Genomic DNA, 57,671 nt, shown 5'->3' on the forward strand with positions numbered 1-57,671 from the left:
TAACAATATTTATTATAGCTCTGTTTTAATAATAAATTAAATATCAATTCGGAGGGGATCAAAATAGAATTTAAAAATATTTTTAAACTACTTTTAATAGCAATTTTTGTAATAGGAATCTTAAACTTTGTTTATGCCGATTCAGCGCCAAATATTGGTGAAAACCAAGCTAAATCTATAGCACAAGACTATCTAAATTCCCATAATTTACCTTACAAAGTTACAACAGCGACGCAAATGATACAAATTAAAAATAGGCAAACAGGAAGTACCAAATGGGTTACTCCATCACAATGGGACAGTATGACCGGAGGTAATAAATTTAAGCCTGATGAAGACCCTACATTCCAATGGGAATATGTTTCAGAGGGTTTTGGCGCATGGAAGGTAGCTACTGTAGATAGCCAGGGAAAAGGAACTGGAAGCATATATGTAAATGATCAAACCGGTAAAATTACTAAAACAGAATTAAAAGCAGTTACCACTCAAACCAACTCCACTAAAAGTAATAACACCAATCCAGCAAATGCAACAACAAATGCAACTAATCAAACTGCTCCAGGAACATCAAACAACAATACATGGATAATAATAGGCATAATTATCGTGATTATTATTATAGGCGCTGGTTACTGGATGTACAGCAGAAGATGAGAGTAATCCCCTCATTCTCTTTTTTATCCAAAGGCTTGGTTGCGTCCACTCCAACCTTTGTAGTTGTACCATCTGGTGTTGCACACGGATCAAGTGATGAACCTCTGGCACCAGGCACAATCATGATATCTTCATCACCTTTAACTCTTGTTGCTATTGCATATTCAATATCTTCAGGATTAAAAATGTCAATATCTTCATCAACAACAATAGCATGTTTTAGTGATGGATGAGCAGACATTGCTGCCATTAAAACGTTTTTTCCATCGCCTTGTGTCTGTTTTTTTATGGAAACTGCAGCGTGAAGCCAGCAGCAGCCCCCCTCAGTTAAAACCACATTTTGAACTGTGGGAACGGTGTTTAAAACTGCATTATAGATTCTTGGCTCCTGTGGAAGTCCCTGTAAAATTCTGTGTTCAAATCCAGCAGGCATTATAGCATGATAATATGGATCCTCTTTGTAATGTATTTTTTCAAGCTCTATGACTGGTTCATCCCTTATAACATCATAAGTATCTGTTAAATCTACAAATGGCCCTTCAGATTCCCTTACATTTGGGAAAATTTTACCTTCCATTATTATTTCAGCTTCAGGCACATCTAAATCCACATTTTCACATTTTATTAGCTTCATGTTTCCTTCATGGAAGTTATTAGCTACTTCAAGCTCGTCTGTTATTATAGGGACTGATGTGGTGGTTGCAAGGAGTGTTGCAGGGTGCATTCCTATTGCTATGGCCACTTCCAGTGGTTTATCCATTTCTTCTGCTTTTTTATAGTAAGTATAAAGATTTCTTGGAACAATTCTTACTCCCATTTTGTTTTTACCTGAAACAAGCATTCTATGAATTGAAGCGTTTCTTATTCCTGTTTCTGGGTCTTTTGCTATTATAACTCCTGCTGTGATGTATGCTCCACCATCTTTTTTATAGTAGGTGGGTACTGGAATTTGGCTTAAATCAGGATTTTTTTGCGTCCTGTAGTTTTCTTTAACATTTTCAAAGTTTTTAATGGGAACTGGATTCTCTGTTGCTTCCATTATTCTTTTTGTGATTTCGGGCACTGTAACTGAAATTCCACGGGCTATTTTATCTCTGGTGTTACATATACCTGATATAATCTTCATATCGCTTTCTTTAACATTTTCAAAGATTATTATGTCTTTAGGATGCTTTCTTAATATTTTTGCAGCTTCAAATTTAACTGAAACTTCTTCTTGAATCCTTATTATTTTAGATTCCTTTTCAAGACCATTTAGAAACTCTCTCATATAATTCACCAACTCAATAACAATTTAATTACCAAAAATCATGGCCGCAGCCATTACAATAAAAATAACTGCAATTCCTAACCATATATAGTTTGCAGAGCATCCACAATGGGTTGTATGGCATATTTCGCCCTGATTTTCTTTTTCTTTTTTCATTATATCCCCAAAACATGATGAATAGTGTAATCAGTGATCACACTTAATATTTCCTTTAAATCTTCTGATATCCCTTTCAATATCTTTATTCATCAACCCCATCATTTCACCAGCAAGTATGGCTGCATTACCCCCATTATCTATCCCTAAAGTTGCAACAGGCACTCCAGGAGGCATGTTAACCATTGATAGTAATGCATCCATTCCATCAAGCCTTATAGAGCATGGAACTCCTATTACTGGCTTTTCGGTGTAGGCCACAATGGCTCCTGTTACATGAGATGATAATCCAGTTATAGCTATAAACAATTTAGCGTTTTTAACTCTCTTTAAATATTCTTCAAATCGTTTAGGATGTCTTACCGGCGATACAACACTGAAATCATATGCTAAACCCATTTTATCGAAAAAGTTAGTGGTTTTCTTTGCAACTTTAATATCAGAGTAACTTCCCGCAATTATGGCCACATCTATATCTTCCAATTCATCAGATGCAGATTCTTTGGATAAATCTTCGTTTTTTAATTCATCTTCTGGAATATCATATGATGTTGGAGAATAATAATCTCCTTTGATATTTCCTATCAAAGCAGCTTCATCCTTCTGAATTTTGCCAAAAAAGGAAGATCTCATTGATGAAACCCTTTTTCTTACATCTTCATCATGAATTCCAATTATTTGTGCAGCAAGCAATGCACCGTTTTCACCGCGGTCAATTCCCACAGTTGCAACAGGTGCTCCAAAAGGCATCTGTGCTGAAGCATAAAGAGCATCGAGCCCACCTAATTTAACGTCTACTGGAACTCCCACCACAGGTTTATATGTATTTGCAGCTATCATACCTGGTAAATGTGCTGAAAGCCCAGCAATACCTATAAATACTTCTATTCCTTCATCAGTAGCTTTCATAACTATTTTTTTTACTTTTTCGTGAGTACGATGCGCTGATGCAATTTTAACATCATATGGTATTTCCAATGTTTCTAAAATGTCTATAGCTTTCTCGACTATGGCAAAATCAGACGCGCTTCCAATTAATATCATGACTCTTGGTTTCATTTTAAACTTTCACTCCAGTTTATATAGCATTAATTTATTATGTAGAAAGTAAATAATGTTTTTAGATATTTCTAATATGGTCTGCATTATTTATAAAATTTAATCAGAACATGAGGTGTACATTTTGTCATGGATTATTCTAATTTTCGTCTTATTAGTAGCATCTATCAAAAATAGAGGATCAGATAGAAAAATGACCGTTTCTATCATAATCCCTGCATACAACGAGTCAAAAACTATTGAAAAGGTTATTAATGCTTCAAAGAGCCTGAATTACGTTGATGAAGTGATTGTTGTTGATGATGGATCTTTAGATAACACTGCAGAAGTTGCAGAAAAGTCAGGAGCAATTGTTATAAGGCATGCTACCAATTTAGGGAAAGGATCAGCATTAAAAACCGGTTTTAAACTATCAAAAGGAGACATAGTTGCTTTTATAGATGCTGATTTGTATAATTTAACTTCAGGCCAGATAGAAAAAATTATCAAGCCCATATTAGATGGAAAAGCAGATATAACCAAAACAAAATTTAAAAGAAAAGCAGGACGAGTAACCGAATTAACTGCTAAACCTCTTTTAAACTTCTTTTTCCCGGAATTAAAGTTTGATCAGCCATTAAGTGGGCAATTTGCTGCTAAAAAAACTTTTTTAAATAAGATAAAATTTGAAAAAGATTATGGTGTAGACGTGGGAATTGTTCTGGACGCAGATGTAAGGGGGATGAGAATAAAAGAAGTAGATATAGGTGAAATTGAACATTCCCATTCTTCTATCCAGGGATTAAATAAAATGGCTAATGAAGTTGTTAGAACCATAGTTGACAGGGCAATGGAGTACGGTAGAATTTCCATGATGGATACTCTTGGAAAATACATTAGAATGTGCATCTTAGGGCTTTCACTTACATCATTAGGTCTTTTTTCCATATTCTTTATTAATAAGATTCCTGCATTAATTGGCGCACTTCTTGTATTAATTGGGTTATTTATGACATTATATTACATGGCAAAACTTGTAAAAAGAATAGCCACAGTTCTTTCAAAGGCAGATAACAGGCTTCCAACTTTAAAATCACTTTTTTATATGCATTTTCCCATAATTGTGTCTGGTTTGATTTTAGTGTCTATGATTTTCACTTTAGTAGGTTCTGTGCATGTAGATCCTGGAAAAATATCCATAGAACCTGCTTCAAGTAATCTTATAATATGGAAAGACCCTACAAACATTAGAAGCGAAGTTAGAGGACCTTATACAGTAGACAGTGCACTTGAAAATGAATATAATATTATACGAATGCCTTTAGAAGCTATGAGTACATTAGAGTTTAATTACGGAGATTCCATTTACATAAACAAAAAAAAGTACACTATCAACACAACAAGAGCTGGAGAAGAAAATATACTTCGAATACCCTATGATGCCCGTAACTATTTAAGTTTAAATGCAGGAGATATTATAAGGGATAGCAACATCCGAGGAACATTTAAAGACCTTTATGCTGAAAAAGCACTTGCCATAGACTCTACTTTCAACAACACCAAAAATTTCAAAGCAAACGAAGGAATATTCCTAAAATCCAGTAATGAAAAAGGCAGAATAGTAAATGTTTATGTTAATAAGCAAAAAATGTTAACCACCTATGGAATATTTGAAAATGGAGAGTATAGCATTTATATTAACAATGCTAAGTATAAAACCATTAAAATCAATAAAAATGACTCTAAAAATGTTGTTAACATACCTTGGGGAAAATATACAATAACCATTGATATTGAAGGTTCCATGGATACAGATACAAGATTTGCAACATCAACTGAAGGTAAATTTTTAAATTTACTTTTAAAAAAATAGTTAGCATTTGATATTTTGAAAATACTTGAAAAATCATGCTTTTAAGAGATTTTAATAAAGAATTGGAATTTTAAAAATGATTCCAATCAAATATAAGTTAAAAATATTAATAAAATAGTTAGTAATAGACTTTTACAGCTTCTTTTATATCATTGTAAAGTCCAAGAGCTGCAAGAGCACCTATTTTGCCCTGAGGACCTGTAACTTCCACAAATTCAACTCCAATTTCTCCTCCAGCCTTTTCAGCTTCTTCAAGAGTTATCATAGATTTTTTAGCAGACATTGCATATTCTCTAAGTTTTTCAGGGACATTTATACCATCTAAAATGGCCATTGATGTTTTATGAGATAATGTATGCTTTTTAAACATTTTACGTGCTTCTTCTATAAGTTTCTCCCGTTCATCTGGTTTTACGGCAAAAACAAGGGCTATTGCCACACAATTTTGAGTTTTATTTGGATTATGCGGGTAAAGTTGCACAATAACGTGATTTATATATTCAAAACCCATTTTACTAAGTTCCATACCCACATTATTTGCTAATGTCCATGTAGCTCCTTCTTCTTTAGTATCAGTATCATCTATACCGATTACAACTTTTTGAAGCTGTGGAGTTACAACTGCAGCTCTTCCAACCTTTGAGCCACCGCCAATATCATACAATTCAACTCTTTTTACTCCTTCTGCCATTCCACGGCACATTGCCGCCCCTACACCCGCTCCTGCAAGTCCTGCATGTACAACTTTGACTTCATCACCTTCAACAGTGACTTCTTCAATTCCTGCAGCCCGAAGACTTGCTTTAAGATTAAAATCAGATTTTCCCGCTTTTAAAAGGAATGTATGTTTGTTCCCATCTCTTTCTGCTTTTTCTACAATGTCACTGGAGTGTTCATATTGATAAACAACCCATTCTGAGCCTGCAACACAGGGATGGTATTCAACAAGCTCCACCATGTCCCCATCTACCATTGTGATGACTTTTTTGTATGGAGCTATCCAGGGGTCTTTAAATTTTTCTTTAAGGTCTTTTGGAGTTAAAGTTTCCATAATAATATCCCGATTTAAATTGTATAATTAAATATTGCATATAGCTTTTAATTTTATCCAATATATCTCTAAAAATAATTAGATAATAAAAAATAAGTTAAAAAGAAATTTATTTTAATCTGTCGCACATTTTAACAGCAGCTTCCACAGCACGTTTTCCATATTCAACACGCTGATGAGCTTCTAAACGTGTCATTCCAGGGCCTGAAATTCCAAGTGCCACAGGTTTATCGTATTCAAGGGCTAAATCTGCTATTTTACGTGATGCATGCTGTACAACTATTTCATCGTGGGATGTTGCACCTTCTATGACTGCACCAAGAGTTATAACTGCATCTATGTCTTCTTCCTGTAGAAGTTTTTTTATTGCAAGAGGCATGTCAAAAACACCAGGTACTGTAATTACCTTTGTTATCTCAGAATCTAAAAACTTTGCATGCTCTTTAGCAAGTTCAAGCATCATTTGAGTTATATCATAATTAAATTCCGCTACTACTGCCCCTATTCTAACTTTTACCATCATTTTACCTCCAAATCAGCTTTTATCATTACACATGAATTCATAAATTGTATTTATATTCTAAATTCAATTTTATGTTCATCCTACATATATTTCTATTGTATCGTCATTATAGTAAAAGTGCTAAGGCAGCTGCAACTGCACTTAAGGCCATTATAATAATTATAAAAAGTGCTATAGCTTGTGGTCTGTCCATATTATTAACCTCCAAAATCCCTCAAACGCTTTGCGTTTGGGGCATCGAAAATCTTAGATTTTCGAAAGTTTTCTATTTTGGGGTTTAGAAAACCTGCGGTTTTCTTAACCTCCAGCAAATTTAGAAATTTCTTCTACAGTTTCTGCAAGTATCTGTATTTCTTCTTTAGTATTATAATAATGAATCGATGCTCTAACTGTTCCACCAAGAGCATCTGCACCAATATGCTTTATTGCTGGAATTGCACAATGATAACCGCTTCTAACACAAATATTTTTAATTTCATCCAATATTTTAGCAACATCATGCGAATTCATGTTTTCTATATTAAAAGCCACTATTCCATGAACATTTTCCCGATCACCATAGCAAATAGTGTTATCTATACCACAAATTTGATCATACATGTATTTAGTGAGTTTGACACTATGTTTTTCGATTTTTTCAATGCCAATATCTTCCACGTAATTTACGGCAGCTCCAAGACCAATAATACCTGCTATATTTTGAGTGCCGCCTTCAAATCTTGCAGGAGCAGGTTCAAGGGTGAAATCATTTTCAGTTACATTTGATACGGTTCCTCCACCTAAATTCATTGGTTTAAGCTGTTCTAAAACTTCATTTTTACAATACAAAAATCCGGTTCCAACTGGCCCCAGTAATCCTTTATGGCCAGGAAATGCAATAAAATCTGCTTTAGTTTTTTTTGCGTCAAATTTCATGTGTCCTGCAGATTGAGCAGCATCAACCATGTATAAAACATCATTTTCCTCTGCAACATTTCCCATTTCATAAATTGGCTGGCATGAACCTATGGAATTTGAAATATGAGTAGTAGTAATAAGTTTTGTAGTTTTATCTACAGCTTTTTCAATATCTGCAGGATTTATCACGCCATATTTATTTGTTTTTATAATTTTTAAATTAATGCCCTTATCTTTTAAATTAAGCCATGGGATAAAATTAGAATGGTGTTCTATATTAGGAACAATTATTGAATCGCCTTTTTTAAATTCCAAACTGTTTGAAACCAGATTTATAGCTTCAGTAGTGTTTTTTGTGAATATAACTTCGTTTTGTTTAGAATTTATGAATTTTGCGATTTTCTCCCGGGCATTTTCAAATTTGTTGGTTGCTTTAACTGCAGTTTTATAAGCGCCCCTTCCAATGTTTGCATTAAAATGACGATAATAATCCTGCATGGCACGTAAAACGGGTTCTGGGGTGGGAGTAGTGCTTGCAGCGTCCAAATAGATAAGCTCTTCAAGTAATGGAATGTCTGCCCTTAAGTTGATATTTGCATTTTCCATGACCCCTCTCTCCTACTTTCACTTTCTATCTGGACTTACTGCATATATATGATTATTTTTCTTCTATTTTGTTTCTAACTTCGCGGGCCATTTCCATTGTGGATGCATTTCCACCAAGGTCCTTAGTTACAATTTTATTTTCGCTTAAAACTTCTATTAAAGCATGTTCAATGGTACGGGCTGCATCATGCTCTTCAATATAATCCAACATTAAAACTGCAGATAAAATCATAGCAGAAGGATTTGCTGTATTTTTACCGGCGTGGCGTGGTGCTGATCCATGTACTGGTTCAAATATACCTGTGTTTTCTCCTATGTTTGCTGAGGGTATTAGTCCTAGTCCTCCTACGAGTCCTGCGCCTTCATCTGAGAGTATATCTCCGAATAAGTTTGTGGTTACGATTACATCGAACATATGAGGATTAGTGATGAAAAACATGGCCGTAGCATCCACATAACGATCATCAGTCTCAATATCACTGTAATCTCCCGCTACATCATAAAAAGTATCGCGAAAAAGCCCATCAGTCTTTTTAAGCACATTAGCCTTATGAACAGCAGTAACCTTACTCCTACCTGTCTTTTTAGCATAATCAAAAGCAAACTTACAAATCCTCTCACTCGCTTTCCGAGTTATAACCCTTAAAGCAGTAGCTCCATCTTCAGTTTCCTCCTCAATACCAATATAAAGCCCCTCAGTATTCTCCCTCACAATAACAAAATCCAAATCATCATGAAGACTCTTAGTACCAGGATAAGACTTAACAGGCCTTAAATTAACATAAAGATCCAACTCCTGCCTTAATTTTACAATAACGTCTGCTGCGGATTCTCCGGCAGCTCCAAATAAACATGCCTGGGAATTTTTTACTATATCAATGGTTTCTTGTGGCAGAGCAATTCCTGATACTTCTTGGTATTCATCTCCTGCATCTGCAAATGTGTAATCAAATTCAACGTCTATTGCTTCTAAAATATGTAATGTGGCTTCCATTACTTCTTTTCCTATACCGTCGCCGGGTATTACTGCTATTTTATACATAAAAACACCTATTTTCCTATAAATTTAAACAATGTAGGGGAACACTGTTTATTTTTCTTTTAATTTTATTAAATGTTAATTTCAGTTAGTTATTTTTCTTTTATTTCATCGATATGGCCTTTTAGATATGGAATTAATCCTCCTTCATTAAGGATTTCAAGCATGAAATCTGGCAGTCCTTTGATTTCAAACTCTTCGCCAGTATTTAAATTCATTAAAATACCTTTTTCCATATCTATTTCAATTTCATCTCCTTCAGACACATGTTTAGAGATGTTTTTGATTTCTATAAGTGGAAGACCAATATTTACTGCATTTCTGTAGAATATTCTTGCAAATGATTCTGCAATTACTGCAGAAACACCTGCACCTTTAATTGCAATTGGTGCGTGTTCTCTTGATGAACCACAGCCAAAATTTGTGCCTCCAACTATTAAATCTCCATTTTTAACTTTTTTTGGAAATTCAGGGTCTGCACCTTCCATTAAATGTTCTGCAAGGTCTTTGGGATCTCTTAATACCAGGTATCTTCCAGGAAGGATAAGATCAGTATCAATATCGTTGCCAAATTTCCATGTTTTTCCTTTCATAATAGCACCACTTATTTTATATTTCTTGGATCCTCTATTTTTCCTGTAATTGCAGATGCTGCTGCAACTGCTGCAGAGCTTAAATAAACTTCTCCTTCCGCACTGCCCTGTCTTCCTTTAAAATTCCTGTTAGAAGTAGATAAACTTACTTCTCCAGGTCCTATAAGTCCTACATGTCCTCCAAGACATGGTCCACAGCAAGGATTGCAGACAAGTGCTCCAGCATCTACAAATATGTTCATTAACCCTTCATTTAATGCTTTTGTGTAAACTTCACGTGAAGCAGGTATTACAAGCATTCTTATGCTGTCTGAAACATTTTTTCCTTTAAGAATTTTTGCAGCATCTCTTAAATCCTGTATTCGTCCATTTGTGCATGATCCAAGGAAAACCTGGTCAATAGGTGTTCCTTCAACATCTGAAATACCTTTTACATTGTCTACATTGTGAGGACATGCAATTTGAGGTTCAAGATCATTGACATTAATATCCATAATTTCAAGAGATAGTGCATCCATATCTCCTTTAATTACTTCGAATGATTTGTTTGATCTTGTATTAACATAGTTAAGGGTCTTTTGGTCAGGTTCAACAAGTCCTGTTTTACCGCCCATTTCTATAGCCATGTTACAGATTACCATTCTGTCAGATACTGACATTTCAGTTACTGTTTCTCCTCCAAATTCACATGCTTTGTATGTTGCACCATCTGCACCAATTCGTCCTATTATATTGAGTATAACATCTTTTGCATATACATGACTTCCTAATGTACCTTCTATATTGAATTTTATTGTTTCAGGAACTTTAAACCATAGTTTACCTGTTGCAAACACCATAGACATGTCAGTTGATCCAATACCTGTTGAAAATGCACCTAATGCACCATGAGTACATGTGTGGGAGTCTGTTCCAACTATAATTTCTCCTGGAACTACATGACCTTTTTCTGGTAAAACTTGGTGGCATACTCCTTCTCTAACGTCGTAAAAATTGGTTATTCCTTGTTCTTTAACAAATTTTCTCATTATACTGTGATTTCCAGCTGCTTCAAGAGAGTCTGCAGGTACTTGATGGTCAAAAACTATCACAATTTTTTCAGGACCCCAGACTTCTGGAACTCCTATCTTCTCAAAAGATTCTACAGACAGAGGCCCTGTAAGATCATGTGTCATTGCAACATCTATATTTGCCATGACTATTTCTCCAGCCCCAACTTCTTTTTTACCAGAGGCTTTTGCCAGTAGTTTCTCTGCCATTGTCATTTCCATTTGATTACTCTCCAATTTTAAATATTTTAAATCATTTTTTTTAAATTACTATTTTAAGAACCAATAATGCATGAAATAATTCCAAATAGTTCAAATTTATAAATTCTAACATTTTTTTCAATTTCATTTTTTTATAATTTCAAAGCATTGATTTTATTTACAATTTTAATAAAAATATCAACCTCTTCTTCGTTTAAAATCTCTAAAATCTTTTTAATTGTATTTTTATGTATTTCCATATGTTTATTTAGAATAAAATCGCCCTTAGATGTGAGTTGAAGTGAATAAAATCGTTTATCGGTTTGTGACTGTGTCTTCATTACTATTCCATCATCTATTAACTGGTTAATTGCTACTGATACCGTGGATTTTTTAACATTCAGGACTTTTGATAACTCAGAAACATTGATACCTTTATTTTTATTTATTAATTCTATGTAATATAACTTTCTCAGTGTATACTCTTTTAAATCCCCTCTTAAAAGTTGTTTTTGGAAATCTCTGGTTAATTCACTTAATTTATCCATTGATTCTACTAATTCAAGCTCTCTGTTCATACCCTCGATCTCCACCCTACATATAAAACTTTGACAAATTAATTATGTAGTTGTATCTAACTAACTATTATAAATAGTTATCTCAATTAACGAAAAATTTTTATGGAATAAATCAATTAAAAAGCATAAGTAATAAAAATAATTATACACAGTAATATAAAATAGTGTATGTAATTATATCAAAATAGATAATTTAATAGACTATCGAATAGAGATATTTTGGTGAGGGAACTGAAATGACAGAAAATGATATAAAAAGCGAATATCAACGGATCAGCGATAAAATCGCATATGATGATTTCTTAAAAAGAATAGAAGAAATGAAGAAAGATTACGCAGATGTAAGCTTTATGGATGAGCTGGATATTGCAAGAATGATTGTAGGAGAGTATATTGACGAAAAAAATGTTCCTATTACAAAAGATGACGAATTACGTAAAATAAAAGATTTAGAAACAGGTTTACAAGATATAAGCATAGTCGGAAGAATAACAAGGATTTCTAATGTGAAATCATTCACAACAAAGAAAGGAAAAGAAGGCAAAGTTGCAAATCTCCTGATTTCAGATGATACTGGAGAAATTAGAGCAGTTTTATGGACAGAAAATATTAAATTACTTAAAAAAATCAATGAAGGAGATATAGTCAAAATAAACGGTGTAGAGATAAAAGATGGATACCGAAGCGAAGAAGCGCATCTCCAAAATAGATCTACCATTGAAAAACTTGAAGACAGCGATTCAGATAATTTCCCAGAATATGAAGAAAAAATAACCAAAATAGAAAGCATTAAAGGCGAAATGCAAGTTAATGTAATTGCCAGAGTAGTTAGAATCTCAAGAATAAGAAGTTACAACAGTAACGGAAAAGAAGGCAAGTTCATTACCCTTGATTTGAAAGATGATACCGGTTCCATATCTTTAACTTTATGGAACAAAGATGTGGAGATTGTTGACGAATTAAAGCTAAAAGAAGGAGATTCTGTAAAAATATTAGGTGCACAAAGCCGTGTACGTAATGATGAAGTTAATTTAACTCATTCATGGATTGGAAGAATAATAAAAGACAAATTTGACGTTCCAGAACATAAAGAAGAGATTATTAAAATTGGTGACGCACATGAAATGAAAAATGTCACCATGCTTGGCGTTGTAAGCAAAGTACAGGATCCTATAACATTTGAACGCTCCGATGGCAGCCCTGGAGCTGTAAAATCAATTGTAATTTCAGATGATACTGGATCAATAAAAATAACCCTATGGAACGACGATACAAAGCTCGAAATCAACAAAGGAGATATCATAAAGATAACTGGCGGAAATATAGAGTTCGATGACTACGCAGAGACAGGTTATAGGGTAAATACCGGATGGAGCAGTAAAATAGCCATAAATCCTGAAGAAGATGTAGGTTTAAAAAAAATACTAGAAGAACATAAAAAAGAGTTAGAACCTATTAAAATTGATGATTTACATAAAATCGAAGATGAAGGGGAAGAAATAGATATTTTCGGCAGAATAATGGAACTGTATGATGCTAATGAATTCCAGAGGGCCGATGGAACTGTAGGGATTGTAAGATCTGTTAAAATTGCTGATGACACAGGAACTGTTAGAGCATCATTGTGGGACGAAAAAGCAGAGCTTGGATTAAACAGAGGCGACCTTGTAAAAATAGAAAATGCAAAAACCAGATTCAGAAATGATACCGTGGAGCTTAGCATTGGTAAAACAGTGCGAGTAATAAAAATGAAAGAAGATGAAGCTCAAAATCTTCCTTCCATCGATAAACTTGAAGAAAATATGTATAAACCTGTTAAAATCGGTGATTTAAAGAATATAAAGAGTGAAAAGGACGAAACAAGTATTATAGGACGTGTCATTAATCTCTATGATGTAAATGAATTCCAGAGGACCAATGGAACCATGGGAATGGTAAGATCTGTAGAGATAGCTGATGGTACTGGTGCTGTTAGAGCATCCTTCTGGGATGAAAAAGCGGAAATGGGATTAAACAGAGGCGATGCCATATGGATAAAAAATGCGATGCCTCGTTTCAGAAATGACAGTGTTGAATTAAGTGTTGGAAGAGCTACAATTGTAATAAAGCCAAAATCAGAAGATATTGAAAAAATCCCATCACTTGAGGAGATTGAAGACTCCATATACAAAACTCGGAAAATTGAAGAACTTGAGGAAACTGATAAAAACGTCAAAGTAAGTGGAAAGATTATTGAAGCATACGGAGACAGAATACTCTATGAAATGTGTCCAAATTGTAATAAACGAGTTGAATATGTGGATGATGCATTTATTTGTGATTTCTGCGGCGAAGAAATTGAAAAACCAAATTATTTAATGATACTTCCATGTGTAATTGAAGATGATACTGGAACCGTCAGGACAACATTCTTCAGGAAACTTGCAGAAGAATTAATTGGAATGACCACTGAAGAGGCAAATGAAGTGATTGCAAAGACTGCTGATGAAGGATCTCTTGCAGAAAAGGTTGAAGATTTGATTGGAAGCGATATTACAGTAATTGCAGATGCAAACTTCGATGAATACAATGAAGAAGTACGGCTAATCGCCAAAAAAATAGCTAAAGTAGAATTATAAGTTATAAGTGATAAATCAACGAATTAATACTCATTTATCATAAATAACCTTTATTTAATGAATTGATATTTATAAACACTAAGGAGAATCAAAATGGTCGAATTAGAAGATTTACCAAATGTTGGAGAAAAAACTGCTCAAAAACTTAGAGATGCCGGATTTGCAGACATGATGAGGCTTGCAACATCAACTGCCAAAGAACTCAGTGTAAAAGCTGAAATTGGTGAAGGAGTAGCTGAAAAAGTTATTGAAGCAGCACGAAAAGCTGAATCTATTGATTTTGAAACCGCATATGATGTGATGGAGCGGAGGAAAGATGTAGGGCGGATAACCTGTGGAAGTAGCTCTGTTGACGAACTTATCGGCGGTGGGATTGAAACACAATCTATAACAGAAGTTTTTGGTGAATTTGGTTCTGGAAAAAGCCAAATATCTCACGAACTAGCAGTTACAGTCCAGCTCCCCGAAGAAAAAGGAGGTCTTGACGGAGAATGTGTATTTATAGATACAGAAAACACATTTAGACCAGAAAGGATAGAACAAATTGCCACTGGATTTGAACTTGATCATGAAGAAGTATTGCAAAAAATACATATTGCAAGGGCTTTCAACTCAAACCATCAAATACTCATGGCGGACAAAGTTAACGAACTCATTCAAAGTGGAACAAATATAAGACTGTTAATTGTAGATTCCCTAACCGCTCACTTTAGAGCAGAATATGTAGGAAGAGAATCACTTGCAACAAGACAACAAAAACTAAATCAACATCTTCACACTCTCCAAAATATTGCAAACACCTACAATGTAGCTGTTTTTGTTACCAATCAAGTGCAATCCAGACCTGATGCTTTCTTTGGAAGTCCGACCAAAGCTATTGGTGGTCACGTTCTTGGTCATGCTGCAACATACAGAGTATGGCTTAAAAAAGGACTTGCTGGAAAGAGAATTGCAAGACTTGTAGACAGTCCTCATTTACCTGAAGGAGAAGCTGTCTTTAAGATTGTAACTGAAGGTGTAGTGGATTAAATAAATCTAATTAATAATATTAAAAGCATGAATTAATCATGCTATTTTTTTTAAATTTTTTCTTCTTTTTAAGGATTAAAACCTATTATAACCAGATTTCACCTATTCTCTAAATTATATTTAAATTAATAAAATTAAGAGTTTTACTGGCTTAATATTGAAGCTATTTTACTTAATTTAACCTTTCAATTGATACAAATAACTAAAAATATATTTATACTTGTAGCAAATATAATATTAGAATCAATAGGGAGTTTGTTGGAAAAATAAAGGAGTGATTTTATGCAAAAAATGGGAAGCGCATTAATTTTTATAATTCTCGGTTTAATAGTAATCTCATTTCCACTTATAGGAGTAATTCCACTTAGTTTGATAACTGGTTTTATTGTGCTCTTTTTAGGTATAGGGCTCCTATTAGCTGGTATAACCGACATGAGTATAAGTGCAACTATGGGCATAGCTGAAATAGTATTGGGAATAATCGCCCTTATTTTAGGTATAGGATTCGTATTTAACCCTGGATTATTTAGCTTTGTAGCATCACTAATAGTTTATTTAGCTGGTATTTTCTTAATTATAACCGGTTTAATAGCAGTGATCTCTAAAACTGTTGGAAACAGATGGTATGGACTTGTACCTCTAATTTTAGGTATAATATACATATTAGTAGGTTCTTTAATAGCAAATCCTCAATATTTAGGAATATTAATCGGCCTATGGCTTTTAATAATGGGAATACTGATGTTATTTGAAAAAGAATAAAAAAAAATAACTCCAACAAACTTCTTTTTTATTCATTAGTTAATTATACTTAATTTTTTGTTTTCTAATCAATATAAGGAAATATTTTATAAATTCCATTGAAACGATAATTCCTATTATAATAATGATTATCATTGGCTATGCACTTAAAAGAATCCGTGTTTTAAAGGCAGAAGATGCAATGGCATTAAACAAGATTGTTATAAACATTGCCATACCTTCACTCATATTTCTGGCAATGTACAATGTAGATATATCTGTTCTTCCTAAAATAGCACCAATTCCACTGGTATGCTTAGCTGTAGGAATAATTTGCGGTTTAATCGCTTACATTTTCTCTAAAATTAAGAAATACCCTGAAAAAACTCGTTGGAGCATTATAACAGCATTATCTATGTTCAATTCAGGTTTCATGGGATATCCAATTGTACTGGGTGTTTTTGGTGGAGATGGACTTATCAGAGCCATTTTTTATGATCTTGGCTCAATGTTACTATTTATAAGTTTTGGAGTTTTCTTTTTGCTGATTTACAGCGGGAAATACTCAACAATCCTTAAAAGAGCTTTAATATTCCCTCCAATTTGGGCGGTTGCCCTTGGATTAATATTCAACTTTCTAAACTTAGAAATAGGTTTAATAACTGCCAATACTCTTAACTACATTAGCGGAGCAGCCATACCTCTTATAATGATATCCTTAGGATTATCACTTGAATTTAAAGGCATTAAAGAAAATATTGGCGCAGCATTTTCAGTATCAACAATCAAATTAATTTTAGCACCTTTAGTAGCTTTTTTGATTGTAGGGATTTTAGGAATAAAAGTGGCCTTGAAAAACAGGTTACAATAATTGAAGCAGGGATGCCCTCAGCAATGTTCAGCCTGGTCCTAGCAATTACCTATGATCTAGACATTAAAACTGCAGCTGCATGCATATTTTTAAGCACTGTAATCAGTATGGCTACAATTCCCCTAATACTGTTATTTATAACATGACCCTCTTAAAATAATATTAATCAAAGATTAGATGCCATTCGATGATTAGATGGTCTTAAAAAATAAGTACAGCTAATTAAAAAGATATAAATAAGAAATTCAGTGAATTAAAAGCCTGATTAAAAAAAATGAACATGAAATACTTTAATTTTTAATTTTTATATATCCTGAAAGAGAATACAACTTCATGTTCTCATATATATACTTTGTATAAAAAAATAAATAGAAAACTTTATTTATGTTGTGTGGATAGACCCTACATCATATACATGAAAATCATTATTCAGAAAGGTGATCTAATGGCAGAAAAAAAAGAAAATCAAGAAACTACTGAAGAACCAAAAATTGGAGTTTACGTGTGTCACTGTGGTATCAACATCGGTGGTGTTGTAGACATAGACGCAGTTAAAGAATATGCAGCTACACTTCCAAATGTTGTTGTATCAGAAGAATACAAATACTTCTGTTCCGACCCTGGTCAAGAAATGATTCAAAAGGACATTAAAGAGAAGGGTATAAACAGAGTTGTAGTGGCAGCTTGTTCACCAAGGCTCCACGAACCTACATTTAGAAGATGTATTAGAGAAGCAGGATTAAACCCATTTTTATTTGAATTTGCAAACATAAGGGAACACGATTCATGGGTTCACATGAACGAACCTGGACCAGCAACTGAAAAGGCAAAAGACTTAACAAGAATGGCAGTTGCAAAAGCAAGATTACTGGAACCTCTAATCGCTGAAACAGTTAGCGTGGAAAACAAAGCACTTGTTATTGGTGGAGGAGTTGCAGGTATTCAATCAGCACTTGATTTAGCTGATATGGGATTCAAAACTTACTTAGTGGAAAAACAGCCTACTATCGGTGGAAGAATGGCCCAGTTAGATAAAACATTCCCAACTCTCGACTGTTCCATGTGTATTCTCGCACCTAAAATGGTGGATGCAGGTAAACACGAAAATATTGAGTTATTATCCTATTCTGAAGTTAAAGATGTAGAAGGATACATCGGTAACTTCAAAGTAACCATTGAAAGAAAACCAAGATACATAGATGAAGATTTATGTGTAGGATGCGGATCATGTGTAGATGTCTGCCCAATAGAAATTCCAAACTACTTCGATGAAGGAATTGGAATGGTTAAAGCAGCATACATTCCATTCCCACAAGCAGTACCTCTTCTCGCTACAATTGACAAAGATTACTGTATAGAATGTAACCTTTGTGACCAGATATGTGAAAGAGGAGCAGTTCAACACGACCAAGAACCTGAAGATGTTGAAATCGACGTAGGTACAATCATTGTTGCAACTGGTTACGACCAGTTCGATGCAACTGAAAAAATGGAATACGGATACGGTGACTACACAAACGTCATTACCGGTTTAGAGATTGAAAGACAGATCAACGCATCTGGTCCAACAGAAGGTAAAATCTTAAAACCATCTGACGGTCAAAAACCAAAAAGTATTGCTTTCGTCTTATGTGTAGGTTCAAGGGACGAGAAAGTAGGAAACGAGTACTGTTCCAGGGTTTGCTGTATGCACTCCATGAAGAACGCTCAACTTGCTAAGGACAAAATGCCTGACTGCGATGTTGCAATCTACTACATGGATATAAGAGCATTCGGTAAAGGATTTGAAGAGTTCTACAAACGTTCCCAAGAAAAATATGGTATTAAGTTCATAAGAGGACGGCCAGGAATGGTCTTAGAAAACCCTGACGAAACATTAACCGTCAGAAGCGAAGACAGCTTACTTGGTAAAGTAACTGAATACGACTATGATATGGTTGTACTCGCAGCAGGTTTAGTACCGCCAGAAGGCGCTAACGAACTAAGACAAACCATCGGACTCTCCAGAAGTGCAGATGGGTTCCTAATGGAAGCTCACCCAAAACTTAGACCTGTAGATACCTTAACTGAAGGTGTATACCTTGCAGGTGTATCTCAAGGACCAAAAGATATTCCTGACTCTGTAGCACAAGCATCAGGTGCAGCAGCAAGAGCAGCTATCCCTATGGTTAAAGGTGAAGTAGAAATCGAACCAATTGTTGCAGTAACAGATACAGATGTCTGTGGTGGATGTGCAGTTTGTATTGAACTATGCCCATACGGAGCTCTATCCAGAGAAGATGATCAGGCAGCTGTTAACATAGCTCTCTGTCACGGATGTGGAACATGTGTTGCAGCATGTCCATCAGGAGCAATGGATCAGCAGCACTTCAAAACAGAGCAAATTATGGCTCAAATTGAAGCTGCATTAAACGAACCAGCATCAAAATAAATAAGACAATTTATTGAGGGATTTAATCCCTTAAACTCTTTTATTTTAAATATTAAACCTTAAATTAGCTGTTTTTTCTGATTATATTTAGACTTTCATTTGTTCTGTTTTTGAATTAAACCACTCATTAATCAAACAACATAATTAAAATCGTTTACAAAATAAAATATTTGAAAGTATTTATATTCATTTATTTTATACATATCTACATAAAGCTAACTTAATTTACATTTATTTGGAGGATATTTAATGTTTGAAAATGAAAAGTACGCTCAACAAATCAAAGAATTAACTAAAGAGCATCATAAATGGATGGAAAACAGTATAAATTTAATTGCAAGTGAAAACATTACAAGTAGTGCTGTAAAAGAAGCTTTAGCTACTGATCTATCCCACAGATATGCTGAAGGTTTACCTGGTGAAAGGCTATATGAAGGTTGTGAATATATTGACGATATTGAAAATTTGACAATAGACCTTTCTAAAAAATTATTTAATGCAGAACATGCCAATGTACAGCCAAATTCAGGTGTTGTGGCTAATTTAGCATCATTTTTCGCACTTACAAAACCTAATGACCTTCTCATGGCACTAAATGTACCTGTAGGTGGCCATATAAGCCATGCAAATGTTAGTGCAGCCGGAATAAGAGGTTTACGGATTCTTTCACATCCTTTTGACAGTGCCAAGATGAATATTGATGCTGATGCCATGAAAAAAGAAATTATTAAAAATAAGCCCAAAATAGTTCTTCTTGGTGGCAGTTTATTCCTATTCCCTCATCCTGTAGAAGATGCAAGGGAAGCAGCTGACGAGGTAGGTGCAAAAGTGATGTACGATGGCGCCCATGTTCTTGGCCTTATAGCTGGAGGTAAATTCCAGGATCCATTAAAAGAAGGGGCGGATTTACTTGTTGGAAGTACTCATAAGACTTTACCTGGCCCTCAAGGAGGAATAATTCTCACTACTGACAAATTAAAAGATACAATTGATGAAGCAGTGTTCCCTGGTGTTGTAAGTAACCATCACCTTCACCATGTTGCAGCTTTAGGTATCACATTAGCAGAGATGCTTGAATTTGGTCGTGATTATGCTGATAAAATAGTTAAAAATGCTAAATCACTTGCCCAAAACCTGTATGAACTTGGTTTCGATGTTTTATGCGAAGATCAAGGATTTACAGAGTCTCATCAGGTTGCTATGGATGTTAAAAAGATAGGTAGCGCAGCTAAAATGGCTAAAGACATGGAAAACAACAATATTATCTTGAATAAGAATCTTTTGCCATGGGATGACCGTAAAAGAACTGATGATCCATCAGGAATAAGAGTAGGTACTCAAGAGATAACCAGAAGAGGATTAAAGGAATCCCATATGCAAGAAGTGGCCGAATTTATAAAAATGGTGGCTATGGATGGTAAAGATGTTAAAGAAGAAGTTTCAGAGTTTATGAGTCAATATACGAAGGTTCATTACGCGTTTAGTGAAGATGAAGCCTACAAATACATCGAGTTTTAATGAGTTAAACCTCTTTTTTACTCATTTTATTTTTAATTTCTAATTTTATAAATACCAGAATATTATATATTAATTCTAGTTTTAAATAAGCAATAAGTCATATTTATCTGAGGAGATTGAATGAAAATCGCTTGGGGAATTACAGGAGCCGGACACCTACTTTTAGACAGTGTCGAACTACTTGAGAAAATATCAAAGAACCATAATGTAACAGTTTTGCTTTCTGCTGCTGGTGAAGAAGTTCTTAAAATGTATGGGCTTTATGAAAGGGTAGAAATGATTACTGGTGGTTATTATAATGAATTAGTTAAAGAAAATGATCAAAAATTCAGTTTTCCTATAACTGGACGTTTTTCACTGGGAAAATATGATCTTCTCATTGTATCTCCCACAACATCAAATACCATCGGTAAAATAGCAAATGGTATTGCTGATTCGTTGCTTACTAATGCTGTTGCCCAAGCAGGTAAAGGTAAAGTTAAAACTGTTATTGTCCCTGTAGATCTTGAATCAGGAGATTTAGAAACTGTATTGCCATCTAAACTTGAATTAGATTTATGTCAAAGATGTGAAGTCTGTGAAGCTGCTGCTGCATGTCCAGGTAATGCTATAACTCCTGGAATTGAGATAGATCTTCTTAAATGTCAAGGATGCGGTGCATGTGCAGTTGCATGTCCCTTTTCTGCAATTTCAGCAGGGCGATTAATCACAATTTATATGAGGGAAATTGACATTGCAAATACTGCAAAACTCTATGAATTTGAAGATTTAGAAGTTATAGAGCATCCTTCCATGTTAAAAGACCATTTAAATTTATAGTACTGATTTATTTACTCAAAACAAACTTTTTTTTAATGACTTAATTATTTAAAGTTTGGAAAACAAAATTATATAGAGGAGGTATTTCATGGAAGACCCAAAAAGAGATTTAAATTACCTTGTAGACGAATTAAAAAATGGGGATTGGAGAGGACGAGAAGATGCTGCTGAACTTCTTGCAGAATTAGCAGACCCCGATGCAGTAGATCCTTTAATTGAAGCATTAGCTGATGAAGATTATCATGTTAGGGAAGCTTCTGCACTTGCGCTTGGCGTGATGGATGATAAAAAAGCTGTTGAACCTTTAATTAAAACTTTAAATGATGAAAAGGCAAGTGTTAAATACGCTGCTGCTGTAGGTCTTTTAGGAATAGGAGACCAAAGAGCTATAAAGCCTCTTGAAAAAGCAGCTGAAGATAAAAATCCAATGGTCAACAAAGTTGCCCAAGTGGCTTTAAAATCAATAAAAGAAAGATTGTAAAACATTAAATTCATTAATTTTTCATATATTTTCAGTTAAATTAAGCTGTATTACATGTGAAATCCAGTTCATCTCCAATTTCTGTATTCGATTCTTTAATTGTGCCTTTTTTCATTTCTATAACATATTTTGCCGGTTTTTTAGGCGTATATGTTTTCCAGGGATCAATTGAAACTGTATCCACTACCTTTTTATCGTTATCTGCAAAAATAATATCCAGTGGAAATCTCACGAAAAACATGTGAATAGCTGAACCACTTCTGCTTCTATCACTTGGAAGTTTTAATATAAGTCCACGATGAAGTTCTTTTTGAAACATTGTGCCTCTTAATCTTGAAAAAAATGTGTCAGCAACTTCACTTTCCCCAAGATTTGTATTTTTAGTTTTATTTATTACTATCATTTCCATATTAACGTCCCCATCTATTTTATTAAGTTATATAATGTTTATTAAGAGTTATAACCTTTCATTATCGTTAAATTTTGATCTTCTTAACTTATTGTATTTTATCATATATAATATGTAAGAATAAAATATAATATGTAAGAATAAATTTAAATATCTTAAAAAATAAGAAGAAATGGGATCATAAGTTTAATTTAAGTTACGTTTTATGACTTATTCATATTCAAAAAGGGAGGCGGACTATGAGAAAAAATATTTTTGTTGAAAAGCTCATTCAAAAACCAATTGAAGAAAAAGAAGTGGAAGTAGTGGAAAGGAAAGGTATTGGCCATCCAGACAGTATCAGTGATGGGATAGCCGAGTCTGTAAGCAGAGCTTTATGTAATGCATACATTGAAAGATTTGGGGAAATAATGCATCATAACACTGATGAAGTCCAGATTACTGCAGGAGAATCCGCTCCAGAATTTGGTGGCGGAGAAATAATGAAACCAATGGATATTCTCCTAACAGGCCGAGGGATTTCCGAGATCCATGAAGAAGTAGGTGGGAAAATTGAAATAAAAAAGATGGGTCTGGATAGAATAGCAATAACTGCTGCTAAGGACTATTTAAAGGAAAATATCATAAATCTTGATGTTGAAACTTCCACTGTTGTGGAATGTAAGATAGGACATGGTTCTGGTGATTTAACTGACGTATTTAGAAGAAAGGGCGGAGCACCTTCATCTAACGATACTTCATTTGGAGTAGGTTATGCTCCATTTTCAGAAACAGAAAACATAGTTTTAGCTGCAGAAAACCTATTAAATTCAAAAGATTTTAAAAAGAAATATCCTGCAGTGGGTGAAGACATTAAAGTTATGGGACTTAGAGATGATAACCATATAACTCTTACTGTAGCTTCTGCAATGGTATCTAAATATGTTGACGGACGTGACACCTATATAAACGTTAAAGAAGAGCTTAAAGAAATAATAACCAAATTAGCAGAAGACCATACAGAAAGAAGTGTAGAAGTACATATTAACACTGCAGATAACCACTCCTGTGAAAGCGAAGAAGGTTACTACCTCACTGTAACTGGAACATCAGCAGAAATGGGTGATGACGGTTCTGTTGGGCGTGGAAACCGTGCTAATGGATTAATAACACCTAATAGGCCAATGTCTATGGAAGCCACCTCTGGTAAGAATCCAATAAACCACGTTGGTAAAATATACAACCTTTTATCAAACAAAATAGCTGAAGATATCGCTGAAAATGTTGAAGGCGTAAAAGAAGTTCAAATAATGCTTTTAAGTCAAATAGGAAAACCAGTAGACAATCCTAAAGCTGCAAGTGCTCAGGTCATACTTGAAAACGGTTACCAAATGGACACTATCAATAAACAAGTGGAAAAAGTAGTTGAATCATGGCTGGATGACATAACAGGCATTACAGATATGCTGGTTAAAGGCAAAATAAGGACATTCTAATCCATTAAATGTCCTCTAAATTCTATTTTTAATTTTTTTTATTTGCTTGATTTCATTTAATTAATATGACCCTTACTTTATAAAATATTCTCATGATGCATGGCCTTAATTAATAAAAAATCAATTCTTACAAACAGTTTTTTAAAAAAAGTTATTTGACGCCCCTTTACTATGAGAGTTCAAACAAGAGGGTGACAAATGGGCGTCGAACGAATATTAGATTATTATCAAATTAAAAATAGTAGGTGTTGCATCCCCTCGGAGGCGATACTATCATTAAAAAAAGCAAGTATCGTTGTAATCGGGGATGCATTATATCCTTGTATTAAAGATACTTATATTTTTTTCTATTTTGCCAATGATATCAACTAAAAATTTAAAATATTTTTTATGCATTAACTTTTAAATATCTGCGAACCAGATATAATTCAAGGATAAATTTTAATGAAATATGTAAGAATCCATAAAAATAATCATTAAAACCGTTGATTCTTACATCCCAATTACAAATATCAAAATAATAAGGAGAATGTGCATGCCAATAAAAGAGGCTCAAAAATCATACGATACAAAGCTAATCGAGGAGAACATCCAAAAGTTCTGGAATGATAACGATATATACAATAAAACAAAGAAATTAAGGGAAGATATGCCTAATTATTCCTTTTTAGACGGACCTCCTTACTGTAGTGGAAGAATACATCTGGGAACCGCATGGAATAAAATAATAAAGGATACATTTCTACGTTTTAAAAGTATGTCTGGATTTAATTTACGTAGACAGGCTGGATGGGACACTCATGGACTGCCAATAGAACATAAAGTGGAAGGGCTGCTTGAACTTAAAAGTAAAAAAGAGATTGAAAGCAAAATAGGAATTGCTAACTTTGTTGAGAAATGTAAGGAATTTGCAATAGAAAATAAGGCATTAATGACTGAACAGTTCAAATTATTAGGGGTTTGGATGGATTGGGATAACCCTTATGTTACTTTTGAAACTAAATACATGGAATCTTGCTGGTGGACTCTTAAAAAGGCCCATGAAAAGGATCTTCTTATAAATGACCTTAGAGTTATAACATGGTGTCCTCGATGCGAAACAGCACTTGCAATGGCAGAAATAGATTATGAAAACAAAGAAGACCCTTCAATCTATGTTAAATTCCCATTAAATAATTCAAAAGATGGAAATGAGTTTATTCTTGTTTGGACAACCACTCCCTGGACTCTTCCCGCAAACCTGGCAGTGTGTATTCATCCTGATTTTGATTATGCTTACGTAAATGTTAAAGATGAAGTTTATATAATGGCAGAAGCTCTTGTTGAATCTCTATTTGAAGGTCAAGATTACAATGTAATTAAAGTTGTTAAAGGTTCCGATTTGGAAGGAATGGAATATCAAAACCCTCTTGTAGAGGAAATACCTATCCATAATAAGTTTAAACATGTTATATTGCCTGGAGAACATGTAACTTTAACTGAAGGTACTGGTTGTGTTCATACTGCACCTGGACATGGTCCAGACGACTTTGAAATAGGTAAAAAATATGGTTTACCCATATTTTGTCCAGTAGATGATGCAGGAATATTTAAAGATGAAGCAGGTAAATATGAAGGTGAATTTGTTAAAGATGCTGATCCTCATATTATATCTGATTTAGATGTGCACGGCTTTCTCCTTAAGGAAGATGTGATTAATCACCGATACGGGTTCTGTTGGAGGTGTAAAACTCCAATTATATACCTTGCAACACAGCAATGGTTCCTTAAAATAACTCAAATCAAAGATAAGATGCTCAGTGAGTTAGATAAAGTTGAATGGGTGCCTTCATGGGCTGGTGAAAGCCGATTCCGTAACTGGATTGAAAATGCACGAGACTGGACCATATCACGGCAGAGATACTGGGGAATTCCAATTCCAATATGGAAATGTGAAGATTGCGGGGAAATAAATGTTTTAGGCTCTATCGAAGAATTAAAAGAACGTGCAGTTAAAGGAAAATTAGAGGGAGACTTCATACACCGCCCTTACGTTGATGAAATTACCATTAAATGTGAATGCGGAGGTGCCATGAACCGGGTTCCTGACGTTTTAGACGTTTGGATCGATTCAGGAGTGGCAGGATGGGCAGCATTACATTATCCGCAGGAAAAGGAAATGTTTGAAGAATGGTTCCCCTACGATTTCATAACCGAAGGACATGATCAAACTAGAGGATGGTTTTATTCTCAATTAGGGTGTGGTGTGATTTCATTTGACCAAACACCATATAAAAAAGTGTTAATGCATGGTTTTACCCTTGATGAAGACGGTAGAAAGATGAGTAAATCTTTGGGAAATGTTGTTGAACCAGATGAAGTCATAGCACAATACGGGGCTGATATACTACGTTTCTATCTTTTATGGGGAAATAAGCCATGGGAAGACCTTAAATTCACATGGGATGAGATTAAAAATGTTAATAAAATGTTTAACATATTATGGAATGTTTATGTTTTCTCAACTACTTATATGACCATAGACAATTTCAACCCCACATTATACACCGAAAACGATATTAAATTAAGAGATGAAGACAGATGGATTATTTCACGTGTTAATTCACTTGCAAAAGAAGTAACAGATGCTCTAGATTCCCTACATCTCCATAAGGCTACAAGAGCTATAAATAATTTCATATTAGAAGATTTAAGCCGATGGTATATACGACTTATTCGGGGACGTACATGGGTCGAAAAAGAAGATCCTGATAAATTAGGGGCTTATTACACACTTTACAATGTTTTAAAGCTTTTAATCAAAGTTATGGCTCCGATAAATCCACATATTAGCGAAGAAATCTATCAAAATCTGGTAAAAGGAGTGGAAGAAGATGCTCCAGAAAGTGTGCATATGGAGGATTGGGAGTTCAAAGAAAGCCTTATTGACACTGATTTAGAAGAAAATATGGATATTGTTAGAGATATTATCGAAGCATGTGCAAGAGGAAGAGATGTTGCAAGATACAAGCTTAGATGGCCTGTAAAAGAGATTGTTGTGGTTTCAGAGGATGAAAATGTTTTAAAAGCTGTTGAATCCCTTAAAGCTGTTATAATGGAGCAGGCTAATACCAAAGACATCATTGCAACTGATGAATTTGAAAACCTCAAAATCATTGCCAAACCTAATCTAAAAACTTTAGGTCCAAAACTTAGGGGAGATGCCCCCAAAGTAATGCAAAAACTTGATGAAGCTGATGGTGCACAGATAAAAGAAGAATTAAATGCTAAAGGAGTTTATTCAGTTCTTGTCGATACTAAAACTATAGAACTTGGCGAAGAAGACATTTTATTTGAAACAGAACTTCCAGAAAATCTTGTAAGTGCAGATTTCAATATGGGAAATGTATTTTTAAATACAGAAGTTACAGATGAAATATTATCTGAAGCAATGTCTCGAGAACTTATAAGAAGAATTCAAGACATGCGAAAAGACCTTGATCTCGATGTAGAGGCTAATATTCATGTATTTATTGAATGTGATCATGGTTTTGAAGAATTAATTGATCCCTTCTTTGATTTCATCTCCCATGAAGTACGTGCCGAAAAAATGGCCTTCAAACACGAAGAAGGGGATTATACCAAAGAATGGAAAATAGAGGATGAAAATCTTAAAATAACCATCAAAAAGACATGATAATTATTTAAACATATTATTGCAGCGTGATAAAATGACCTTAACAAATTCTGAATGTGAATATGTAAAAAAAGAGCTTGGAAGGAAACCAAATTCATTAGAACTGGGCATGTTAGACATAATGTTTTCAGAACATTGTTCTTATAAAAGCAGCCGCCCCATATTAAGATTATTTCCAACAGAAGGGGAACGCGTCATAATTGGCCCTGGAGACGACGCAGGAATCGTTGAACTTACAGATGAACTTGCACTTGTAATTGGAATGGAAAGCCACAACCACCCTTCAGCTATCGAGCCGTATGGAGGGGCAGGTACAGGTATTGGTGGAATAATACGTGATATTATTTCTATGGGCGCTATGCCCATTGCATTGCTGGATTCATTAAGATTTGGGCCTCTTAAAGATCAAAGATCACGTTATATTTTTGAATATGTGGTAAAAGGAATATCAGACTACGGAAATAGAGTAGGAATTCCAACAGTTGGTGGAGAGGTAGAATTTGATGAAAACTTCAAATTCAACCCCCTTGTAAATGTTGTATGTGCCGGACTTGTCAAAAAAGGAGATATTGTAAGGGGAATTGCACCTAATGTAGGTGATATCTTTGTTCTTATGGGGGGAAGGACAGGAAGAGACGGTATTCATGGTGTGACCTTCGCATCTGAAGAGCTTACATCTAAATCTGAACTTGAAGATAGACCTGCAGTCCAGGTAGGAGATCCTTTTACAAAAAAAATGGTTTTAGAAGCTTCACTTGAAGCTTTAGATAAAATTGATGTAGTTGGACTTAAAGACCTTGGTGGTGGCGGTTTAACTTGTTGTGTTTCTGAAATGGCAGGTAAATGTGGAAATGGAGCTGAAGTAGAACTTACAAAAATTCCACTTAGAGAAGAAGAAATGACTGCATATGAAATAATGCTTTCTGAGTCTCAAGAAAGAATGGTTTTTGTTGTAAAACCTGAAGATGTGGATTCACTAATGAAAATATTTGAAAAATACGAATTACCTGCCGCAGCAATTGGTAAAGTTACAGATACTCAAAACATGGTCATTACAAAAAAAGGAGAGATTATAGCAGATATTCCAACTGATCTCCTTGCAGATCCGCCAGTTATCGAAAGAGAATCATGCAATCCATCACTAGAAAGCTGTGGAGGAGATGAAACTGATGAATATCTGGAATTAGATGAAATTAATCTTGAAGAAGCTTTCCATAAAATTCTATCTTCACCAAATATTGCCAGTAAAAAATGGGTTTATAGACAGTATGATCATGAAGTACAGATAAGAACTGCAGTTAAACCTGGAGATGATGCAGCAGTTCTAAGAATTGATGATAAAAAGGCCATTGCACTTACATCAGACTGTAACAGTCTATTTACAAAGCTTGACCCTTACCATGGTGGAGCAGGGGCCGTTGCTGAAGCTATAAGAAATGTTGTGTCAATGGGTGCTGAACCAGTTTGTATTGTGGATTGTTTGAATTTTGGGAATCCTGAAAAGCCCCATGTATTCTGGCAGTTTAAAGAGTGTATAAAAGGGATGTCTGATGTTGCAAATAAGTTTAATACTCCTGTAATAAGTGGAAATGTGAGTTTTTACAATGAAACTGAGGGAGTAACTGTAAATCCTTCACCTGTAGTTGGTGTTGCAGGTTTAATGGATATTGAAAATATTAAAACCATGAATTTCAAAAATGAAGGAGATAAAATCATTTTAGTTGGAAAAACATACTCTGAGCTTGATGGTTCCGAGTATCATAAATCTGTACATGGTGTTGTTCAGGGTAATCCTCCTAAAGTAAATATTGAGTCTGAATTTGAGTCTGCAAGTGATGTTTTAAAATTAATCAATGAAGACAAAGATAATGCTATAACAGCGATTCATGATATTTCATCTGGAGGATTGGGAATTGCAATTGCAGAAATGGCAATTTCCGGAGGCATAGGGGCTGATTTAGATATTTCTAAAGTTCCAGTTGATGATAAGAACATGAGTGATACTCAAGTACTTTTTTCAGAATCAAATGCACGATTTGTGATTACTGTTAAACCTGAACATGCCAATGAGTTATTAAGTAAAATTAATGCTCCTGCATCTATTATTGGTGAAGTTAAAGGTGATGATTTAATCATAAATAAAGATTCAGTGATTATTAGTGTTGATAATCTTAAAGAATCATATCATGGCGTTATTGAGAAATTTATGGCTTAAATTTAGAATAATTGCTAATTAAAAAATGTATGGCCTGATGTTATGAAAAAAGAATATTCAAGGCAGTTAATACATGCATCAGGCGTTTTCATCATTTTTTTAGGAATGGTTCTTGATCCCGTTATAGTAATTCTTATATGCATTTCCATTGTTCTTTTTGTAGAAGCTATCTTTAGAATAGATAAAACTAGAAAAATACCGTTATTTTCCCCTATTTTAAGGATATCTAAACGTGAAGATGATGAAAGAGGATTTGTATATTTTTTTGTAGGGATTATAATAACAATTTATTTATTTAAATTTAATATTGCCATTGCCAATGCTGCCATTATTATTCTTCTATTTGGAGATTCTGCATCCACTATTTTTGGAAAAATGTTTGGTAAAACTCATTTACCATTCAATGAAAGAAAAACCTATGTTGGAACTCTCGCATTTTTTGTAGTCGGCTTTGTAGGAGCCTTAACTCAACTTCCATTACTTCCCGCATTATTTGGAGCCCTATGTGGTGCAATAACAGAAGCATATAGTCCTATAGATGACAATATTCCTATCCCCATAGTTTCTGGATTTGCAATGAGTCTGGTAATTTACTTTATGTAGCTACAAGCTACTGCAAAGTGTATTAAATTATATTAAGTTTAATTTAATAGAATTAAGTTCATTTAAAACCTAAGTTTCTATTTTTTCTAAAAATATTAATGCATGTTTCAGTTTATCTTCATATTCCCCTGGTTCTGTAGCGTTTAAATCTATTTTTCCATTCTCTTCCCACAGAGATTCTGGTTTACACCAGCCCCATTCTAATACCATAAATGGAATTCCAGAGAGCCCTAATGGATCTAAAATCCTAGTATCATAGTCTCCTGTATCCTCATCATAAGAATCTTCTTCCTCATCGTCAACTGAATCTTCTTCGTCTTCATCCAGTGTAATAACCCATCCCAGTGATTTAGATAAGTTATAAGAAAGTTTGTAGCTTTCATTATTTGGTGCGTAGTAAAAATACCATTTTGGCCCGCCCTTATAAGGAGGTTTTCCCTTGTAAGGATATCCTTCCATTGCACTGTGAATATCAAAAACAGCGTCATATTTTCCTGTTTTTATCATGGGGACAATAAATGCAGCTGTAGATTTTTCACCGGTTTCTCTACCTTCATCATACAGCTTTCCCTCTTCAAGAGGAACCTGAACCCAGTAAATATCAATTTCTCCTTTAAAAGTAGGAGAAGAAGTAAATTGATATATTGCATCGTAAAATGCTTTATGGGCCTCCCATTCGTAAGGATGAACTCCTAAAATAAATGCAACTTTCTTACCCTGATTTTTACTTATGAATTTGTAAATATCTACATCAGTATTTCCATAAACGTCCACATGATTGGATTTTTGGAGTGTTAAATGATTTTCTGGAGGATTATTTGGTTCATTAGTGATTTGAGTGTATTGTACAACTGCAATTGATGCAGCTAAAAATAGAAATATCAATATTATTCCAATTAATTTATTCCTAATCATCAATATAAACTATATTATCAAGATCATATTTAAATTATATGAACCACTAATCCCAATTAAATTAGTGGAAATACCCATATAATGTTAAATAGTTAACTAATTAATTTAACACTTAATTAATAAAAATACACTAATTAACGAAAAGTTTGTTTAAAATTTAATTATAATTTATACTTATGGAGCAGATAGATTGCATTTAAAACCTTTGAACATAATCGGAATTCTCATGATGCTTTTTGCAGCTTTCCTATTGGCTACGCATTATTTAGATCAGATCATTTTAAGCATTACTTACCCCTTTTTAGAAGGATCATCTAAAGGTAAATCTGTGCTTCTTTTCGGTTTAATGGGCAGCATGCTCCTTTTTTATCCATTATTCAAACAAAAAGGAACTATTGCAAATAAGATATCATCAATAAACCCTAAATTCAGCTTTGATGGCCATAAATATCTTAAATTCACTATTATAATCATATTATTTACCTATTTGTTTGGAATATTACTTGAATTCTGGGTTCGGTTCAAATTTGGCGTTTCTCCATTTACCATGTTCATATCCTTTAATCCTGAAGCCAGTACCACCAGTATAACCCATAGCCATATATTTAAATCAATTTTAGGATATTTAATTCAAGTTTTAGGAATACATGTTCCTTCAGGAGTGAATACTGGACTTTCCATAGCCCAATATATTCCCATAATTGCGTTTGCCATTTTTATTATGTTCCCCTTGGTTTATTTAACTGGATTAATTGCTTTAAGCCAAAAAAGAGATTTTCATAAAGTGATAATTGCATTCTCATTAACTGTTTCTTTAATTGGAATGCTTGATGGTGGACTGTTCTCAACACCAGCATTACTTGGTTTGTTTGGTCTTTTACTGGTGTATTTCGTTAAAAACCCGTTATCAGTGAAAGGTGTCATAGCACCGTGGATTATAATAATTTTATTTATTATACTAAGGTTTTCTATTGGAATAGTTGGAACTAACACGGATTTCCATGAAATAACAGTTATAAATCCTTCAGATAACATAGATATTAATGGTTACACTGTTTTAAGTCTTGAAAAGATTGATAACAAAATGATAATCAAAGTACCTGGAAATATACATGATAAATTGCTATTATCCAGTTTAACTGATGATTTAAAGGGCAAATGTGATGGATTTTTCCTTTCATGGAATGCGTATGTATGGATCTAAATTCCTTGAAATCTGCCCTTTTTTGAAAATTAAACTAAATACATATTTTTACTGTTTAATGTACCTTTCACTGATATTTTTCCCTATTTTAACCATACGCTGATTAAACTCTATGAACTTATTGTAAATTTCATCTTGACGCTCCAAAACCAGTTTAATAAGTTGGAAATCTGTGGAAATCCTCATATCCTTAAAAAATATTGATCCAGTATCCATTATAATTAAGATATCTCCATTAGCTACTTGCAATTTATAAGAATGGTTTGCAATAATCTCTATTGCATCTCCCTCTTCTGTAAACTTATTTATTGTTTGTGAAATCTTCTTTAGTTCAGCATATATTTGATTTTCTATCTCTAAACGTTCTTCACGTAACTTCTTTAAATCCACAGACATCAAATCACCGATTATGAGTATGTACTTTTAGTATTTATTTTTTTTAGCTTCTTATAAAAAGAATATTTTGTTTAAAAACTTATATGGTATTTAAAAAATGTTTATACCCTCTATTTAAAGTCTAATTGCTCTTTCATGGCGGAAATAATTTACAGTAAGCCCAAATATTAAAATTGATATTAGAACTGTTGGAATTAAAAATAGCAATGTTTCTAATGATATATTTGGTGTTGAGGACAATTTAACCATTAAAACCGTTGGAATGACATCTAAAATACCTCCAAAATACTGGATCTTTATAAAAAGAGGGATAAAAAGAAGGAATGTTGCAAACATTAATGCCAGAGTTATGGCTGAATTTGCCTCTTTAGTGCTGTCAACAATCATGGATATCAAAATTCCAATACCAATAAACCCTAAACCAACAAAAAAGAGGATAAAAATTAGAATAAATGAATTGAAGATTGGAACTCCCAGTATATCCAGTAAAATAATCCATGCAATGCTTTGAATCATAGAAAACGAAAGTATTGGCAAAATTTTCCCGATTATAACCATAGAACTTGGAAGAGGAGTCATAAGAATCATTTCAAACGTTTTTCGCTCTTTTTCACCAACTATGCTGTCAGTTACAATGTTACTGGCAAGGAAGAATGGAAGAAGAAGTACAAAGGGTACAATAAATCCATACATTATCTCCACAAAATAGGAGTTATTTACAGTTAATCTAGGTTGATTATTTTCATTGACCTTAATTTCATTTAAAATCACTGGATTTTGAATTTTTTGGATTTGATCAGGATTTAACCCTGCTGATTGAAGTTTTTTTTCCAGCCTAAACTTATTTACAGCAGCATTTATTTTTTGTGAGACTATAGGATAAAATGCATTGGAAGTATCTGATTGGAATACAATATCTTCATTGGGAGGGGGTGAAACCTGAATTACAGCAACTAATTCCGATCCAAGCAATGCATTTGCATCTTTAATATCATTAAAATAGATCAAGTTTAAATTTTGAGCTTTTAAATCAGTTACAATATTTGAATTAGTTAAATCTTCTGAAATCCCTACTTTAAGGGATGATGTAGCTCCATACTTATCAAGAAGTGTTGGATCAGTGATAACAGAGCTTGCTATCCCCAAACCAAATGCCCCAATGATTATGAATATCTGTACAAATACCACCATAATGTAAATTTTGTTGGTTAATATATCTTGGGCTTCTTTTTTTGCAAGTGCAAGTACTTTCATGTTATCTCCTGTAAACTACGTGTGATTAAAAACATGTTTTCTATGCATTCGATCTATTTCCTAAATGGTTAATCCATTAATTATTATGCTAAAATTTTTCCTTAAATTTATAATAATTTATAATTTCTAAATTTTTATACCTATCAACTTAAGAGTAAATTTTATAATACCTGGTCTTGGTCCAAATGTAATATCGTCCCTTTTAAAGAGTTTTATTGAAATCCAGTATGAAATCAAGCTTATAACAACTATAGAAACTATTGATACCATATAATCAGTAATAGGAATGTTTTCACCTGAAAATATGCGCATTACAAGAGTCATTGGAGATATATTGGAACCAGCAGTATTCTTTGAGAGGAATGCTAGGGCAGGGACTATAAGAAATCCCACAATTATAATATAAATGAAGCTCAGTCCAATTCCTGCTTCCTTGTAATTCTTTGAATATGAAGCCACAATGCTTGTTACACCAATTATAGGGATAGCAGTTAAAACTATTATCACATAAACTGAAATAGGGTTTTTAATGTCAAATCCTGCTCCTAAAAGTATAATCATCCATAAAGCTACTTGTAGCGCTATGGTTAAGACTACAGCAAAATTTTTTCCAATAATAATTTCAGCATGGCTTAAAGGCATTGCTACTAATATTTCTCCTGTTTTTCGCTCTTTTTCACCAACAATACTGTCAATAACCATATTTCCAAAAAGGAAAAGTGGAAGGAATAGCAATATTACCACCATCATTCTTTTGATGAGTTTTAGAGGTAAAGATTCTCCTGTTTTTTCTTCTTTAACTGTAGATTCAACTGTATTTTTAGGAACTACAGAATCAATCCATTGATTCGAAATTGCTGATGAAATTGCTTTAACTGTGGAATTAACCTCTTCTGAGACCACGCTACGTTTTGGATCCGCATAGTCTAAAAAAAGATTGATATTAATGGCCTGATATTTATCAATTCCCGTGGGACTTTCAGGCACAATAAGAGCTGCTGTGACTTTACCATTAATTAAATTACTCATTGATTCATTATAACTCAATAATCTTACATCTAAAACTTCATGATTCAATTGTTTGGCAAATACTCCGCTGTTATCTGACACATCAATTGTAGCAAATCCTGTAAGAGAAGGAGATAATGTAACGCCTTTTTCAGACTCTATATTGGCCATAAAGAGGTTAAAGAACATTATCATTAAAACTAAGACTGAAATCTGCAGGAAAAATATCATTAAAAATTTCCTGCTTTTCAGAGTATTTTTAAACTCCCATTTGGTTATGGTCCAAAATCTCATATTAACACCAGTAAATAACTGTTATAACATTTTATTTTACGGTATGAATAAATACATCCTCTAATGATGGTTCTTTAGTGTTTACATACTTCACATTATGGCCAATAATGCCAATTATGTCAGATATTTCTTCTTTAGAATTTAAAGATATAGAAAGGTTTTCACCCTTTAAATCAACATTTCCTACAGAATCAAAGGCATTGATTTTATCAATATTAATATCTGAATTCTTAATTTTTATTTGGAGAATGGTTTTCCCATGAATTTTTGCTTTTAAGTATTCAGGAGTTCCTATATCCATTATTTTACCTGTACTTAAAATGGCTACCCGATCACAAAGCATATCTGCTTCATCCATATAATGTGTGCATAAAATTATGGTTTTTTCGCCTTTAAGGCCTTCAATAAACTTTCTAATTGAAATAGAGGTAGCTGGATCAAGTCCCATTGTAGGTTCATCGAAAATTATGATTTCTGGATCATGAACCAAAGCTCTTGCTATCCCTATCCTCTGGCGTAAACCCTTGGAAAATGTGTTTATTCTGTGTTCTGCACGGTCTGTCATCCCTACAAGCTCAAGAAGTTCATCAACTCTGTCATTAAGCCTTTCTTTTGGAACTCCATATAATTCTCCAAAATATCTGAGGAGATCACGTGCCTTAAATCGTTCATACAGGTTTGGTTCCTCTGGGAGGTAACCAATCATTGATTTAACCTCAATGGGATCCTTTAAGATATTATAATCTCCAACAAAAACATTTCCTTCATCAGGCTTTAAAATACCACATATTATTCGTATTGCAGTGGTTTTACCGGCCCCATTTGGACCTATAAGTCCCATAAGCTCTCCTTTTTTAATATCCAGGTTAAGATTGTCTAAAGCCTGTATTTTACCGAAATATTTAGTAAGAGAGCTTATATGTATCATATTTTCAGAAATTTTTGAGTCATGCATGCTCATCTTTCAAGTCTCCATAGTTATATACTCTTTTTAAATGTAAATATTTTCACATGAACTTGAAAACTACTAATTAACCATTTTTGATTTACCCATAACCACAAATAATAAAATACATCCCCAAAAATTTAATCATTTTAGAACATATCAATAAACAATTTTAATTAATCTTTGATGTGATAGAAATGGCAGGGACAAATGAATATAAAAAAGCTGTTTTTGGCGCCGGATGCTTTTGGGGAGTGGAAGAAACATTTAGAACTACAAAAGGAGTAATATCTACTGCAGTAGGATACATGGGAGGGCATAAAGAAAATCCAACTTATGAAGACGTTTGTTCTGGAAAAACAGGTCATGCTGAAACTGTTAAGATTATTTACGACCCTTCAGTAATTAACTACAAAGAACTATTAGATATTTTTTGGAAAATCCATAATCCAACCACCCTTAACCGGCAAGGGCCAGATATAGGTGAGCAGTACCGATCTATTGTTTTTTATTATGATAAAGAGCAAGAAAATATAGCAAGAGAATCAAAGGATAGATTACAGCAATCATCATTGTATAGCCAAGATATTGTAACTGAAATAGTTCCTGCATCTGATTTTAAGTTTTACATGGCTGAGGATTACCATCAACAATATCTTAAAAAAAGTGGTCATAAAAGCTGTAAATTCTAAATAAACACTTAAAAAGTAGGTTTTTTCTATAATATATGCTTTTAACGTTGCATACATCTGATTTAAGATCTTTTTTGAAAAATATATCTATAGATCTTGTGAATTAGCAAATTAATAATAAGAATTTACAATTAGTGACATACATTGCAAGTGTATAAATCACTTAAATTCAATGAAGTTAATTACATAATTACTCCTATAAATCCTTAATTTTAAATTAAAACTATTATAAACAGGAACTTATTAGTTTATGTTCCAATCAGCATTAAATAAAATTTTTAAAAGTTATATACATTATTAAAATAAATATAAGGAGAAATATCTAAACCATATGGATATGTAGAACCAAATTTTTTATAATTTTAATCCAATCAGATTATATTTATTATTTGAGATCACCATTCCCTGTTCTATCACTCTTTGCTGAATTTCAAGCGTCAATCATCCCTTTATCCAAATTTACAGCCATATAGTCACTAAAATATCTCTTTTATTACAGTTTTTATGATTGTGATCATTATTGTGTAAAATAATTGCTTTTATATCTTTTAGAATGTACTTTATTATCCAACTCTAAATATCGATTATATTCTTCCAATATTCTTATTTTATTTTTTAACTCATTAATAGTAGATTTTAAATCATTATTTTTAGTTGCAATGGCATCACAATCATTGATATGATCAGATAGATTATTAAAATCCTTTTCTCTCATAATTATAATCATATCTTGATTTTGAAATATGTTTTCTTCATCGATGATTATTTGATATCTTTCTTTACTGTATCTCCTGATTTTACCGCTTTTGAGCTTTCTTTTATATGATTCCTGCTGATAAATCACTGATCCTTTAACATATTCCATTTCTACACCTAAATCTATTTTATTTCATAGAAAATTGTGGATAAAAAGATTATATTGATTTTTTTCGTTCTTTGAAGTTTCTTCTAGGACATGTAACAGTTTATGATAGTTATCGTCTCCTAATGCAAGCGAGAGTTTGTAAATGGAGTAGTTTTAACCAAATGTAAAATATTGTGAAGGCCAGTGTACTCTCATGATAAGTGAAACTCATGTTTTCTGTTTGAATAATAGTTTGTTTCATGATCATTCTCCCTGTTTCTCATTTTACTATTATCATTCCCCAAATGCCCAATTTAGAAAATAAAAACATAGCTAAAATCTGTAGACATATTATCAACACTAATGTAGTTGAAATAAAAACATACTCATTTGTTCCAATTTTTCTTTTACCATAATTATAGAGCTTAGATTCATCTGAATATCCACGGCTAAGCATGCTCATATAAATGGAATCCCCATGTTCATAAGATCGCAGAAACATCATCATTATCGTATAACCCAACTGTTTCAATCTCCACATATAAGTGGTTTTTTTATTAAATATATCGAAGTTTCTGGATTTCTGTGCATTAGTTATCTTAGTTAACTCGTCGTAGAACATGTATAGAAATCTAATCGTAAGACTTAAAATCATAGCAAAATCACGGGGCATACCCAGCTTCAGGAAGGAGTCCACCACTTCCTGCATGGAGCTAATGGAAGAGAGGATTACAACTGATGTTAACGTTACTATGATTCGTGAGAATAAGAGTGCTCCAAATAATATCCCCTCAAATGTTATGTTTATTCCAAATGGTAAAGCGTAAATAACGGTTCCATGGGTTATAAATGGCTGGAAAGCAATAATGAAAATAGTGAAGGGTAAAAGTAACAATATTCTCATAAATACTCGTTTAAATGATATGGTTGACAAATAAATCAATAATAGGAGATAAGCCTCTAATACTACTAAAACTATTATTTGTGTGCTGAATACAGCGTAAAATATTATTAGCATTAAAAATATTAGTTTGACCCTTCCATCTAATGAATGAAGGATGCTTTCCTTCAGGATCTCTGTTTCAATAATGTTTAATGTTTCTGTCATTCCCATATTTTTTCTCCAATATAAATTCCAATTAAAATAAAAATTTTAAAAAAAAATAAAAATAGGAGGTTTATTTACCTCTTTTTTTATTCTATTAATTACTTGAACCATTTCCTGATTTAAACCATCCAGCTACAGTAGCTAAGCCAACCATGGCCAAAAATGCTATCAGTGTGCCCAATACGATAGACACCACCCCTCCTATTGGAGATTCTCCTAATGCAGGTATTAAATAGTCTGGTAAAGGCGCTTCAAACATTGGTTCTGGTTCAGGGTTAGGTGCTAATTTTTCTGCAGCACTTTCCAACCCGTCAGGATTTGATGAAGCTAAAAACGGTGCAAGAATAGCTATTAATAAAGCAATTGCTAATCCGCCCAATACAAACTTTTTGTTTTTAGGACTCATTTGTTCACCTCGGCATCTACTTTATTCCATGGAAGTAAATCTGGTCTTACTCGTTGAATAGCTAAAATTGCTACTACAGTTATTGCTCCTTCTGCGATACCTATCACTGCATGATAGAGACCCATGAAGAATAGACCTAAATTAACTGGGAACGTTCCGGCAAGTGCCATTTCTATAGCCACTGCCAGTGCAGCTACAAATAGAGATGCCCATCCTGCTAAGAATATTGCCAGCCATAAATTTAGTTTTTGAAGTGCTTTAAATACTCCAAAACCTGTAAAACCTGCAATAACACCCATATCAAGGATATTCGCACCTAAAGCTGTGATTCCTCCGTCTCCAAAGAAAAAACCCTGTATAGTCAATACTACTGCCAGTACAAGTACTGCTGCCCATGGGCTGCCAAATATAATTGCCACTAATGCCGCACCCAACATGTGTCCGCTGGTTCCCCAAGGTATAGGGATATTCATAGCTTGTATCGCAAAGATAAACGCAGCTAATACTGCAATCATTGGAACACGTTTTTCATCAAGATTGTCCTTAGCCCAGTTTAGAGCAAAATACAATGCAACTATTGTAATTATATAATATATGCCTGCTTGCAGTAATGGTAAAAAACCATCTGGTATATGCATATTTTTATCCTCCTTTTTATTTTCATTAAATGGCGAAAGCTAACGCTATGACAGAATTAAGAGTAATAATATGCCACTATTTTAAGGGGAAAATGTAATACCCACTTAAATTTGCTTTAACACCTTTAAATCACGTTAATAGTTTCAACTTTTATAATATAAATGTATGGGTTGGTATTACTAAACTATTCTTTTACTAAATAAATTTATTACTTTTTATTACTAAACTCGAAATTCATATATTTAAAGTAATAATTAAATCTTGTTTTACGTATCAAAACTGATTTTAGAACCCATCTAATGAAATTTCATAACTAAAATTATTTAATCAAATCTTATAAATAATGACTTTTATTAATATTTTATGATATCCATCATCTGATTTCTACATTTCCTAAATCTTATAATCCATGGGTACTATTTTTTAATGAAAGCTTTTTTCAGGATTTTCCCTAAATTATTTATGTCCAATTTAAGATTCAACCTTCAACCATGATTAATTTACCCGTTTTAGGGTCTTTATACACTGTTCCCATTTGAACATAACCCTTTCCTTGACCTGATTGACTTTGTGGGGTGTCATTTACTTCATTTCCCTGCTGAATTTCTGCAGCTTTTTGCATTGCTTGCATTGTCTGTTTTTTTTGTTCTGGAGATGCATCAGAGAAAACAACACTCTGCATATTCCATGAAACCACCAGAAATATTAAAAATCCAACAGCAAGAACCAGCATGGCATCTACAAGATTAGCTGAACCTGCCATGGGGTCTTCATCTTCACTGTTAAGCAACCGGCGCTTTTGCCTTCGAAGCATTGTCTAACACCTCCAATACTGATTCTGATAATGTTTCAAGGGTGGTGAGGTTGTCCTCATACCATCGTTTTCTGACCTTGGAAATCACATAAGCAATACCTCCTGCAGCTAACCCCACTACAGTAGTATCAAATGCAATTATTATCGCCTGAGCAAGCCCATTAATATCACCAGCACCTAAAGCAGCTAATCCAGGTCCCATTGGTATCAAAGTGCCCATTAATCCAAGTGTGGGCCCAAGTCTTGTTACTATATCTGTTTTTTCAAGACTTTTAGCTATTTTAAGCTCTTCATTTTCAATTAATTTTCTTGCAAGAGCTTCTCTGGATTTAGAACCTATATTAGTCGATCCTGCCAGTTTTATTAATATTTCTTTGTGGTTTTTGGGTAAATCACTCTTTTCAACCACTTCCATTATGTTTTCAGGAGTGCCGGGATTGGAAATATCTTTTATGATTTTTTCCACTTTTAAAACGTCGAATTTGATTCTACTTGAATACTCTGAGATAAGACCTCCAAAACTAACTATCGCATAAACCATAAAGGCTAAAAGACCTATAATAACTGGTATAAGGAGGCTTTGCGATATCACGTGTAAAACTGCTGCTAACATGTCACTTCCTGGAATTGCTACCATTAAATCACCTTGTTTATCTTTGTATTAAATAACTCTTCTTTTTTGTTAAATAGAATCCTGTAAATGCCATTATCATTACAAATAATACTGCATAAATGAGTGTTTCTATGGATACTAAATCCATTGGGCTCATTGGGGATTGAAGGACTATACTTATATTGGGAATAACTATAGCAGATGCTAAAAAGTAAAATCCCACAAAAAGCATGAAATTACCCAGTAAAACCGGGTAAGGCTTTTTAATAACTCTTACTATTAAATCAGACGCAAAATAAAATATAATTATAGTTAAACTCAAGAAAACTGCTGCGTATTGACCTATAAAAGCTGTTGAAACCCCTATAAATGGAGAAGCTAGTACAATTGCTGCTACAACCGCTCCAAAACAGCAAGGACATGGTGCTATCATTGCTGCACATGATGCTTTAGCATGGTTTTTCCGGTGCACCTTCCATTCTCTGATAGTGTGGAAACCTGCATATATGATAACAACTGCCATTGCAAGAAATATAGCAAAATTGTAGTCATATACAACTTTATAAACAATATCAGTGTATCCTGAAATTAAAAATGTCAAAATATATATTCCTACACCGTATCCTGCGGCTATAGCTACTGCTGCTTTTCTTGAAAGACCTGCAAATCCTGTTGCAAGTCCAATTTTTACACCAAACACTAAAACTGCCGATAATATCCCTAGTTGCCATAATAGTTCTAACATAATAATCATTCCAATTTTTACATTATCTGCATATATAATACTTTCTATTTACATTTTATTATTACTTTTTAGCTTTATTTCAGCCTTTTAGTAATACTAATCCACTTATTATTACTCATATACCATTTATAATCCCATATTTATTACTAAACAAAAAATAAGTGAAATTACGGCTTAACTCTAATTACATCCTAAATATTTGTTTAAAAAAGAAAAAAGCCTCGAAAACTATGTTTTCGGGGCACTCGAAACTCTCAAACCTTCGGTTTGGAGTGCAAAACTAAAATTTTGCTAACTTCGTTTCGAGGTTCAGGAAGCACAGCAAACAAATCTTCGATTTGTTGCATCAAAATCATAGATTTTGATAGTTTCCTTCAACACCAAAAATCACAGACTTTCGAGTGAAAAAAATTTTTTTATCTTCTAAAGAAGCTCAATATATCCTCCCTAAAGTAACCAACACCAACTAAACCAATTAGAAGCACAACCCCAATAATTGCTGCTATCGGCATTCCAGTTTCTGAAGAACTTGAAGAAGAATCAGATTTAGAAACCTCATAAGCCTTCTGCTGCCCTTGATCACCTGGACTTTGGCCTGCTTCTGACTGTTGTTGATTATCGCTGCTTGAGGGATTGTTTGAATTTGCCGCTTCTACCTGTTTTCCATAAGCTTGACCAGAGCCAGTTTGTCCTGTTGGAACCTGAGTATTTGTCTGACTTGGAGCAAAAGACGGATTTTTAGTAGCCTTGTATATCTGTGCATTGAACTGAGCTAAAATATCCGGGTTCACGTACTGAGTAGCCCATTCAATCATAGCCAGGTTACCACAACTGCAATCGCAACAGGCTACACCACTTTGAATTGTAGTTTGAGCCCATTTATTAGCCACCATTTTCAATGTAGCGTCATCGGTCTTCCAGTAACCTTTATGAGCCATTTCAAGAAGGGTTCCTGTAAAACTGATCATTGCATAGGCGTTGTTTCCTTTAGAAAGCCATTCTGTCACTCCAGTATTGTGCTGATCCAGCAAATATGTTTTCACTGTTTCATCCCACATCCAGTTTTCCATAATTTCAGGAGTGGTTATCTGCCATCCTTTCATGTTAGATATGAACTTATTAGAAAGCTCTCTTGCACCACTGTAATCCTCACCCATCATCCCTTTAATCCACTGTGGGTTTAAGTAACGGGTTCTAAGTTCGTTTCCCATGAATTCTTTTAAAGACATGACCTTTGGGTTAGTTTTATCAGCATATGACAGTACTTTTAGATCTGGTGCTTTTCCATTGTTAGCTCTTTTTATTCCCATTGAAAGCCCACCAAAGTAGTCAAAAAAGTCGTCATTATCCAATACTCCATATAAATTAGAGCTTCTACTGTGATATGCTGTAGTAACACCTTTAAGAAGGTCTTTGAATAATCCAGTGTTAGCTGTTCCCCAATTTCTTTCAGTATAAGAATGCCCCATTCTCTCTAGGTAAAGATCTGCAACTTGATCTGTACTGTTCCATGTCCATGATTGTCCTAATGCTTTATTAACTCCTGCACCATAATCTCCTGTTGGTGGACCAAATATACGTGTGATTGCTAGTTCTCCTGCTTGATCAGCAGGGATACCTTTGCTAATAAGGTCTCTAACTGTTTTAATCCAGTGTTTTGCTATGTAATTGCTTTCAATTGAGTCATTACATTTAATATTAGTTGGAAATGTGCCATTGGTTGAATATGATGCCCTTATTAGTGGATCAATAGCATAGTTGAGACTTCCTTTGATGTCATTGTTTTGAGGATCATTGACAATGGTATTGTAAGATGAAGCTAAAGCAACACGATAAGATCTGTCCATGTTAACTAAAAGTTTTGGGAATAAATCTCTGAAAAGCCCACTTGTAGTTGTTATTACATCGATCCTTGGCCTTTCTGTTACTGGTGCAAGCCCTATTTTTGCTCTTTCATTATTTAAATCTGTAAGAAGAGTGCTTAGAGGTGTCGCTTGCATTTTTCCTGTACTTCCTCCAGTTAACCATTTTTGAGTTGGTTCTGGTTCCACTCCTAACATCCTTAAAACAAATGATGCCATAGTACCATCGTCTCTGGAAGTTTCTACACACCAAACCACTGCAGCTATTTTTTCAGGGAATTTTCCCGAGTCATATTGGGCTAAAGCCATATCTGCAAGTTTTTTACCTAAATTCCACGCATCTTTTGTAGGTAACTGATTGTCATTAAGTGAATAAAAGTTTCTACCAGTTGGAAGAGATTCATTATTTCTTATTGGATCATTTCCAGTTCCAGGAGACACATAACTTCCATTTAAAGACCTTAAAAGTGATTTCATTTCATTGCTGAAACTGTCATTTATTAGTTTTTTATAGTTATCTACTGTTCCCCCATTCACTGATACCATTATATTTGCTAAATCCTCTATTTCTGTGCTGTTCCACTGTTTCCCAAATGTATGAAGTCCAATTGGGATTAATGTATTTTCCATTTGTTCCAAGTAGTTGTGTATTTTGTCCATATCTGCATCAGTCAGGTTATTTAAATCTTTTATGCCTAATTCCGTGGCTAAATTAAGTTTATTCACCACATCCGCTATCCGTGCTTTATACTGTGCCTTAAGCAGTGGGAGATCATCATTTTTGTGATCTTGATACCAGTCCACATCTGATTTTAAGTTTACATATCCTCCATAGAGTTCCGTAGACTTCATTGGAGGGATTAAATGATCTATAATAACTGAATATCCTCTTCTTTTGGCCTGAACTCCTTCTCCCACACCATCCATATTATAAAGGTATATTGAAGGCGTGTTTCCTGCTGTAATATCAGAGTAGTCAAATTGAGTCAGTGCCACTTGTTTATGAGGTAGCCATTCGTATGTAGCGTGTCTTCCCATATGAATCTGAGCATCAGCGCCAAATTTCGTGTTTATCCATGCATACCAAGCAAGATACTGGTGATGTGGAGGTACTGCAGTATTGTGGTAAAGTTTAGCTGCATCAGCTTCCCATCCTCTTTGAGGTTCAGGACCCATGTAAACATTTCCATAGTACATTCCCGGAATTACTATGTAATCTTTACCATTTTTTTTCACAGTCATGATGTTTCCTGGTACGTCTCCCCAACCACTAAGTCCTGCCATATTCAGTGTTTTAAATTGTTCCTTTGCAGTGTAGAAATCGTTCCATTTACTATTATCTCCATCGATCACAGATTTTAATGCTGTATTCATTTGATTAATGAGTTGGTTAGCCTGAGATGATTTTTCAGGGAATGTATCCGCAAGACTTTTCATCTCAACCGTCCATTTATCTATAGCAATTTTAGTTGCATTTTTTGAGCCAGTGCTTATTCCTGCCTTGGTAATTTCTTCAATATATCCTGTAGGACCTTCAATTACTTCCTTTTTAGCAATAGGGTCCAGTGTATTAAACCATGCTTTGTACTCTTCAACATCCCATAAAACTGTGTTAGGATCATTAGCTAATTTTTCAAGCTCTCCAGGTGCCCAACTAGCAACATTTATGCCTCTAATTGTCATATTGCCAACAAGTGCACTTTCATTGTTAGGAATATCTCCTACATTGTATCCTTGAGACTTCAAATTTTGTAATATGTTCAAAATACTCTCAGGAACGTTTAGATAACTGGCACCAATGTTCTGTTTCCCTGGAGGGTAATTATAGTACACCATAGCAATTTTCTTGTCAGTGTTGTTCATTTTTTGAAGCTTTATCCAGTTATTTATTCTGTCAGCTACTTTCTCTACTCTATCTGGAATTGGCTTAAAACGTGATATAGAAGCACCAGTTACAGTATCAGTGGAATTTTCACTTGAAGCTAAAAATGTAGGTTCAATTATTCCCTGAGTTTCCTGCATTGCTATTTTATAATAGACTTCATTCCAAGGGAGCCCTTCTTGTGATACCAACCATTCACCCTCAGTTCTTTTATCTGTTCTCATTGCTTTGTATACTGGAACATTTAGATCTTGAAGAAGTTGATTTGTTTTGTTATTCCCTAAAGCAAAGTCAAAAAAACTTATAATCCCATTTATTTTATTTTGAGGGTCAGTGAAATATTTTACCATAGATGAATGGACACTATCTCCTGAAGAGCCTACTATTGGTATAACATTAAGTCCTTTAGCAGTTAAAGCATCTATCATAGCTTTAAAGTGATCCATATTTCCATTTAATACATAGCTAACATCATCAACTAATCCAACTGTTCCAGCATTCGGATTTTTGGAATATTGAGCCAAATAGTCGTTTATGTTGGTAAATGTCTTACCATCTCTGTAGATCATTTCCTTTTGGGTAACAATATAATCTTGAGGACCCCATGCAGGATTCCATGTTCCACCATTTGCAATTTCGTATTCTTTTATAGCGTATTTAAACTGGTTTTCAAAGTTCTGCTGCCCTTTTTGTGTGTAATATAATGCAAGATCAATCCATTGAACTGCATTTGGACGGTAGTTTGAGCTTGAAGTGTCATTCCACTGCGCTTTTTTTGAATTAAGTGCAGTAATATTACTTCCTTTAACTGCATCTCTTAAAGATTTGATATCTGTATCTGATATCCCCTCAAAAAGATTTTTATTGTTTATCCGACTTAATTTGGTCAAATTATTATCTGCTCCTGGACTTTCCAACATTATGACGTCTTTATTAGTCAAAATGCTAGTGTTCAGATTGATTAAGTTCCATAATCTAGTATCAACTGTTGCTGATAGCCATTCACCGATTATTATTTGGGAATTTTTTATCAAGGCAAGGAGATCTGAATCAGACATAACTTCAACTTGTTTGTATGAACGTATTTCAAATGTAACGGGAGTATTTGAAGCCAAAGGCGGATTTAGAAGGTTCATTACTGCTTTTGCTGCATCATTGATTGATTTAATGTTGGCATCTGAACTTATAACAAAAATTTTAGGATCTACCAGCCCATTAGTTATATTTAATTGTGTATTGTTTGAACTTGAATTATTTTCAACATTCATTGTATTCTCGTTTAATCCAGTTTTTTGTACTTCATTTCCATCTGTTTCAGTTTGAGAGATAGAATAATCCGTTGAACCTCCAGGATCACCTACTTGTGATGTATCTTGAGCCACAACAGGACTAAACATAGTTAGTATGAAAACAAAGCAAATTATCAACGAAGTTATTTGTTTTTTAATACTTTTCACCTCCTTTTTATTTATAAAGGAGATATTTAGGTCTTCCCAATATTTAATACTTGTTATTACTTAATTATTATTACATTTTTGTCTAAATCCAATGAATTTGTAATAAAAAAACAGTAAAATTATTACAAAATACTTAATTAAAACCCATTTCTTAATAACTGCAATCTTCAACCCATTTGAAACCACGAAAATAATGATAAAAAATTAACCATAAAAAAACAAAAATTAAGCCATTAAAAACTGTTTATTTTAAATAAAACAAAATAAATCACGCTTTTATAATTTATAATTGAATAAAAAGTTAAAATTCTCGAAATAATCAAATATTAATTGAAAAAACGCCTTAAAAGGAGCAGATACGCCAAAAAAATATTAAACCTATCTAAACAGAGAGTATTACTGAAAAAGTAATAAACATTAAAAGACAGTGCACTAAAAAATCCATAAAAAAGAAAAAAGAAATTATAAATACTATGAAATCTTCTTTTTCATCCAAAAAACACCGCCCGCAAGACCCCCTATTACACCAATCAGAATTCCTGCCAAAAATGGTGTTAAAAAGCCCCCACTAGTGTTATTTGCAGTTAAAAGAGTTAAACCATTTTTAATGTCAATTTCATCAGCAGAACATACAAATATTCTATTGTATAAGTCGGGATTCTTGGATAAAAATTCATTAACTGTATCCTGGTAAGCCACTGCAAGAATTCTCTTATTGGAATTAGAAAGCGCGTGTTCCAACTCATGAGAAACATCAGCATCAGATTTAAAGTTGTATACCGTAACATTTAATCCCATTTCATTTCCCACTTTTTTTGCCATTATTCCAGTTGAATTATCAGCAATTACAATGGTCGATTGTGGTGTTATATCCACTCCATGAGCGCTCACAGGAACTATCATTCCCAATAAGATTATTAACAGATATATTGCTTTTATTTTCATATTTAGAATCTCCATTTTAGATTTTATCTAATTTTAACAAGTCAGGCTTAATTTTAGAAATGAAGGATATGATAAATACGTTGGCAACACCTTCAATAACTGCAACAAACAAATAAAACGGAATTAATGTCGCTGCCAGCATTTCTACGGTTGCAACACCTGCTGCAAGCAGTATCAAAACATGGGATATTGTTGCCATAATTATACCCATGAATGTCCCTGAAAACACACCCAGTTTTTCATCGAGACTTGAAATGAGTTTATAAAATATATATGTTGAAAAACTCAACACAACCCCCATAGTCACAGTATTAGCACCCAAAGTGGTTATTCCTCCCATTCCAAGGAATAGGAATTGTACCAAGAAGCATAAAAATGCTACAGTAACTCCAGTTAGAGGGCCAAGCAAAATAACAGCCAAAGGAATCAAGAAAAAATGCATAGGAACACCAAAAGGCGACGGTATAGACAAAGAAGACACAACAACTGTTACTGCAGCAAGAATCGCAGTATTAACGATTTTTTTCTCTTTTTCCTCCGTCTTAGAAAACTTAAAAAAATATAATGCCAATGTAATAATGGCTAAAATCCAGTAAATCCCAGATTGCCATAAAGGTATAAGTCCATCAGGTAAATGCAAAATATATCCTCCCTTTATGATTAATTAATTATATCAATATATTTTAATGTAAATATAAATTCCTTAAAAGATATCCTCTAAAAAAATAACTGAGGAAAAATAAAATATTCTTTAGCAACACTATAAAAAGCCTTTAAAAAAATATCCAATTCCTCCTAACCCCAATGCAATAAATGCACCAATAGCCAAGCTCATCAATTGCTTATTTAAATTATTTGAATCCCTATTAACCTCACTAATATTGGATACTACTTCAACAGGTTGATTATCTCCATTATTTTTGTTTTTATTTGTAGTTTCTGCAGATTCTGTGCTATCTCTACTACTCTTATCTTTTGTGCTAATTTTGCCTTTTTTACTATCTTTATTTGTTGTAACAGCCGTGCTTTGACCAGTATTTTGATTTGAAGTTTGGTTTGATGTAACTTCCTCATAAGGAGTACCATGCCCTGGATGTGCTACTGTGAAACCACAAAAAGTCAAAACAACTGTTATTACCAGTATCGACATGAATAATCTTCTTTTAATGTATATAAGCTCAACTCCTTGAATTTAAAAAAAAATAAAAGATATTTAGGTCTTATTCTGACCCAAATATATTTTTTCTAAAGAATCCTAGAACTAAAAGCCCTCCACATAATATAACACCTACAAATATCAATGCAGTGTTAAGTCCAGAATCTGAACCGGTTGGACCGACCTTTGAAACTTCGTATGCTGCACCTTGCTGTGAACCTGGAGATACAAGTTGACTTGTAACTTCTGTCTGAGTAACTGCACCCACAGAAACTCCAGAATCATCCAAAGAGCCATTACCTATACTTGACTTTCCAGTAGCATGTTTAGAAGTGTTTCCTTGAGAATTTCCAGAGTTAGGGAACAGATCTGCCATTGTTCGAATAGGTAAGCCCTTAACATAATCTAAAGCATTGGTATTAGCAGTTCCACCCTGTTTGATCATGTTGAATTCACTTTCAGTTAACAGTTTTTCATTACTTGCAACAATCTTTGGTACTCCTTTGACTCTGGCATTAGGTTCGCCTTTGTAAATACTGATATATGCTGCTATCTGGGCTTCACGCCGGGCTTCGCTAGTGGCGAGATCTTTTACGTATATATCTGCCCATTTGAAGTTTATAACAAGTACCCTAGCCGTTTTTGTAGTTGGATCCCATATAGCAAATATTCCTTCCTCAGTCGCACCATTTAGAGCTTCAGATGCTGTTTCTTCTTCGAGTAGTCGCTGGTTCATGTAAGTACCTTGTCCAGGAGATACTCCCAATAGATAAACTAAACTATCGTCTTTACAGTAAATACTGGATCCCATGTAGAAATAGCTCTGATTACCAGTTAATGGATAATTTTTCTGTATATAGTCTGTTATAAAGAATCCTGGTTGTACTCCGGGACATGCGTGGTTGTGGAATATGAACGCCATCAGCTGATCAAATGGCGGATCATTTCTCCAGGCATTAGCTATGCTCTGTACGTTACCAAAGTTCCCATCTTTGAACACATTCTTATTGAGTTCAAAGAGTGGTGTTCCTACGAGACTACCATTAGTGTTGAGCGCATTTGGACCTATATCATTCACTTTATGTCCATTTGAGTCGTTACCTACAACAAAACTCTGAGTAGATGGATCATAGCGCATGTATATTGAACTCATGGTCTGGCCATCAATTCCACGCAGGACAAAATCAAACCATAATGGCTTCCATAATCCCATGTGGATTGGTAAAAGAGTGGATCTGCTCAATCGTGACCCTAAAACCTGGTATATGCCATCCCATGTTGCTTCAGTGGTTTGACCGTTTAAATGAACATAACCAGAAGATGTAAGAACTGCCATGTTTTTGTTGTCTTTCTCCAGATCAATGCCTAATTCATCTTTGAATATTTTTTTAGCAAGATTAGCTGCGTTTTCACCGATTCCTTTCATCTGATCGTAAGTTAACTGTCCATTGTTATTTGTAACTGGAGTTGCACCTGCATCAGCTAAGTTAAGACCATTCATATAGTTTATATCCAATCCATGAGCTTCTTGTGCAGGTATACGAACTGTACCATCCGTATTTGTGATATTGGCTTTTGTTCCTACCATATAGTAGTATTGCTGTTCTGTGAGTCCAGTTTTTTCTTTGATAAATTCAACCAGTTGTAAAGGATTATCTTTTAATTTACCTAATATCCAAGTGTTGAATTTTAATGTTTCTAAATCTCCTGTTAGACTTATTCCTGTGTCTTTTTTGAATTCTTGTTGGTTTTCTTCACGTTTAAACCTCATAACTATGAGGTCGCCTAAATTAGTTTTTTCATTCCATCTGATGAATCCTATCATGTTGTCTTTAGCACCAGTAGCACTGGTATTGAATCCCACATATCCGCTTTTACCTGGTGTAGCATCTAAAAAGTACATTACAGCATCATCATCAGAGTCACCTGGAACTCCTATAACCTTGTAAGAAGTTATATCATTAGGAGAACCTGGCCCTCCTGCAGTTTCTTGTATTGGTGGGTATTTATTAAGTAGTGCCTGTGTTATGGTGTATCCACTGATTGTTCCTTGACAAACATGCCCATGGAAAGCTGCTTCTCTTAATAAATCTGAAGGAGCTCCATTATTCCATGCATTAGCCAGACTTGCAAAGGAATATGCATTTTCACCACCTACTTTCGCAATTAAATTATTCCATTCAGCACGGCTCATGTTTTCAGAAATAGTGCCTATGTAAGATGGATCTATAGAACCATTACGGAAACATACTGCATTTAATGCATTTCCATTTTTGGCCACAAATAGGAAATCCACTGGATCTACTGCTGTTTGTCTGAGCATCAGTAAATTACCTTTACCATAGGTTATTTTACCATTTGAACCATTTAAAATACCTTCAATACAATCCTGACTGGTTTTACCGTTGATTTTAGGCACACCTGCAGTGGTTATAGCCAGCACTTTTTCTGAACCTGCAAAGTTCAGTATTTGGTCTGCTTTGGCTGTAACTTCACGACCTAATTTGTAGTTAGCTGTTGCCTGCATGTTGAAATCTGCATTGCCATATAAATTAGAGTCTGATGGATTGCTAAGATCATGGGATACTCCCACTTGTTTTGTTTGAACTATATAGCCTGGTGCTGAAACAGTAATATTAAATTTAGTACCGTCCACTGCTCCAGGATAGATAAAACTCAGTTTATAACCATTAAAAACATTATCATATGTTTTCGTATGGTCTATATGTGCCCCGTTAACGTCTTTAACCTTTATTTCAGGGTTAATCCCATTATCTGAAGGATATTCATAGTTTACTTTCACACCTATTATTGGATCAACTGGCTGTCCACTTCCAGGAGAAGATGATTGCAATTGATCTAAATCCTTGTTTTCACCTCCTACTGTTGATAAGTCTTCAGCAGATGCTGTTCCACAAATACATAGAGTGAAAAGAACTGCAAATACAATTAAAGCTATATGTCCTTTTATTTTTTGTTTCTTAATACTTATCACCTCCTTTTTATTAGTAAATAATAGGTTTGAAAAACACCAATATTTAATACTTGTTATTAATTTTATATTATTACTTTTAAGGCTAAACCAACAGTTTTTGTAATAAAAAAAGGATAAAATTAATAATATTTACTTGAATTACCCTTATTTTTTAATAATAACCCTCCAAGATCATTTAGATAGATTAAAGTAGATATAAACAGTTATTAACTAACTATCATATTTACAATGAATGTAAAAATCTAATTTTTGAATTAAAACATATAAATAATCTAATAAACCATAAAACATGGCAATAAAAATTTATAAAAAAGAATAAACATAATTAAACAAATAAAACACGACAAATACTCCCTAAAACCCTTAATTAATCCTCCAAAAATTAATCAAAAAGTAATACTAAGTATTATTACAAAAAGTATAAAATAATCCTAAAACTATATTAAAAAGTAATAATATGGAACATAACCAACAACTTTTCTATCAAATAAAGCTAATTCAACCCGTATAAAATCCTTAAAAAAGAAAATTTATATTTTATTTCAATTTATAGGGCATCATAATGATACATTTGAGCTATGAATGTTAGATGCCCTATATTTTGATTTGGGGGCAGAATCTAAAATTTATATTAGATTCCATTTTATTGAAATATGGAGGGTTGTAATGGAAAAGCCGTCGAAAATCAGAGATTTTCGGGGCTGCACAGTTAAATTAACACTTGAAATTTAATTTTTTTAACCAGTTTTACCATTACAATCATGGATTAGTGCTTTTAATATATAATACTTTCTATTTATTTTGTATTATTACTAAAAGGGCAAGATCCCCCCTATTCTTAATACTTCACAAAAAAGTAATAAATTAAAATATTTTTAATATTACATCAAATCCTTTTTAACAAAAATAAGGTTTTCATCATAGCTTAAAGTGTATTCATCCCTACTCCAATTGAGTTTTTTTATAATTCCACCTATAATTTTCAAATTATCTTCATTATAGGGAAAAGTTACCCATGCTATGCACGTACCTTTCTTATCAAAGTCAGAATATATATTTATAAGTTTTATAATTGCCTGTGTCTCAAATAATTCATTATTTCCCATTCTACTGCTCCAAAGATTTATTTTATATGGCATTTTAACATTAGAAGTGCCAATATCTCAGGGTTTAGATTGGTATTTTCCTTTTTCATTTCCCCATATTTTATTTTTTAGGAGGAAACCAATGGCAAAGATAAAAATTAATACACAAATCACGCACTTTTAGTTTTTGTAATACTATATTGTCTCTTTGCCATTACAAACAAAGATTAGCTCTTTTAATATATAATACTTTCTATTTGTATGGTATTATTACTATAGTGGCCAATTTATGCAAATAAATAATAATAAACTAAACCTACAAAACCAAATTATAAAACAAATAAATAGTGAATTTAAAGTATTTTAAAATAAATCCAAATTTAAACATTTAATAAGAATATACATGTTAATTTCAGTATATACTCATTTATTAAAAAGAATTTAATAAAATAATTATTCTAAATAATTTTCTTCGATTGCATCAATTACACATGGCGCATTCCAACCTATAACCTCTGCTGCAATTTCTTCAAGCTCTGGAGGTACGTCTTCCATTCCATACGGCCTTATAACAATAATAGGCTTATTTAATTTCATTGAAATATCAATTTGATTTTTTATAATATTATTATAATTATTATACAATCCTGAAAGAATTATAACTACATTTGCTGATTCTATCTGCTTTTGAAGCTCTTTTTCTTCAAGTTTATCTTTTTTGAGTATGCTGAAATTTTTATATTCAAATTCATGAGCAGATGAAAGTTTTTCATTTATTAAGTCATATTCCTTTTCATTTTCGCCGATGTGGCTTATAAATAGTTTATGAACCTTTAATTCTGACTCAAACATGATATTATACTCCAAAATTACATTGATTTATAGATATTTAAATTTGAAAACATTTATTTCTATCTAAAAATATAATTTAAAAAAAAATAGTTTATAGACTTTAAATTCAAAATAAGAAGTAAATTTAATTAATTTAATAATAAAAAGAGGTAGATATTCAGTTGTAACGAATTACAACTGATTATATCCTCCAAATTGGTTTATATTCCTTATGCTAATAGGGCTGAATTATGTTGATTAAACAAACATAGAATTATAGCCGTAAGCTCTATAAGGAACTGTTACCCATCTTCCGTTTTGGTTTAGCTGAACAGATCTGTGCTTACTGGAATAACTTGTTCTGTACTGAACTACTCTTGAAGAGTATCCTGCTGATTGGAATTGACTGTTAAGATATTCACTCATAGCCCAGCAATCCCCTGCTCCTGCACTTTGCATGGAAGCAGCAGAGCTTACACCGCGCCTATATCCATATCTTGCACCAGATTTCATTATGGAATCTGTTGTTCCGTCACTTACAAATCCAGCACTACTTGAAGAATAACTGCTTCTTTTGTATCTGGATGCTGCTTTAACTTTTCTGTACTTTGATTTTTTGGATTTCTTGTAAGTAGCTTTTGTTTTCTTGTATTTCTTAGTAGTTTTAGCTTTTCGAACTGTTTTTGCCTTAACCTTTGTCTTAGATGCTGCGTTTACTTCTAAACCGCTTTTATTATCATTTAAACCAATTTTTAAATTATTGTCCACAGTTTGGTTTTCTGCTGCCCCTCCTATTGAGGGAAATATGCACATTGCCATAGCTAATGTTAGTAACAACGCACACGTTTTTCGTCGCTTAATTTTACCGCCTCCGTGTCCACTAGTATTAAAACACCTACTTGGGACTTTTTGGACAAAACATATAGTGTCTCAATATCCCATATAAAGGTTTTGATTTTTTTATGAAAAAAACGCATCCATAGCTCTCTTTTTTAGATTTAAGACTCTCTTAAAGAGTATTTAAAGGTAGGATTATAGAGTAGCACTCCTCGTTTGTATTTTTAGTATATTAGCCTTAATTATACCCTATTTTAAAAAATTGCCACGAATAGAAACTATTTTAATTCAAGATGTTATGGTCAAATTATATATGATATAAGTTGCCCCTCCCCTTTATAGTTACAAGAAATTTAACGCCTTAAATCCTAAAAATAGAAATATTTGCAGCTTATTAAACATTCTAACATATTAAAACCATTTTTAATAAAAATAGTTGGAATTCTGTTATTTTAGTTATTAATCTAAATTTTTATTATTTATTTGAATAAAACACAAATTAAAGCTTAATCAAATCCTGATCAAATATAGATATAATTTATATGAAAACAATATATACTACTACTTTTTATAACTAAATTTTATTATTAGTGGAAAAGGATTGAAATGTTTTTATCTAAATTAATACCTCTTAAAGAAGCACTGGACATAATAAATGGTTTTAATGTCAAAATATCGGTTGAAAAAATATCTCTTAAAGATACATATAATCGAGTGCTTGCAGAAAACATTGAATCACTTTTAGATTCCCCCTCTTTTGATAATTCAGCCATGGATGGTTATGCCCTAAAAGCAGAGGATACATTTGGATTTTCACAAAGTAATCCTACATATTTAAAAGTTGTTGACAGTATTGGTGCAGGAAAAGCATCAAAAATCACAGTAAAAAATGGAGAAGCCATAAAAATTGCAACAGGAGCACCCATACCTCAAGGAGCAAATGCTGTTTTGATGGAAGAGTATACACAAAAAAAAGAGAATGATTTAGAAGTTTCAAGTACAGTTGCACCGGGTGAAAATGTTTCTTCCAGGGCTGAAGACTTTAAAAAAGGTGATTTACTCTTAAAATCTGGAAAAAAATTAAGGCCACAGGATGTGGGAATAATAGCCTCTGCCGGATACAGTGAAATAACTGTTTTTAAAAAGCCACGAATAGGTGTCATTACCACTGGTAGCGAGCTTGTAATGCCAAAAACTCCATTAAATGAGGCAGAAGTTATAAATTCAAATTATTACACATTAAAAGCGCTGGTAGAAAGCACTCAAGCAATCCCTGACATTACCCATTGTGTTGATGATGCTAACAAAGTTAAAGATCAAATTAAAACATTTTTAAAATCCTGTGATGCAGTAATAACCACTGGAGGCACTGCAATTAGTAAAGGAGATGTTGTAGTGGACGTAGTTAGTGAATTAGGTGATGTTTTAATTCATGGTGTTGCCATTAAACCAGGAAAACCTTTTGGGTTCGGAATGGTTGATCAAACTCCTATATTCATGCTTTCTGGCTATCCTGTAGCTTCAATGGTACAGTTTGACGTTTTTGTGCGTGATACTCTCCTTAAAATGCAACAAATTTATAGAAAACCTCCCATTATTAAAAAAAAAGCCTCAAGAAAAATTGCATCATCTCTGGGAAGAACCGAATATATAAGGGCAGATACCGATGGAAATTCAGCCTATCCCCTTAAAATTAAAGGATCAGGAATTATAAGATCCATGGTGGAGTCTAATTCTTATATTATAATAGAAGAGAATGTTGAAGGTATTGAAAAGGGTGAAGAGTGTAATGTTTTACTTTATGAAGCTCTAAATGTTTGAAATTAATATGATAAAAAAAATAATTAGAATATTTGAAGGTGATTAATTGAACGTTTTATGGTATTATGCAATTGCATTCATTGTTATATGGGTTTTAGCCCTATTATTTAAAGATAAATTAAAAATAGACATTAATGGTCCTCTTTTAATGAGAAGAACCGGCCGGATGAGGGATCTTATTGATAGAATTGCCCAGAAGAGTCCCAGATTCTGGCGAATATTCATGAATATAGGAATTCCTGTAGCAGTTTTTTTTATGGCATATACCTTTTATTTAATTATATTAGCTTCTACAATGATATTTCAAGCCCCCCAGGTAGTTCCTATACTGCCTGGAGTTGATTATCCTGGGAATCCGTTATTTTTACCTCTGGGTTATGGATTAATTGGACTTGTAACCGTAATTATTGTTCATGAATTTGCCCATGGAATTCTTGCAAGAGTAGAAGGAGTAAAAATTAAATCCATAGGTGTTCTTTTATTCACCATTATACCTGGTGCATTTGTT

At 33.5% G+C, this 57,671-nt stretch carries 48 protein-coding genes and 1 pseudogene (1 of these 49 running past the window's edge); 19 read left to right on the forward strand and 30 right to left on the reverse strand.

Annotated features, from left to right (window positions below):
• Window positions 1-237: 237 nt before the first annotated feature.
• Window positions 238-654, forward strand: coding sequence for a hypothetical protein (locus HZC47_00040; GenBank protein ID MBI5679279.1), 417 nt, complete (start codon window positions 238-240; stop codon window positions 652-654).
• On the opposite strand, the gene HZC47_00045 is transcribed toward HZC47_00040, so the two are convergent.
• A complete protein-coding gene (locus HZC47_00045) occupies window positions 617-1,924 on the reverse strand; it encodes a UbiD family decarboxylase (GenBank protein MBI5679280.1) in 1,308 nt (435 codons plus the stop codon). The genes HZC47_00040 and HZC47_00045 overlap by 38 nt on opposite strands.
• A gap of 186 nt (window positions 1,925-2,110) precedes the next feature.
• Complete coding sequence (gene purE, locus HZC47_00050; GenBank protein ID MBI5679281.1) at window positions 2,111-3,139, reverse strand: 5-(carboxyamino)imidazole ribonucleotide mutase; 1,029 nt, start codon at window positions 3,137-3,139, stop codon at window positions 2,111-2,113.
• Between the two features lie 124 nt (window positions 3,140-3,263).
• Here purE and HZC47_00055 point away from each other — a divergent pair, with 124 nt between their 5' ends.
• Complete coding sequence (locus tag HZC47_00055) at window positions 3,264-4,991, forward strand: glycosyltransferase (GenBank protein ID MBI5679282.1); 1,728 nt, start codon at window positions 3,264-3,266, stop codon at window positions 4,989-4,991.
• 118 nt (window positions 4,992-5,109) lie between these two features.
• Here HZC47_00055 and HZC47_00060 read toward each other — a convergent pair whose 3' ends face one another.
• The 7 genes from HZC47_00060 to HZC47_00090 all read right to left on the reverse strand — a co-directional run bounded on the left by HZC47_00060 (window position 5,110) and on the right by HZC47_00090 (window position 11,528).
• The gene (locus tag HZC47_00060; GenBank protein MBI5679283.1) at window positions 5,110-6,042 is read right to left on the reverse strand and encodes a DUF1743 domain-containing protein; all 933 of its coding nucleotides are present in this window, start codon (window positions 6,040-6,042) and stop codon (window positions 5,110-5,112) included.
• A gap of 109 nt (window positions 6,043-6,151) precedes the next feature.
• Complete coding sequence (locus HZC47_00065) at window positions 6,152-6,562, reverse strand: 6,7-dimethyl-8-ribityllumazine synthase (protein ID MBI5679284.1); 411 nt, start codon at window positions 6,560-6,562, stop codon at window positions 6,152-6,154.
• 300 nt (window positions 6,563-6,862) lie between these two features.
• The gene (locus HZC47_00070; protein ID MBI5679285.1) at window positions 6,863-8,068 is read right to left on the reverse strand and encodes a cysteine desulfurase; all 1,206 of its coding nucleotides are present in this window, start codon (window positions 8,066-8,068) and stop codon (window positions 6,863-6,865) included.
• Between the two features lie 52 nt (window positions 8,069-8,120).
• The gene (locus HZC47_00075; GenBank protein ID MBI5679286.1) at window positions 8,121-9,110 is read right to left on the reverse strand and encodes an NAD-dependent isocitrate dehydrogenase; all 990 of its coding nucleotides are present in this window, start codon (window positions 9,108-9,110) and stop codon (window positions 8,121-8,123) included.
• An 89-nt stretch (window positions 9,111-9,199) separates the two neighbouring features.
• Window positions 9,200-9,700 (reverse strand): 3-isopropylmalate dehydratase small subunit, encoded by a 501-nt coding sequence (locus HZC47_00080; GenBank protein ID MBI5679287.1) that lies wholly within the window; start codon window positions 9,698-9,700, stop codon window positions 9,200-9,202.
• Window positions 9,701-9,711: 11 nt separating this feature from the next.
• Complete coding sequence (locus HZC47_00085; protein MBI5679288.1) at window positions 9,712-10,971, reverse strand: 3-isopropylmalate dehydratase large subunit; 1,260 nt, start codon at window positions 10,969-10,971, stop codon at window positions 9,712-9,714.
• A 131-nt stretch (window positions 10,972-11,102) separates the two neighbouring features.
• The gene (locus tag HZC47_00090; protein ID MBI5679289.1) at window positions 11,103-11,528 is read right to left on the reverse strand and encodes a MarR family transcriptional regulator; all 426 of its coding nucleotides are present in this window, start codon (window positions 11,526-11,528) and stop codon (window positions 11,103-11,105) included.
• 236 nt (window positions 11,529-11,764) lie between these two features.
• Here HZC47_00090 and HZC47_00095 point away from each other — a divergent pair, with 236 nt between their 5' ends.
• The 8 genes and pseudogenes from HZC47_00095 (at window position 11,765) to HZC47_00130 (ending at window position 22,036) form a co-directional block, all read left to right on the forward strand.
• A complete protein-coding gene (locus tag HZC47_00095) occupies window positions 11,765-14,146 on the forward strand; it encodes a replication protein A (protein ID MBI5679290.1) in 2,382 nt (793 codons plus the stop codon).
• Window positions 14,147-14,239: 93 nt separating this feature from the next.
• Window positions 14,240-15,175, forward strand: a complete 936-nt coding sequence (radA, locus tag HZC47_00100) for a DNA repair and recombination protein RadA (GenBank protein MBI5679291.1) — start codon at window positions 14,240-14,242, stop codon at window positions 15,173-15,175.
• A 282-nt stretch (window positions 15,176-15,457) separates the two neighbouring features.
• Window positions 15,458-15,937: a DUF308 domain-containing protein gene (locus HZC47_00105; protein ID MBI5679292.1), complete on the forward strand. Its 480-nt coding sequence runs from the start codon at window positions 15,458-15,460 to the stop codon at window positions 15,935-15,937.
• An 88-nt stretch (window positions 15,938-16,025) separates the two neighbouring features.
• Window positions 16,026-16,933, forward strand: a pseudogene (locus HZC47_00110) (AEC family transporter).
• A gap of 299 nt (window positions 16,934-17,232) precedes the next feature.
• Window positions 17,233-19,218 carry a CoB--CoM heterodisulfide reductase iron-sulfur subunit A family protein gene (locus tag HZC47_00115; GenBank protein MBI5679293.1) on the forward strand — a complete coding sequence of 662 codons (1,986 nt, stop codon included), beginning with the start codon at window positions 17,233-17,235 and terminating at the stop codon, window positions 19,216-19,218.
• A 249-nt stretch (window positions 19,219-19,467) separates the two neighbouring features.
• Window positions 19,468-20,736, forward strand: a complete 1,269-nt coding sequence (locus HZC47_00120; GenBank protein ID MBI5679294.1) for a serine hydroxymethyltransferase — start codon at window positions 19,468-19,470, stop codon at window positions 20,734-20,736.
• Between the two features lie 120 nt (window positions 20,737-20,856).
• Window positions 20,857-21,555 carry a dihydromethanopterin reductase (acceptor) gene (locus HZC47_00125; GenBank protein MBI5679295.1) on the forward strand — a complete coding sequence of 233 codons (699 nt, stop codon included), beginning with the start codon at window positions 20,857-20,859 and terminating at the stop codon, window positions 21,553-21,555.
• Window positions 21,556-21,643: 88 nt separating this feature from the next.
• On the forward strand, window positions 21,644-22,036 hold the full coding sequence (locus tag HZC47_00130; protein ID MBI5679296.1) for a HEAT repeat domain-containing protein: 393 nt from the start codon (window positions 21,644-21,646) through the stop codon (window positions 22,034-22,036).
• 40 nt (window positions 22,037-22,076) lie between these two features.
• Here the strand turns inward: HZC47_00130 and HZC47_00135 are convergent, their stop codons facing one another.
• The gene (locus tag HZC47_00135) at window positions 22,077-22,445 is read right to left on the reverse strand and encodes a DUF192 domain-containing protein (protein ID MBI5679297.1); all 369 of its coding nucleotides are present in this window, start codon (window positions 22,443-22,445) and stop codon (window positions 22,077-22,079) included.
• A 239-nt stretch (window positions 22,446-22,684) separates the two neighbouring features.
• On the opposite strand from HZC47_00135, the gene HZC47_00140 reads away from it, so the two are divergent.
• The 5 genes from HZC47_00140 to HZC47_00160 all read left to right on the forward strand — a co-directional run bounded on the left by HZC47_00140 (window position 22,685) and on the right by HZC47_00160 (window position 30,414).
• Complete coding sequence (locus tag HZC47_00140; protein ID MBI5679298.1) at window positions 22,685-23,920, forward strand: methionine adenosyltransferase; 1,236 nt, start codon at window positions 22,685-22,687, stop codon at window positions 23,918-23,920.
• 198 nt (window positions 23,921-24,118) lie between these two features.
• Window positions 24,119-24,292 carry a hypothetical protein gene (locus HZC47_00145; GenBank protein ID MBI5679299.1) on the forward strand — a complete coding sequence of 58 codons (174 nt, stop codon included), beginning with the start codon at window positions 24,119-24,121 and terminating at the stop codon, window positions 24,290-24,292.
• A 163-nt stretch (window positions 24,293-24,455) separates the two neighbouring features.
• Window positions 24,456-27,596, forward strand: a complete 3,141-nt coding sequence (locus HZC47_00150) for an isoleucine--tRNA ligase (protein ID MBI5679300.1) — start codon at window positions 24,456-24,458, stop codon at window positions 27,594-27,596.
• A gap of 34 nt (window positions 27,597-27,630) precedes the next feature.
• Complete coding sequence (gene purL, locus HZC47_00155) at window positions 27,631-29,811, forward strand: phosphoribosylformylglycinamidine synthase subunit PurL (GenBank protein MBI5679301.1); 2,181 nt, start codon at window positions 27,631-27,633, stop codon at window positions 29,809-29,811.
• A gap of 42 nt (window positions 29,812-29,853) precedes the next feature.
• Window positions 29,854-30,414, forward strand: coding sequence for a phosphatidate cytidylyltransferase (locus HZC47_00160; GenBank protein ID MBI5679302.1), 561 nt, complete (start codon window positions 29,854-29,856; stop codon window positions 30,412-30,414).
• A gap of 69 nt (window positions 30,415-30,483) precedes the next feature.
• Here HZC47_00160 and HZC47_00165 read toward each other — a convergent pair whose 3' ends face one another.
• Entirely contained in the window at window positions 30,484-31,329 is an 846-nt protein-coding gene (locus HZC47_00165; protein MBI5679303.1) for a hypothetical protein, read from the reverse strand.
• Window positions 31,330-31,519: 190 nt separating this feature from the next.
• Between HZC47_00165 and HZC47_00170 the strand changes: the two genes are divergently transcribed.
• Window positions 31,520-32,533 carry a hypothetical protein gene (locus tag HZC47_00170; GenBank protein ID MBI5679304.1) on the forward strand — a complete coding sequence of 338 codons (1,014 nt, stop codon included), beginning with the start codon at window positions 31,520-31,522 and terminating at the stop codon, window positions 32,531-32,533.
• A gap of 48 nt (window positions 32,534-32,581) precedes the next feature.
• On the opposite strand, the gene HZC47_00175 is transcribed toward HZC47_00170, so the two are convergent.
• The 4 genes from HZC47_00175 to HZC47_00190 all read right to left on the reverse strand — a co-directional run bounded on the left by HZC47_00175 (window position 32,582) and on the right by HZC47_00190 (window position 36,413).
• The gene (locus HZC47_00175) at window positions 32,582-32,929 is read right to left on the reverse strand and encodes a hypothetical protein (protein ID MBI5679305.1); all 348 of its coding nucleotides are present in this window, start codon (window positions 32,927-32,929) and stop codon (window positions 32,582-32,584) included.
• A gap of 114 nt (window positions 32,930-33,043) precedes the next feature.
• On the reverse strand, window positions 33,044-34,183 hold the full coding sequence (locus tag HZC47_00180; protein MBI5679306.1) for an ABC transporter permease: 1,140 nt from the start codon (window positions 34,181-34,183) through the stop codon (window positions 33,044-33,046).
• Window positions 34,184-34,309: 126 nt separating this feature from the next.
• The gene (locus tag HZC47_00185; GenBank protein ID MBI5679307.1) at window positions 34,310-35,485 is read right to left on the reverse strand and encodes an ABC transporter permease; all 1,176 of its coding nucleotides are present in this window, start codon (window positions 35,483-35,485) and stop codon (window positions 34,310-34,312) included.
• A 31-nt stretch (window positions 35,486-35,516) separates the two neighbouring features.
• Complete coding sequence (locus HZC47_00190; protein ID MBI5679308.1) at window positions 35,517-36,413, reverse strand: ABC transporter ATP-binding protein; 897 nt, start codon at window positions 36,411-36,413, stop codon at window positions 35,517-35,519.
• Between the two features lie 215 nt (window positions 36,414-36,628).
• Between HZC47_00190 and msrA the strand changes: the two genes are divergently transcribed.
• Window positions 36,629-37,123 carry a peptide-methionine (S)-S-oxide reductase MsrA gene (gene msrA / locus HZC47_00195; protein MBI5679309.1) on the forward strand — a complete coding sequence of 165 codons (495 nt, stop codon included), beginning with the start codon at window positions 36,629-36,631 and terminating at the stop codon, window positions 37,121-37,123.
• A 517-nt stretch (window positions 37,124-37,640) separates the two neighbouring features.
• Here the strand turns inward: msrA and HZC47_00200 are convergent.
• The 15 genes from HZC47_00200 to HZC47_00270 form a co-directional block, all read right to left on the reverse strand.
• On the reverse strand, window positions 37,641-37,988 hold the full coding sequence (locus HZC47_00200) for a hypothetical protein (GenBank protein MBI5679310.1): 348 nt from the start codon (window positions 37,986-37,988) through the stop codon (window positions 37,641-37,643).
• Window positions 37,989-38,247: 259 nt separating this feature from the next.
• A complete protein-coding gene (cbiQ, locus tag HZC47_00205) occupies window positions 38,248-39,075 on the reverse strand; it encodes a cobalt ECF transporter T component CbiQ (protein ID MBI5679311.1) in 828 nt (275 codons plus the stop codon).
• A gap of 94 nt (window positions 39,076-39,169) precedes the next feature.
• Window positions 39,170-39,481, reverse strand: coding sequence for a PDGLE domain-containing protein (locus HZC47_00210; GenBank protein MBI5679312.1), 312 nt, complete (start codon window positions 39,479-39,481; stop codon window positions 39,170-39,172).
• Entirely contained in the window at window positions 39,478-40,119 is a 642-nt protein-coding gene (cbiM, locus tag HZC47_00215; protein MBI5679313.1) for a cobalt transporter CbiM, read from the reverse strand. The genes HZC47_00210 and cbiM overlap by 4 nt, the downstream gene beginning before the upstream one ends.
• A gap of 479 nt (window positions 40,120-40,598) precedes the next feature.
• Window positions 40,599-40,934 carry a DUF2149 domain-containing protein gene (locus HZC47_00220; protein ID MBI5679314.1) on the reverse strand — a complete coding sequence of 112 codons (336 nt, stop codon included), beginning with the start codon at window positions 40,932-40,934 and terminating at the stop codon, window positions 40,599-40,601.
• Window positions 40,903-41,571: a MotA/TolQ/ExbB proton channel family protein gene (locus HZC47_00225; protein MBI5679315.1), complete on the reverse strand. Its 669-nt coding sequence runs from the start codon at window positions 41,569-41,571 to the stop codon at window positions 40,903-40,905. The genes HZC47_00220 and HZC47_00225 overlap by 32 nt, the downstream gene beginning before the upstream one ends.
• Before the next feature lie 13 nt (window positions 41,572-41,584).
• The gene (locus HZC47_00230) at window positions 41,585-42,292 is read right to left on the reverse strand and encodes a DUF2162 domain-containing protein (GenBank protein MBI5679316.1); all 708 of its coding nucleotides are present in this window, start codon (window positions 42,290-42,292) and stop codon (window positions 41,585-41,587) included.
• A gap of 416 nt (window positions 42,293-42,708) precedes the next feature.
• Window positions 42,709-47,433, reverse strand: coding sequence for a cobaltochelatase subunit CobN (locus HZC47_00235; protein ID MBI5679317.1), 4,725 nt, complete (start codon window positions 47,431-47,433; stop codon window positions 42,709-42,711).
• Between the two features lie 531 nt (window positions 47,434-47,964).
• On the reverse strand, window positions 47,965-48,438 hold the full coding sequence (locus HZC47_00240; GenBank protein ID MBI5679318.1) for a hypothetical protein: 474 nt from the start codon (window positions 48,436-48,438) through the stop codon (window positions 47,965-47,967).
• A gap of 16 nt (window positions 48,439-48,454) precedes the next feature.
• Window positions 48,455-49,078 (reverse strand): energy-coupling factor ABC transporter permease, encoded by a 624-nt coding sequence (locus HZC47_00245; protein MBI5679319.1) that lies wholly within the window; start codon window positions 49,076-49,078, stop codon window positions 48,455-48,457.
• 120 nt (window positions 49,079-49,198) lie between these two features.
• A complete protein-coding gene (locus tag HZC47_00250; protein MBI5679320.1) occupies window positions 49,199-49,588 on the reverse strand; it encodes a hypothetical protein in 390 nt (129 codons plus the stop codon).
• Window positions 49,589-49,658: 70 nt separating this feature from the next.
• Window positions 49,659-52,589, reverse strand: a complete 2,931-nt coding sequence (locus HZC47_00255; GenBank protein ID MBI5679321.1) for a hypothetical protein — start codon at window positions 52,587-52,589, stop codon at window positions 49,659-49,661.
• An 881-nt stretch (window positions 52,590-53,470) separates the two neighbouring features.
• Window positions 53,471-53,695, reverse strand: coding sequence for a hypothetical protein (locus tag HZC47_00260; GenBank protein MBI5679322.1), 225 nt, complete (start codon window positions 53,693-53,695; stop codon window positions 53,471-53,473).
• A gap of 432 nt (window positions 53,696-54,127) precedes the next feature.
• A complete protein-coding gene (locus HZC47_00265; protein ID MBI5679323.1) occupies window positions 54,128-54,526 on the reverse strand; it encodes a TIR domain-containing protein in 399 nt (132 codons plus the stop codon).
• 237 nt (window positions 54,527-54,763) lie between these two features.
• The gene (locus HZC47_00270) at window positions 54,764-55,324 is read right to left on the reverse strand and encodes a hypothetical protein (GenBank protein ID MBI5679324.1); all 561 of its coding nucleotides are present in this window, start codon (window positions 55,322-55,324) and stop codon (window positions 54,764-54,766) included.
• 624 nt (window positions 55,325-55,948) lie between these two features.
• Here HZC47_00270 and HZC47_00275 point away from each other — a divergent pair.
• Entirely contained in the window at window positions 55,949-57,163 is a 1,215-nt protein-coding gene (locus HZC47_00275) for a molybdopterin molybdotransferase MoeA (protein ID MBI5679325.1), read from the forward strand.
• A 46-nt stretch (window positions 57,164-57,209) separates the two neighbouring features.
• A protein-coding gene (locus HZC47_00280; protein MBI5679326.1) for a site-2 protease family protein crosses the window boundary here: on the forward strand, window positions 57,210-57,671 show its 5' end (the start). The gene runs 696 nt beyond the window's last position; only the first 462 of its 1,158 coding nucleotides appear in the window; the start codon lies at window positions 57,210-57,212; its stop codon lies beyond the right edge, outside the window.

It is taken from the genome of Methanobacterium sp., assembly GCA_016222945.1.
GTDB lineage: Archaea > Methanobacteriota > Methanobacteria > Methanobacteriales > Methanobacteriaceae > Methanobacterium_D.

Excerpts from the sequence above, each read along its gene's own strand:
- HZC47_00085 (MBI5679288.1), bottom strand. The coding sequence starts at position 10,971 with ATGGAAATGACAATGGCAGAGAAACTACTGGCAAAAGCCTCTGGTAAA.
- HZC47_00270 (MBI5679324.1), bottom strand. The coding sequence starts at position 55,324 with ATGGCAATGTGCATATTTCCCTCAATAGGAGGGGCAGCAGAAAACCAA.
- HZC47_00210 (MBI5679312.1), bottom strand. The coding sequence starts at position 39,481 with ATGAGTCCTAAAAACAAAAAGTTTGTATTGGGCGGATTAGCAATTGCT.
- HZC47_00140 (MBI5679298.1), top strand. The coding sequence starts at position 22,685 with ATGAGAAAAAATATTTTTGTTGAAAAGCTCATTCAAAAACCAATTGAA.
- HZC47_00230 (MBI5679316.1), bottom strand. The coding sequence starts at position 42,292 with ATGTTAGAACTATTATGGCAACTAGGGATATTATCGGCAGTTTTAGTG.
- HZC47_00125 (MBI5679295.1), top strand. The coding sequence starts at position 20,857 with ATGAAAATCGCTTGGGGAATTACAGGAGCCGGACACCTACTTTTAGAC.
- purL (MBI5679301.1), top strand. The coding sequence starts at position 27,631 with ATGACCTTAACAAATTCTGAATGTGAATATGTAAAAAAAGAGCTTGGA.
- HZC47_00115 (MBI5679293.1), top strand. The coding sequence starts at position 17,233 with ATGGCAGAAAAAAAAGAAAATCAAGAAACTACTGAAGAACCAAAAATT.
- purE (MBI5679281.1), bottom strand. The coding sequence starts at position 3,139 with ATGAAACCAAGAGTCATGATATTAATTGGAAGCGCGTCTGATTTTGCC.
- HZC47_00130 (MBI5679296.1), top strand. The coding sequence starts at position 21,644 with ATGGAAGACCCAAAAAGAGATTTAAATTACCTTGTAGACGAATTAAAA.
- HZC47_00095 (MBI5679290.1), top strand. The coding sequence starts at position 11,765 with ATGACAGAAAATGATATAAAAAGCGAATATCAACGGATCAGCGATAAA.
- HZC47_00165 (MBI5679303.1), bottom strand. The coding sequence starts at position 31,329 with ATGATTAGGAATAAATTAATTGGAATAATATTGATATTTCTATTTTTA.
- HZC47_00080 (MBI5679287.1), bottom strand. The coding sequence starts at position 9,700 with ATGAAAGGAAAAACATGGAAATTTGGCAACGATATTGATACTGATCTT.
- HZC47_00185 (MBI5679307.1), bottom strand. The coding sequence starts at position 35,485 with ATGAGATTTTGGACCATAACCAAATGGGAGTTTAAAAATACTCTGAAA.
- HZC47_00265 (MBI5679323.1), bottom strand. The coding sequence starts at position 54,526 with ATGTTTGAGTCAGAATTAAAGGTTCATAAACTATTTATAAGCCACATC.
- HZC47_00260 (MBI5679322.1), bottom strand. The coding sequence starts at position 53,695 with ATGGGAAATAATGAATTATTTGAGACACAGGCAATTATAAAACTTATA.
- HZC47_00200 (MBI5679310.1), bottom strand. The coding sequence starts at position 37,988 with ATGGAATATGTTAAAGGATCAGTGATTTATCAGCAGGAATCATATAAA.
- HZC47_00075 (MBI5679286.1), bottom strand. The coding sequence starts at position 9,110 with ATGTATAAAATAGCAGTAATACCCGGCGACGGTATAGGAAAAGAAGTA.
- cbiM (MBI5679313.1), bottom strand. The coding sequence starts at position 40,119 with ATGCATATACCAGATGGTTTTTTACCATTACTGCAAGCAGGCATATAT.
- HZC47_00240 (MBI5679318.1), bottom strand. The coding sequence starts at position 48,438 with ATGAAAATAAAAGCAATATATCTGTTAATAATCTTATTGGGAATGATA.
- msrA (MBI5679309.1), top strand. The coding sequence starts at position 36,629 with ATGGCAGGGACAAATGAATATAAAAAAGCTGTTTTTGGCGCCGGATGC.
- radA (MBI5679291.1), top strand. The coding sequence starts at position 14,240 with ATGGTCGAATTAGAAGATTTACCAAATGTTGGAGAAAAAACTGCTCAA.
- HZC47_00090 (MBI5679289.1), bottom strand. The coding sequence starts at position 11,528 with ATGAACAGAGAGCTTGAATTAGTAGAATCAATGGATAAATTAAGTGAA.
- HZC47_00220 (MBI5679314.1), bottom strand. The coding sequence starts at position 40,934 with ATGCTTCGAAGGCAAAAGCGCCGGTTGCTTAACAGTGAAGATGAAGAC.
- cbiQ (MBI5679311.1), bottom strand. The coding sequence starts at position 39,075 with ATGACAGAAACATTAAACATTATTGAAACAGAGATCCTGAAGGAAAGC.
- HZC47_00145 (MBI5679299.1), top strand. The coding sequence starts at position 24,119 with ATGGGCGTCGAACGAATATTAGATTATTATCAAATTAAAAATAGTAGG.
- HZC47_00235 (MBI5679317.1), bottom strand. The coding sequence starts at position 47,433 with ATGTTTAGTCCTGTTGTGGCTCAAGATACATCACAAGTAGGTGATCCT.
- HZC47_00045 (MBI5679280.1), bottom strand. The coding sequence starts at position 1,924 with ATGAGAGAGTTTCTAAATGGTCTTGAAAAGGAATCTAAAATAATAAGG.
- HZC47_00135 (MBI5679297.1), bottom strand. The coding sequence starts at position 22,445 with ATGGAAATGATAGTAATAAATAAAACTAAAAATACAAATCTTGGGGAA.
- HZC47_00160 (MBI5679302.1), top strand. The coding sequence starts at position 29,854 with ATGAAAAAAGAATATTCAAGGCAGTTAATACATGCATCAGGCGTTTTC.
- HZC47_00190 (MBI5679308.1), bottom strand. The coding sequence starts at position 36,413 with ATGATACATATAAGCTCTCTTACTAAATATTTCGGTAAAATACAGGCT.
- HZC47_00070 (MBI5679285.1), bottom strand. The coding sequence starts at position 8,068 with ATGGAAAATGCAAATATCAACTTAAGGGCAGACATTCCATTACTTGAA.
- HZC47_00150 (MBI5679300.1), top strand. The coding sequence starts at position 24,456 with ATGCCAATAAAAGAGGCTCAAAAATCATACGATACAAAGCTAATCGAG.
- HZC47_00275 (MBI5679325.1), top strand. The coding sequence starts at position 55,949 with ATGTTTTTATCTAAATTAATACCTCTTAAAGAAGCACTGGACATAATA.
- HZC47_00105 (MBI5679292.1), top strand. The coding sequence starts at position 15,458 with ATGCAAAAAATGGGAAGCGCATTAATTTTTATAATTCTCGGTTTAATA.
- HZC47_00040 (MBI5679279.1), top strand. The coding sequence starts at position 238 with ATGATACAAATTAAAAATAGGCAAACAGGAAGTACCAAATGGGTTACT.
- HZC47_00065 (MBI5679284.1), bottom strand. The coding sequence starts at position 6,562 with ATGGTAAAAGTTAGAATAGGGGCAGTAGTAGCGGAATTTAATTATGAT.
- HZC47_00175 (MBI5679305.1), bottom strand. The coding sequence starts at position 32,929 with ATGTCTGTGGATTTAAAGAAGTTACGTGAAGAACGTTTAGAGATAGAA.
- HZC47_00060 (MBI5679283.1), bottom strand. The coding sequence starts at position 6,042 with ATGGAAACTTTAACTCCAAAAGACCTTAAAGAAAAATTTAAAGACCCC.
- HZC47_00225 (MBI5679315.1), bottom strand. The coding sequence starts at position 41,571 with ATGGTAGCAATTCCAGGAAGTGACATGTTAGCAGCAGTTTTACACGTG.
- HZC47_00120 (MBI5679294.1), top strand. The coding sequence starts at position 19,468 with ATGTTTGAAAATGAAAAGTACGCTCAACAAATCAAAGAATTAACTAAA.
- HZC47_00250 (MBI5679320.1), bottom strand. The coding sequence starts at position 49,588 with ATGTCGATACTGGTAATAACAGTTGTTTTGACTTTTTGTGGTTTCACA.
- HZC47_00180 (MBI5679306.1), bottom strand. The coding sequence starts at position 34,183 with ATGAAAGTACTTGCACTTGCAAAAAAAGAAGCCCAAGATATATTAACC.